Annotated in this window: 37 protein-coding genes and 1 riboswitch; of the genes, 15 read left to right on the top strand and 22 right to left on the bottom strand. The window is 63.5% G+C overall.

The window, feature by feature from the left end; genetic code table 11:
* Positions 1 to 71 precede the first annotated feature (71 nt).
* From ACTJKT_RS19795 to ahcY, 5 genes are all read right to left on the bottom strand, one after another.
* On the bottom strand, positions 72 to 1,931 hold the full coding sequence (locus tag ACTJKT_RS19795; protein WP_440788245.1) for a DEAD/DEAH box helicase: 1,860 nt from the start codon (positions 1,929 to 1,931) through the stop codon (positions 72 to 74).
* 225 nt (positions 1,932 to 2,156) lie between these two features.
* Complete coding sequence (locus tag ACTJKT_RS19790; protein WP_440788244.1) at positions 2,157 to 2,972, bottom strand: substrate-binding periplasmic protein; 816 nt, start codon at positions 2,970 to 2,972, stop codon at positions 2,157 to 2,159.
* A 55-nt stretch (positions 2,973 to 3,027) separates the two neighbouring features.
* On the bottom strand, positions 3,028 to 4,110 hold the full coding sequence (locus tag ACTJKT_RS19785; protein WP_440788243.1) for a hypothetical protein: 1,083 nt from the start codon (positions 4,108 to 4,110) through the stop codon (positions 3,028 to 3,030).
* Positions 4,111 to 4,192: 82 nt separating this feature from the next.
* Entirely contained in the window at positions 4,193 to 5,038 is an 846-nt protein-coding gene (metF, locus tag ACTJKT_RS19780; protein ID WP_025807224.1) for a methylenetetrahydrofolate reductase [NAD(P)H], read from the bottom strand.
* Positions 5,039 to 5,185: 147 nt separating this feature from the next.
* Positions 5,186 to 6,595 carry an adenosylhomocysteinase gene (ahcY, locus tag ACTJKT_RS19775; protein WP_009045993.1) on the bottom strand — a complete coding sequence of 470 codons (1,410 nt, stop codon included), beginning with the start codon at positions 6,593 to 6,595 and terminating at the stop codon, positions 5,186 to 5,188.
* A gap of 22 nt (positions 6,596 to 6,617) precedes the next feature.
* Positions 6,618 to 6,724, bottom strand: a riboswitch (S-adenosyl-L-homocysteine riboswitch).
* Between the two features lie 197 nt (positions 6,725 to 6,921).
* Between ahcY and ACTJKT_RS19770 the strand changes: the two genes are divergently transcribed.
* Complete coding sequence (locus ACTJKT_RS19770; RefSeq protein WP_097306638.1) at positions 6,922 to 7,326, top strand: acyl-CoA thioesterase; 405 nt, start codon at positions 6,922 to 6,924, stop codon at positions 7,324 to 7,326.
* 121 nt (positions 7,327 to 7,447) lie between these two features.
* On the opposite strand, the gene ACTJKT_RS19765 is transcribed toward ACTJKT_RS19770, so the two are convergent.
* Positions 7,448 to 8,707: a cation:proton antiporter gene (locus tag ACTJKT_RS19765; RefSeq protein ID WP_440788242.1), complete on the bottom strand. Its 1,260-nt coding sequence runs from the start codon at positions 8,705 to 8,707 to the stop codon at positions 7,448 to 7,450.
* 180 nt (positions 8,708 to 8,887) lie between these two features.
* Positions 8,888 to 10,057: an MFS transporter gene (locus tag ACTJKT_RS19760; protein WP_440788241.1), complete on the bottom strand. Its 1,170-nt coding sequence runs from the start codon at positions 10,055 to 10,057 to the stop codon at positions 8,888 to 8,890.
* 212 nt (positions 10,058 to 10,269) lie between these two features.
* Between ACTJKT_RS19760 and ACTJKT_RS19755 the strand changes: the two genes are divergently transcribed.
* Both ACTJKT_RS19755 and ACTJKT_RS19750 read left to right on the top strand, forming a co-directional pair.
* On the top strand, positions 10,270 to 11,103 hold the full coding sequence (locus tag ACTJKT_RS19755) for an EamA family transporter (RefSeq protein WP_440788240.1): 834 nt from the start codon (positions 10,270 to 10,272) through the stop codon (positions 11,101 to 11,103).
* A 36-nt stretch (positions 11,104 to 11,139) separates the two neighbouring features.
* Complete coding sequence (locus tag ACTJKT_RS19750) at positions 11,140 to 11,526, top strand: MAPEG family protein (RefSeq protein ID WP_025807229.1); 387 nt, start codon at positions 11,140 to 11,142, stop codon at positions 11,524 to 11,526.
* A 159-nt stretch (positions 11,527 to 11,685) separates the two neighbouring features.
* Here the strand turns inward: ACTJKT_RS19750 and mltA are convergent, their stop codons facing one another.
* Positions 11,686 to 12,861, bottom strand: coding sequence for a murein transglycosylase A (mltA, locus tag ACTJKT_RS19745; protein WP_440788239.1), 1,176 nt, complete (start codon positions 12,859 to 12,861; stop codon positions 11,686 to 11,688).
* Positions 12,862 to 12,989: 128 nt separating this feature from the next.
* Between mltA and ACTJKT_RS19740 the strand changes: the two genes are divergently transcribed.
* Positions 12,990 to 13,439, top strand: a complete 450-nt coding sequence (locus ACTJKT_RS19740) for a c-type cytochrome (protein WP_097306642.1) — start codon at positions 12,990 to 12,992, stop codon at positions 13,437 to 13,439.
* Between the two features lie 52 nt (positions 13,440 to 13,491).
* Here ACTJKT_RS19740 and ACTJKT_RS19735 read toward each other — a convergent pair whose 3' ends face one another.
* The 3 genes from ACTJKT_RS19735 to ACTJKT_RS19725 all read right to left on the bottom strand — a co-directional run bounded on the left by ACTJKT_RS19735 (position 13,492) and on the right by ACTJKT_RS19725 (position 16,499).
* On the bottom strand, positions 13,492 to 13,887 hold the full coding sequence (locus ACTJKT_RS19735) for a DUF1090 domain-containing protein (RefSeq protein WP_063433275.1): 396 nt from the start codon (positions 13,885 to 13,887) through the stop codon (positions 13,492 to 13,494).
* Positions 13,888 to 14,293: 406 nt separating this feature from the next.
* Positions 14,294 to 15,484 (bottom strand): methionine adenosyltransferase, encoded by a 1,191-nt coding sequence (gene metK / locus ACTJKT_RS19730; protein WP_025807234.1) that lies wholly within the window; start codon positions 15,482 to 15,484, stop codon positions 14,294 to 14,296.
* A gap of 19 nt (positions 15,485 to 15,503) precedes the next feature.
* Positions 15,504 to 16,499, bottom strand: coding sequence for an ArsR/SmtB family transcription factor (locus ACTJKT_RS19725; RefSeq protein WP_440788238.1), 996 nt, complete (start codon positions 16,497 to 16,499; stop codon positions 15,504 to 15,506).
* Between the two features lie 273 nt (positions 16,500 to 16,772).
* Here ACTJKT_RS19725 and tkt point away from each other — a divergent pair, with 273 nt between their 5' ends.
* The 6 genes from tkt to fba all read left to right on the top strand — a co-directional run bounded on the left by tkt (position 16,773) and on the right by fba (position 23,109).
* Positions 16,773 to 18,770 carry a transketolase gene (tkt, locus tag ACTJKT_RS19720; RefSeq protein WP_440788237.1) on the top strand — a complete coding sequence of 666 codons (1,998 nt, stop codon included), beginning with the start codon at positions 16,773 to 16,775 and terminating at the stop codon, positions 18,768 to 18,770.
* Between the two features lie 118 nt (positions 18,771 to 18,888).
* Positions 18,889 to 19,944, top strand: coding sequence for an erythrose-4-phosphate dehydrogenase (gene epd, locus ACTJKT_RS19715; RefSeq protein WP_053281234.1), 1,056 nt, complete (start codon positions 18,889 to 18,891; stop codon positions 19,942 to 19,944).
* A 42-nt stretch (positions 19,945 to 19,986) separates the two neighbouring features.
* A complete protein-coding gene (locus ACTJKT_RS19710; protein WP_440788236.1) occupies positions 19,987 to 21,150 on the top strand; it encodes a phosphoglycerate kinase in 1,164 nt (387 codons plus the stop codon).
* A gap of 31 nt (positions 21,151 to 21,181) precedes the next feature.
* Positions 21,182 to 21,400, top strand: a complete 219-nt coding sequence (locus tag ACTJKT_RS19705; protein WP_102676332.1) for a hypothetical protein — start codon at positions 21,182 to 21,184, stop codon at positions 21,398 to 21,400.
* Between the two features lie 60 nt (positions 21,401 to 21,460).
* Positions 21,461 to 21,790, top strand: a complete 330-nt coding sequence (locus tag ACTJKT_RS19700) for an MliC family protein (RefSeq protein ID WP_007922315.1) — start codon at positions 21,461 to 21,463, stop codon at positions 21,788 to 21,790.
* A gap of 254 nt (positions 21,791 to 22,044) precedes the next feature.
* On the top strand, positions 22,045 to 23,109 hold the full coding sequence (gene fba, locus ACTJKT_RS19695) for a class II fructose-bisphosphate aldolase (RefSeq protein WP_003229012.1): 1,065 nt from the start codon (positions 22,045 to 22,047) through the stop codon (positions 23,107 to 23,109).
* A 136-nt stretch (positions 23,110 to 23,245) separates the two neighbouring features.
* On the opposite strand, the gene ACTJKT_RS19690 is transcribed toward fba, so the two are convergent.
* Entirely contained in the window at positions 23,246 to 23,917 is a 672-nt protein-coding gene (locus tag ACTJKT_RS19690) for a polysaccharide lyase family 7 protein (RefSeq protein WP_440788235.1), read from the bottom strand.
* A 318-nt stretch (positions 23,918 to 24,235) separates the two neighbouring features.
* Between ACTJKT_RS19690 and ACTJKT_RS19685 the strand changes: the two genes are divergently transcribed.
* From ACTJKT_RS19685 to ACTJKT_RS19675, 3 genes are read left to right on the top strand one after another with little or no spacing between them, the layout of a single operon-like run.
* Positions 24,236 to 26,359, top strand: a complete 2,124-nt coding sequence (locus ACTJKT_RS19685; protein WP_440788234.1) for a putative bifunctional diguanylate cyclase/phosphodiesterase — start codon at positions 24,236 to 24,238, stop codon at positions 26,357 to 26,359.
* 42 nt (positions 26,360 to 26,401) lie between these two features.
* Positions 26,402 to 26,914 (top strand): M48 metallopeptidase family protein, encoded by a 513-nt coding sequence (locus ACTJKT_RS19680; RefSeq protein ID WP_440788233.1) that lies wholly within the window; start codon positions 26,402 to 26,404, stop codon positions 26,912 to 26,914.
* Positions 26,915 to 26,936: 22 nt separating this feature from the next.
* Positions 26,937 to 27,233 (top strand): winged helix-turn-helix domain-containing protein, encoded by a 297-nt coding sequence (locus ACTJKT_RS19675; RefSeq protein ID WP_025807245.1) that lies wholly within the window; start codon positions 26,937 to 26,939, stop codon positions 27,231 to 27,233.
* A 66-nt stretch (positions 27,234 to 27,299) separates the two neighbouring features.
* On the opposite strand, the gene ACTJKT_RS19670 is transcribed toward ACTJKT_RS19675, so the two are convergent.
* A complete protein-coding gene (locus tag ACTJKT_RS19670) occupies positions 27,300 to 27,752 on the bottom strand; it encodes a GNAT family N-acetyltransferase (protein WP_038636152.1) in 453 nt (150 codons plus the stop codon).
* 274 nt (positions 27,753 to 28,026) lie between these two features.
* On the opposite strand from ACTJKT_RS19670, the gene ACTJKT_RS19665 reads away from it, so the two are divergent.
* On the top strand, positions 28,027 to 28,764 hold the full coding sequence (locus ACTJKT_RS19665; RefSeq protein WP_025807247.1) for a substrate-binding periplasmic protein: 738 nt from the start codon (positions 28,027 to 28,029) through the stop codon (positions 28,762 to 28,764).
* A gap of 108 nt (positions 28,765 to 28,872) precedes the next feature.
* On the opposite strand, the gene yccS is transcribed toward ACTJKT_RS19665, so the two are convergent.
* The 9 genes from yccS to betI all read right to left on the bottom strand — a co-directional run bounded on the left by yccS (position 28,873) and on the right by betI (position 42,946).
* Positions 28,873 to 31,065 carry a YccS family putative transporter gene (gene yccS, locus ACTJKT_RS19660; RefSeq protein WP_440788232.1) on the bottom strand — a complete coding sequence of 731 codons (2,193 nt, stop codon included), beginning with the start codon at positions 31,063 to 31,065 and terminating at the stop codon, positions 28,873 to 28,875.
* 261 nt (positions 31,066 to 31,326) lie between these two features.
* Positions 31,327 to 32,505, bottom strand: a complete 1,179-nt coding sequence (locus tag ACTJKT_RS19655; RefSeq protein WP_440788231.1) for an NAD(P)/FAD-dependent oxidoreductase — start codon at positions 32,503 to 32,505, stop codon at positions 31,327 to 31,329.
* Between the two features lie 103 nt (positions 32,506 to 32,608).
* On the bottom strand, positions 32,609 to 33,946 hold the full coding sequence (gene dbpA, locus ACTJKT_RS19650; RefSeq protein ID WP_230589677.1) for an ATP-dependent RNA helicase DbpA: 1,338 nt from the start codon (positions 33,944 to 33,946) through the stop codon (positions 32,609 to 32,611).
* Between the two features lie 225 nt (positions 33,947 to 34,171).
* Positions 34,172 to 35,602 (bottom strand): multidrug transporter subunit MdtD, encoded by a 1,431-nt coding sequence (gene mdtD, locus ACTJKT_RS19645; protein WP_440788230.1) that lies wholly within the window; start codon positions 35,600 to 35,602, stop codon positions 34,172 to 34,174.
* A gap of 164 nt (positions 35,603 to 35,766) precedes the next feature.
* Positions 35,767 to 37,104, bottom strand: coding sequence for a TldD/PmbA family protein (locus ACTJKT_RS19640; protein ID WP_440788229.1), 1,338 nt, complete (start codon positions 37,102 to 37,104; stop codon positions 35,767 to 35,769).
* On the bottom strand, positions 37,104 to 38,546 hold the full coding sequence (locus ACTJKT_RS19635) for a TldD/PmbA family protein (RefSeq protein ID WP_440788228.1): 1,443 nt from the start codon (positions 38,544 to 38,546) through the stop codon (positions 37,104 to 37,106). The genes ACTJKT_RS19640 and ACTJKT_RS19635 overlap by 1 nt, the downstream gene beginning before the upstream one ends.
* Before the next feature lie 366 nt (positions 38,547 to 38,912).
* Positions 38,913 to 40,616 (bottom strand): choline dehydrogenase, encoded by a 1,704-nt coding sequence (betA, locus tag ACTJKT_RS19630; RefSeq protein WP_097306653.1) that lies wholly within the window; start codon positions 40,614 to 40,616, stop codon positions 38,913 to 38,915.
* 154 nt (positions 40,617 to 40,770) lie between these two features.
* Positions 40,771 to 42,243, bottom strand: coding sequence for a betaine-aldehyde dehydrogenase (gene betB / locus ACTJKT_RS19625; RefSeq protein ID WP_440788227.1), 1,473 nt, complete (start codon positions 42,241 to 42,243; stop codon positions 40,771 to 40,773).
* A 109-nt stretch (positions 42,244 to 42,352) separates the two neighbouring features.
* Positions 42,353 to 42,946 (bottom strand): transcriptional regulator BetI, encoded by a 594-nt coding sequence (gene betI / locus ACTJKT_RS19620; RefSeq protein WP_007925978.1) that lies wholly within the window; start codon positions 42,944 to 42,946, stop codon positions 42,353 to 42,355.
* Positions 42,947 to 43,371: 425 nt separating this feature from the next.
* Between betI and betT the strand changes: the two genes are divergently transcribed.
* Entirely contained in the window at positions 43,372 to 45,369 is a 1,998-nt protein-coding gene (betT, locus tag ACTJKT_RS19615) for a choline BCCT transporter BetT (protein ID WP_440788226.1), read from the top strand.
* Positions 45,370 to 45,428 lie beyond the last annotated feature (59 nt).

Genomic DNA, 45,428 nt, shown 5'->3' with positions numbered 1-45,428 from the left:
AGCGGCTACAGAGGCCATAAAAAAACGCCCCTGATCGCAAGATCAGGGGCGTTTTTTATTGCGTCGGAAACTCAGCGATTGCGGGTCAGCAAGGCTGGTTTCTCGCCACGTGGGCGGCTTGGCAGTTGATCGAGCTGCTCGGGAGTCGGGAAGCGGTCGGCTTTCGATTCCTTGTGCATGATCTTCGGCTGGTTGCCGCGCGGGTTCTGCACCGCCGGTTCCTGACGCGCCTGGTCGTCACGGGCTGGACGACGATTGCGCGACTCTTCGCGACGGGCCTGGCCGTCACGTGGAGCGCCGCTGCGTGGACCGTTGCGCTTGGCAGGTGGAGTGCCGGTGGTGCCGCCGCTGCTGTTGCGCGGACCGCCGGAGCGACCCTGGCCGCCGCTGCGCGGCGCATTGCTGTTGGCTGCTGCGCCCTGGCCTGGCGCGCCTGGACGGCGACCGCGGCCCTGGTTGCTCTTGTTCTGGTACGGGCTGACGTAGTCGGCGCGATTGCCGAAGTTGTCCACGTCGTCGTCCAGGAACTCGTCCGGGGCACGGTCGGCGCGTGGCGTCGGCTGGCGCTGTTCGCGGGCCGGAGTGCCTTCGCGAGGTTTCTGCTCACGGGCCGGGCGGTCGCCGCGAGCGGCCGGTTTTTCCTTGCCCTTGTCCTTGCCTTTGTCTTTACGACCGCCGCCGCCACCGCCGCCGTTCGGACCGTCGCCACGCGGGCCACGGGAATTGCGTGGGTTACGCACGTCCGGACGCTCGCGCACTTCCGGTTTCTCGGCTTCCACGGCGCTGGCATCGAAGCCCATCAGATCGCCGTCGGGGATTTTCTGCTTGGTCATGCGCTCGATGCTTTTGAGCAGCTTCTCTTCGTCCGGCGCGACCAGCGAGATCGCTTCGCCCGAACGACCGGCACGGCCGGTACGGCCGATGCGGTGCACGTAGTCTTCGTCGACGTTCGGCAGTTCGAAGTTGACCACGTGTGGCAGCTGGTCGATGTCCAGGCCGCGGGCGGCGATGTCGGTGGCGACCAGGATCCGCACTTCACCGGCCTTGAAGTCGGCCAGGGCCTTGGTACGGGCGTTCTGGCTCTTGTTGCCGTGGATGGCGACGGCGGTCAGGCCGTGCTTGTCCAGGTACTCGGCCAGGCGGTTGGCGCCGTGCTTGGTACGGGTGAAGACCAGCACCTGTTCCCAGGCGCCGGCGGTGATCAGGTGGGCCAGCAAGGCACGCTTGTGGCTGGCGGCCAGGCGGAACACCCGTTGCTCGATGCGCTCGACCGTGGTGTTCGGCGGCGTGACTTCGATGCGCTCGGGGTTGTGCAGCAGCTTGCCGGCCAGGTCCGTGATGTCCTTGGAGAAGGTCGCGGAGAACAGCAGGTTCTGGCGCTTGGCGGGCAGGCGCGCGAGGACTTTCTTCACGTCATGGACGAAGCCCATGTCGAGCATGCGGTCGGCTTCGTCGAGCACGAGGATTTCCACGTGGGACAGGTCGACGCTGCCTTGGCCGGCCAGGTCGAGCAGGCGGCCGGGGCAGGCCACCAGCACGTCGACGCCGCGGGCCATGGCCTGGACCTGTGGGTTCATGCCGACGCCGCCGAAGATGCAGGCACTGACGAACTTCAGGTCGCGGGCATAGACCTTGAAGCTCTCGTGCACCTGCGCGGCCAGTTCGCGGGTTGGGGTCAGGACCAGGACGCGCGGTTGGCGCGGGCCGTGACGCTGGGATTTGTCCGGGTGACCGTTGGGAAACAACCGTTCCAGGATCGGAAGGGCGAAACCGCCGGTTTTACCAGTACCTGTCTGTGCCGCGACCATCAGGTCGCGACCTTGCAACACGGCGGGAATGGCCCGCTGTTGCACCGGAGTAGGCTGGGTGTAGCCGGCGGCTTCGATGGCGCCGACTAAAGCCTCGGAGAGACCGAGGGAAGCAAAGGACATGAGTAATCCTGTTTTAGTGAGGGCTTGGCCCAGAGGGATAGTCTTGCCTGGCGCGAATGGCGTTTAAGAGGACGCAATCCCGTCCGGTCCTGCTGGCTCCTGAAGGCTCATCGGCGAGGGCTCGCGCGGGCCTTGTGGCTGCGCTGTAGCGGTATCGAGAGGCCTTGAACAGGGTCGAGCGTCCGGGCGTGAGCCTGGCGGGAAGGCCGGAGTATAACAGAGCAATCAGCGTGCGCTGCTTTCCTGCTGCTCAACGGTTTTCACCGGTGCTTCGGGCGGCATCGCGCTGGAGTCGGCCATGGTTGGCGCCGCGCCATAACGTGCGCTCAGTTCGGCGTAGGCCGGCTCGCGCTTGAAACGCTTGAGTTCGGCGCCGAAACGCTGCACCAGCAAGTCCATGCCAGCATTGCGCCGGACCGCCAGGAACTGGCTCTGGCGGCTGATGACCACCGGGTTCTCGGTGATCTGCTGGCGAATCTTCAGTTGGTCCAGCAGATGCTGGCCGACCCGCCGATCGGTGATCAGCAGGTCGATGCGGCCGCGCAGCAGCTTGCCGAAGTTGGCTTCGTGGGTCGGCGCCGGCTCGTGCTTGAACAGGGTGGATTCCCTGAAGTCCTGGCTGTACAGGTAGCCGGGGGAGGTGCCCACGGTCAGCCCGCGCAAGTCTTCCAGGGTGCGGAACGGAAAGGGCCGGGCGTTGGCATAGAACATCACGAACTCGACGTCTGACAGCGGCTCGCTGGGGTAGAGCAGGCTGCTTTCGCGTTCGTTGCTGTGAAAGATGTCCAGGGCACCGTCGGCCTGGCCTTGTTCGAGCATGGCCAGGCAACGTTTCCAGGGCAGGAACTGCCATTCGACTTCGATCCCCAGGCGCTGGAAGACGATCGCCGTGGTTTCGTAATCCAGCCCCAGGGCCTTGCCCTGTTCCTCATAGACATAAGGGGCCCAGGGCTCGGTGACAATGCGCAGTTTCTCGCCATGGGCGGTGAGGCTCAGGCAAGCGCAGATAAAGGCTGTCAGCAACTGGGCAATGACGGGCATCGATGGAGATTACGACGAGAGGTCGTCCAATACTAGAGGCCGTCTAGCTCAAGCCTTAGTCAGCCTTTGTCTCGATCAGATGCAGGTAGATGGCCTTGCGCCGCTGGCCCAGTACCAGGCGAATCACCGGGTGGTTGAACCAGCGTTCGAGCTGATGACTGTTGAGCGGCTTTTTCAGGCGGCCTTCGGCGTTTTCCCGGGCTTTCTCCCACCAGACCGGGGCGCAGGCCTGGTCGAATTCGTTGGTGTGGCGGTAGCAACCGTAGAGGATTTCGCGCATGAACTGCCGCTGGTGCCCGGGCAGGGCCAGGGTCACGATCTTGTAGGCCAGGCGTTGCAAGGCCGGTGGGCGTGGCAGGGTCGCGGTGACCAGGCGGGTTTCGTCCAGGGCGACGCTGCTGGTGGGCGCTGCGCCGTGCTTGTCCAGCCAGGCCTTGATCTTGGCGCGAAACAGCTGCTTGCGGCTCCAGTAGTGGTGGATCAGGTCGGGGCATTCGCGGACCTGTTTGGTGCGGTAGGCAGCGACCGACAGACAGAACTCTTCGAGGGTGTAGGCGCCGTTGGCCAGCGGGTACAGCTCGTCCATCAGGGCGATGGAGCGGTCCAGTACGTCGGCGTCCGCGCGGTGCAGGCCGATCACGCCGGAGTTGAGCAACGGCATCTGGTCGTCGGCGAGTTTGCGTTCCCGCAGCAAACCGGCCAGGGACTGATAGAGGCCGGACTCCTTGTTGGCGCCGTAGCACATGCCGAATGCGTTACACAGCAGGGTGCCGGGCTGGACGCGGCGAAACAGCTCCAGCGGCGAGCAGTGGAAAAAGGTATCGGTGTCGATCAGCAGGGCCAGTTCGGACTCTTGCAGCACCTGCTGCATCACCACGTGCTTGGCGCGAAAGTGGTAGCCGTGTGGGGCGATCCAGGCCTGGCGGGTACTTTCATCCAAGGGGCGCACGCGCACAGGCAGGTCGCGGTAAGGCGCGGCATTGTCGGTGAAGACCTGGATATCGAGGGCTTCGCCCGGTGTTTCGCGCAACCCGGCCAGGGCGCTGGCAATACTGAACGCGGCCTCCTGGTGATAGGTCGCGGCGCCGTAAACCAGATAGATCAATTGCGGGCGTGCTGCGGTGCTGCCTGTGGACATCTACGGCGATCCTTTGGATGTATGGGGGTTAAAAAAAAGGCCCTGGATTTCGCCAAGGCCTTTTTCCGATGCTGTCGGGTGGTTAACGCGGCAGCTTCAGGTTGTTCCAGACGGCCAGGCTTGGCTCGGCTTGGTTCAGAGTATAGAAGTGCAATCCTGGCGCACCGCCTTGCAACAAACGTTCACACATTTCGGTGATGACCTGCTCGCCGAACGCCTGAATGCTCTGGCTGTCGTCGCCGTAGGCTTCCAGTTGCTTGCGGATCCAACGCGGGATTTCCGCGCCGCAGGCGTCGGAGAAACGCGCCAGCTTGCTGTAGTTGGTGATCGGCATGATGCCGGGCACGATCGGGATGTTCACACCCATTTGTTGCACGCGTTCGACGAAGTAGAAATAACTGTCGGCGTTGAAGAAGTACTGGGTGATCGCACTGTTGGCGCCGGCGTTGGCCTTGCGCACGAAGTTGTTGAGGTCGTCTTCGAAATTGCGCGCCTGTGGGTGCATTTCCGGATACGCCGCCACTTCGATGTGGAAGTGATCGCCGGTCTCTTCACGAATGAAGCTCACCAGGTCGTTGGCGTGACGCAGCTCGCCGCTGGCCATGCCCATGCCCGAAGGCAGGTCGCCGCGCAGGGCGACGATACGGTTGATGCCGGCAGCCTTGTACTGGGTCAGCAGGCCACGCAGGTCGGCCTTGCTGTCACCCACGCAGGACAGGTGCGGTGCGGCCGGGACCTTCACTTCGCTTTCGAGCTGCAGCACGGTGTTCATCGTGCGGTCGCGGGTCGAGCCACCGGCACCGTAGGTGCAGGAGAAGAAATCGGGGTTGTAGCTGGCCAGCTGGCGGGCAGTGGCGAGCAGTTTTTCATGCCCAGCATCGGTCTTGGTCGGGAAGAACTCGAAGCTGTAGCGACGGTCTTGGGACATGGTCATACCCTTGGAAACTCGTAAGCCTTGCAGGCGCTGGGCTGCCCGTAGGAGCGAAGCTTGCTCGCGATGCGGGCGCNCTTCGCTCCTACAGGGAGCAGCAGGGTTTGCGGCCTGCTCCCCGGGGAGAGCAGGCGGCAGAACCGATCAGTAGCGGTAAGCGTGTGGCTTGAACGGGCCTTCGACGGTGACGCCGATGTAGTCAGCCTGTTGCTTGGTCAGTTGAGTGACCACGCCACCGAAGCCGCGGACCATTTCCAGGGCCACTTCTTCGTCGAGTTTCTTCGGCAGTACTTCAACGGTCAGGCGCTCGGCTTTCTGGGCTGGCGACAGGTCGGCGTACTTCTGGCCGAACAGGAAGATCTGCGCCAGTACCTGGTTGGCGAACGAACCGTCCATGATGCGGCTTGGGTGACCGGTGGCGTTGCCCAGGTTCACCAGGCGGCCTTCGGCCAGCAGGATCAGGTAGTCGTCGTTCTGGGCGTCGAAAGCGCCTGGACCGGTACGGTGAACCTTGTGCACCTGTGGCTTCACTTCTTCCCATGCCCAGTTCTTGCGCATGAAAGCGGTGTCGATTTCGTTGTCGAAGTGACCGATGTTGCAGACAACGGCGCGCTTCTTCAGGGCCTTGAGCATGTTCGCGTCGCAAACATTGACGTTACCGGTGGTGGTCACGATCAGGTCGATCTTGCCCAGCAGGGCCTTGTCGATGCTTGCTTCGGTGCCGGTGTTGATACCGTCGATGAACGGCGAAACCAGTTCGAAACCGTCCATGCAGGCCTGCATGGCGCAGATCGGGTCGACTTCGGAAACCTTGACGATCATGCCTTCCTGACGCAGGGACTGGGCCGAGCCCTTGCCCACGTCACCGTAGCCGATGACCAGCGCTTGCTTACCGGACAGCAGGTGGTCGGTGCCGCGCTTGATCGCATCGTTCAGGCTGTGACGGCAGCCGTACTTGTTGTCGTTCTTGCTCTTGGTCACCGAGTCGTTGACGTTGATGGCCGGGATCTTCAGCTCGCCCTTGGCCAGCATGTCCAGCAGGCGGTGCACGCCAGTGGTGGTTTCTTCGGTCACGCCGTGGACGCGATCCAGCACCTGCGGGTACTTCTTGTGCAGCAGCTCGGTCAGGTCGCCGCCGTCGTCGAGGATCATGTTGGCGTCCCAAGGCTTGCCATCCTTGAGGATGGTCTGCTCCAGGCACCACTCGTACTCTTGCTCGGTCTCGCCTTTCCAGGCGAATACCGGGATACCGGCAGCGGCGATGGAGGCGGCGGCCTGGTCCTGGGTCGAGAAGATGTTGCAGGACGACCAGCGTACTTCGGCACCCAGGGCAACCAGGGTTTCGATCAGCACGGCAGTCTGAATGGTCATGTGGATGCAGCCGAGAATCTTCGCGCCCTTGAGCGGTTGTTCGGCGGCGTACTTGCGACGCAGACCCATCAGGGCCGGCATTTCCGACTCGGCGATGATGGTTTCGCGACGGCCCCAGGCGGCCAGGGACATGTCGGCGACTTTGTAGTCGGTAAAATCTGCAGGCGTGATTACAGCGCTCATGAAGAGCCTCCATTCGTAAGTATGCGAATGGGCGCCGTTGTGCGTTTAGTGACTGACCGAACCATCACGGCCAGACAACGCCCCATCCGAGCCTGACAGGTCTAGCCTGCTGCAGCGCCCCTCGGACAGGTGGCGGGAAAACGGTACCAGGTGATAGTTACCGTTTTGAAACGGGGGCGATTATAGCTGTCTGCTTGCGACTTCCCAAGGATTTCTGTCGGACGATGTTCGAACGGTAATCGCGACCATAGTAGAAGCCCAATAGAGCTCTGCGCCGGGGTCTGCCATGATGCCGGCATCAATCGGCAAGACGGTCAGGAGTGAGCATGAATTTCCACACCCGCAAATGGGTAAAACCCGAAGACCTCAACCCCAACGGCACGCTGTTCGGCGGCAGCCTGTTGCGCTGGATCGACGAAGAAGCGGCGATCTACGCCATCGTCCAGCTGGGCAACCAGCGCGTGGTCACCAAGTACATTTCCGAAATCAACTTCGTCAGCGCCTCGCGCCAGGGCGACATCATCGAACTGGGCATCACCGCCACCGAATTCGGCCGCACCTCGATCACCCTGACCTGTGAAGTGCGCAACAAGATCACCCGCAAAAGCATCCTCACCGTCGAGAAGATGGTCTTCGTCAACCTGGGCGAGGACGGCTTGCCGGCTCCTCACGGTCGTACCGAAATCAAATACGTGAAGGATCAGTTCAAGGACGACGAGCCCGTCGCCTGACATCGTCTTCTGTAGGAGCGAAGCTTGCTCGCGATCGGCCCGTCCAGGCGTCGTATTCCTTCGATCAGACCGCGTCGCCTGNCTGATCGCGAGCAAGCTTCGCTCCTACAGGTTCAGGTTGTCAGTGAGCGTCCTGCTCGGCGGCTGGCGCGTCCTTGGTGACATGGCGCACCAGCTTGCCGATGGTCAGGCCCTGCAGGAGGATCGACGACAGCACCACGATGTAGGTGATGCTCAGCACCAGGTCGCGCTCCGGGCCCAATGGCAGGGCCAGCGCCAGCGCTACCGAAACCCCGCCGCGCAGGCCGCCCCAGGTCAGTACCCGGATGGTGCCGCGCGGCACGCTGCGCCAGCGGCGTAGCAGGACGATGGCCGGGGCCACGGTGAGCAGGCGCGACAGCACGATCGCCACCGCCAGCAGGCTCGCGGCCAGCAAGTGCAGCCAGTTGAACGGCAGCAGCAACAGTTCCATGCCGATCAGGGCGAACAGCAGGGCGTTGAGCATGTCGTCGAGCAGCTCCCAGAAACCGTCCAGGTAACGCCGGGTCATGTCGTTCATTGCCAGGTTGCGCCCCAGGTTGCCGATGATCAGGCCCGCCACCACCATCGCGATCGGTGCCGAGACGTGCAGCTCGCTGGCCATCGCCGAGCCGCCGATCACCAGGGCCAGGGTCAGCATCACCTCGATCTGGTGCTGCTCGATGCTCTTGATCATCAGGTACACCAGGTAGCCGATCAGCCCGCCGAACACCACGCCGCCGATGGCCTCATGGGCAAACAGCAGGGCGGTGGCGCCGAGGGTCGGGGTTTCGCCGAGCTGGGCGATACCCAGCAGCACGGTGAACACCACCACCGCGGTGCCGTCGTTGAACAGCGACTCGCCGACGATGGTGGTTTTCAGCGGCTTGGACGCGTTGGCGGTACGCAGCACGCCGAGCACCGCGATCGGGTCGGTCGGCGAGATCAGGGCGCCGAACAGCAGGCAATAGAGGAAGCTCACGTGCCAGCCGAACAGGCCGAAGATCCAGTAGGCCAGGCTGCCGATGACGAATGTGGCGATCAACACGCCGACCGTGGCCAGCAGGCCGATGGGCCAGCGGTAGCTGCGCAGGTCGTTGAGGTTGACGTGCAAGGCGCCGGCGAACAGCAGGAACGACAGCATCCAGTTCATCAGCAGGTCGCCGAAGTCGATCTGGCCGATCAGCTGTTGCACGTGTTCTTCCAGGCCGGGATAGCCGAGGAAGCTCAAACCTTGCAGCAGCAGGGAAAACAGCAGGGCGGTGACCATCACACCGATGGTCGGCGGTAGGCCGATGAAGCGGAAGTTGACGTAGGTGAGCAGGGTGGTCAGGCAGATGAAGGCGGCAACGAGTTCAAGCATCCGGAGTCCCTTGGATAGAAACGTGAAAAGAAAGCCCGAAAGCCATCGGGCAAGGGTTGGATGGGCCGCTGGCGGCCCCGGGGCACACTGACAAGGAAAGTTCAGATTCTTCTGGCGGTGTGCCGGTCGGCCAGTGCGCGGTTCTGCAGGCGACTGTCGCTCAGTCGCGCTCGTCAGGGCTCAGCCGGATACATTGACCGCGGCCGCCTGGCGACGTTGCAGATGAATGAACAGCAGCGCGGTCAGCACCGTCAGTCCGCCGACCAGCGCGCCGGTCCACGGCAGGTCGGCCAGGTCGGCGCCGCTGGCCACCACCAGTCCGCCGATCCAGGCGCCGGCGGCGTTGCCCAGGTTGAAGGCGCTCTGGTTCAGGGTCGAGCCCAGGTTGGGGGCCTCATGGGCCTGGTCGATGATCAGCAGTTGCAGGATCGGGCACAGGGCGAAGGCGAAAATTCCCCACAACAGCAAAGTGATCGCCGCCGGAATCAGCAGGTGGCTGGTCTGGCTGAATGCGGCCAGCACCAGCACCACGGCCAGCGCCATGGCCACCAGCGACGGCAGCAGGCGGCTGTCGGCCAGGCGGCCGCCGAGCATGCTGCCGGCTGTCAGGCCGACACCGAACAGCAGCAACATGATGGTCACGCCATGGGGGCTGGCGCCGGTGACGTCCTGCAGGATCGGCGCGATATAGGTGAAGACGCTGAACAGGCTGGTGGAGGCCAGCACACTCATGCCCAGGGCCAGCAGCACGTTGGTCTTGCCCAAAACCTTGAACTCGCTGGCCAGGTTGGCCTTGTCCATGGCGATGTGCCGGGGCAGCCAGAGCCACTGGGCAATGGCGGCGATCACCCCGATCAGCGACACCGCCCAGAAGGTCGAGCGCCAGCCGGCGTATTGCCCCAGCGCCGTGCCCAGCGGCACGCCGAGCACATTGGCCAGGGTCAGGCCGGTGAACATCATGGCGATCGCCTGGGCGCGCTTGTTCGGCGCCACCAGGCTGGCGGCGACCACCGAGCCGATGCCGAAAAACGCACCGTGGCACAGCGCGGTGATCACCCGCGCGGCCATCAGCGTGGTGTAGTTCGGCGCCAGCGCGCAAAGCACGTTGCCGAGGATGAACATCAGGGTCATGCCCAACAACGTGGCCTTGCGCGGCATGTTGGCGGTGCCGACGGCGAGGATCGGCGCGCCGAACACCACGCCCAAGGCGTAGCCGGTAATCAGCAGGCCCGCATGGGGAATGCTGACGGACAGGTCGCGGGCGACATCGGGCAGCAGGCCCATGATGACGAATTCAGTGGTACCGATGCCGAAGGCGGCAACAGCCAGTGCGAGCAAGGCGAGTGGCATGCGAGGATTCTCTGTCTGTAGTCTTGACGCCCTGATCAGGCATACGCATGCCGGCTTTGCCCCTCCATCGGATCGGGTCCGGCGGATCGGGCAGCAGCAAAAAATATTGGAATAGGTATATGCGCAACATGAGTGCGGCGTGGTCGGCGTCAGTATAGACAGCCGTTGCGCCTAGGTGAATCGATTCTCCTCTAGCAAACAGGGAGTGTGAGGTGCTGGCGACAACTCTGGTTCTGGTGGCGGCGCTGCTGCATGCGGCGTGGAATACCCTGATCAAGTTCAGCGGCGAACGCTTGTTGGTGGTGGCCTGCATGGACAGCGTCGCCTTGCTGTTCGTGGCGCTGATGCTGGGGTTCGTCGCATGGCCGCCGCTGGAGATCTGGCCGTGGATCCTGGCATCGGCGGTTTTCGAATTACTCTACCGCTACCTGCTGATCCAGGCCTATCGGGTCGGCGACCTGGGCCTGGTCTATCCGCTGATGCGCGGCCTTTCGCCCCTGGTGGTGCTGGCCCTGACCCTGATTTTCGCGGGTGAGGTGCTCAGCCCCCAGCAGATCCTCGGCATCCTGTTGATCCCTTTCGGCATGCTGTGCCTGCTGTGGCAGGGCGGTGGCGGCGACCGTCTGCCGTGGTCGATGTTGCCGGTGGTGGCGCTGATCGGCCTGTGCATCGGCTGCTACACCTTTATCGACGGCCAGGCGCTGCGCCGCTGGTCCCATCCGCTGGATTACCTGGTGTGGGTGACGCTGCTCAGCGCCTGGCCTTTCCCGTTGCTGGCGCTGCTGCGCAAGCGTGCGGCCTTCACCCTGTTCTGGCGCGAGCAATGGCAGTTGGGGTTGAGCGTCGGGTTCTGCGTATTGTTCAGCTACGCTCTGGTGCTGTGGGCCATGCAGCTGGGATCGATCGCCGAGGCGGCGGCGCTGCGGGAAATCAGCGTGATCCTGGTGGTGTTGTTCGGCATGCGTTACCTGAAAGAACCTTTCGGTCGACCTCGGCTCTTAGCTTGTGGGCTGGTGCTGATCGGCATGCTGGTGATGAAGTTCTGACCCCGCTCCCCTCATGACTTTAAAAAGGACTCTGCCATGACCGTCGCTTTCTGGTGTGTATTGATCGCCATCTTCCTGCCGTACCTGTGCAACAGCATCGCCAAGTTCAGCGGGGGCAACTTTGGCCTGCGGCAGAACCATGACCCGCGGGCCTATCTCGAGACCCTCGAGGGTTTCCCCCGGCGCGCGCAAGCGGCGCAGCTCAACAGTTTTGAAGTGACCCCGGCCTTTGCGGCGGGGGTGATCATTGCCCATGTCGCCAACGTCGCCGAACTGGTGACCATCGATGTGCTGGCGGTGCTGTTCATCACCAGCCGCCTGCTGTACATCATCTGCTACCTGGCGGACTGGGCGGTCCTGCGTTCGCTGGTGTGGTTCGTCGGCATGGCGCTGATTGCCAGCTTCTTTTTTGTCTCCATTTGACCTGTAGCCGCTGCCGAGCTTGCGAGGCTGCGACCGGGCGCGCAGCGGCCGCAATGGGGGCGTCGCGGTTATCCTGGCCCAACGCACTCTCAGGTTTTGCGCCTGCTACGCAGGCGATCGCAGCCTCGCGGGGCTCGGCAGCGGCTACAGGGCTACGGGCTATTTGCTGTCGGTGACTTCAGGCACTTTCGGCAGCGTGGCGCCCTTGGGCCAGAGCATCCAGATCTGGCCCTGCTGTTTCATGTCCCCCGCCAGTTGCCCGGCCGCGTCGCCGGTGCCCCAGAACAGGTCGGCGCGAACTTCGCCGGCGATCGCGCCACCGGTGTCCTGCGCCGCCACCGGGCGGATCAGGCTGCTGCCATCGGGCCGAGTGGTGGAGAGCCACAGCAGGCTGCCCAGCGGAATCACCTTGCGGTCCACCGCCACGCTGTAGCCGGACGTCAGCGGTACGTTCAGCGAGCCGCGCGGGCCTTCGTTGCTGTCCGGGTTGCGGTTGAAGAACACGTAGCTGGGGTTGCTGCCCAGCAGTTCCGGGATGCGATTGGGGTTGGCCTTGGCCCAGGCGGCGATGGTGCCCATGGTCACGTCTTCTTTCTTCAGCTCGCCCTGATCCACCAGCCAGCGGCCGATGGGGCGGTAGGGGTGACCGTTCTGATCGGCATAACCGATGCGCAACTGGCGCCCGTCTTCCAGCTGGATGCGGCCCGAGCCCTGGATCTGCAGGAACTGCAGGTTCATCGGGTCGGTCAGCCAGGCGATCACCGGCGCCTTGACCCCCTTGGTCTCGATGGTCGCGGCATCGTCGTAGGGTTTCAGCACCCGGCCTTCGAGGCGGCCACGCAGGCGCTTGCCCTTGAGTTCGGGATAAATGCTGTCGAGGGCGACGATGATCATGTCTTCCGGCACGCCATAGACCGGCACTGACGCGGTCTTGGTCTGGGTCAGGCTGCCCGGATAGACAGGTTCGTAGTAGCCGGTGATCAGGCCGTTGCTGCTGCCGCTGGCCGAGCGCAGGCCGTAGACGTCCAGGTGTTCCTTGAGGAAGCTGCGGACATCCAGGGCAGTGAGCGGCACATTGGCCGCGGTCGCGCAGGTCGGGCCCCATACCGGGTCGGCCTTCAGCCGGGTACAGGCGCTGCGCCAGGAGCCGAAGCCGGCCAGCAGGTCGTCGTCGGACACAGTGGGCAAGGCTTCCCAGCTGGCGCTGGTATAAGTGGCGATAGCGTGGGGCTGGGGTGGCTTGCCGACTTCGCCGCCATTGCATCCGGCCAGCAGGATCGCGGTCGGCAAGGCCCAGGCCAGGTGTCGACGCCACAGTTTGAAACGGGTGTTCATTGGGTATTTCCTTTGTGGCTTGCCTGGGTGCATGGCAACTTCAGGCAATCCATATTGTTAATAGGGCTATTGGTCTTTGCCGGGCAGGCGAGGATACTGGCGGCCGTTTCCCGTGACCCGAAGCCACCATGACTCTCAAAAGACTCTCTGTTGTATTGCTGGCCTGCCTGACGTTGTCCGCCTGCGGCGGTGTCGATCCGAACTCCCCGCTGGGTCAGCGCAAGGCGATCTTCAAACAGATGCTCAAGACCGGTGAAGACCTGGGCGGCATGCTCCGTGGGCGTATCCCCTTCGACGGCCCGCGTTTTACCGAAGGCGCGATCAAGCTGGACAACCTGTCTCACGAACCCTGGAAGCACTTTCCGCAGGTCAAGGAGCAGGAGCACACCAGCGCGACGGACGATGTCTGGCAGAAGCAGGCGCGTTTCCAGGAACTGGCCCGTACCCTCGAGGCGGCCACCGGTGAATTGGTAGTCGCCAGCAAGGTCCAGCCGTACAAGGCCAGCAACCTGGGGCCGGCGGTGCAGAAAGTCGAAGATGCCTGCAGTGCCTGCCATAAAGAGTTTCGCGATCACTGATCCCGTCGCCTGAGGTGGCTGCGGCAGGCACATCTGCCGCGGCGGCTCGAACTTACTTGTCCAGCTCGTCGAGGGCTTCCTGCAATTCCTTGCGGGACTCGGCCAGCTTGTCCTTGCGCTTGTTGATCTTCTCGGCGTCGCCTTTTTTCATCGCCTTGTCCAGGTCGGTCTGACGCCGGCTGACTTCGTGCTTGGCTTCCAGCACCTTGTTTTCGCGTTCCTTTTTCAGCGAGGCGTCGGTGCAGTTTGCGGTGGTTTCGCTCAGGGCTTTTTCCAGGCCAGCCTGTTGCTCGCTGTTGCCGTGGGCCTTGGCCTGTTCGATCTGGGTGCTGATGGCCTGGCGCTTGGCGGCGCAACCCGTGAGTTCCGGGGTTTGCTCGGCGGCCATCAGGGCTGGGGTTGCCAGGCTGAACGCGGCGAAAAGGGTGAGCGGTGCAAGAAATTTCATAAAGGCTCCATGTGAAAAGATGAATAGCAGGAGTGGGGCGATGGGCTGTTTGAGCCATCTGCGTCCCCGGGGTTCAACGCCGCCGGATGTAAAGGAGGGCTGCATCCGTCGGCAGGCAATTTTTATTCAGGCCGGGGCCTGCGGATCGCGGGAACAAAGGCTCGTCCGAGCGTCGCGTCCGAAGCAGGTAATGGTAGCAAGCTCTGTGGGGAGGAAGGGGTAACCAATCCACCTCGCTGTTGATTCGTAGTGTGTCCGGCCGTTTCTGCCGTTTGGGGGAGGAGGCGTGGTGAGTGGTTCTTTCGCCAGCGATGCTTGTCGAAAACCCTGCGCCGCTGGCCTGAATCGCAGCCACAAAAAAGCCCCGCAAGGCGAACCTTGCGGGGCTGCTTGGGTGCTGCCGTGATTACAGGCTGGCAGCGGCGCGCAGGGCTTCGGCGCGGTCGGTCTTTTCCCAAGTGAAGGTGCTGAAGGTGTCGTCACCCACGGTCTTGGTTTGCGGGGTACGGCCGAAGTGGCCGTAGGCCGCGGTTTCGCGGTACATCGGGTGCAGCAGGTCGAGCATGGTGGTGATCGCGTAAGGGCGCAGATCGAAGATTTCGCGGACCAGCTTGATGATCTTGTCATCGCTGATCTTGCCGGTGCCAAAGGTGTTCAGCGAGATCGAGGTCGGTTGCGCCACGCCGATGGCGTAGGACACCTGGATCTCGCAACGCTCGGCCAGGCCGGCGGCAACGATGTTCTTGGCCACGTAACGACCGGCGTAGGCGGCCGAACGGTCGACCTTCGATGGGTCCTTGCCGGAGAACGCGCCGCCGCCGTGACGGGCCATGCCGCCGTAGCTGTCGACGATGATCTTGCGACCGGTCAGGCCGCAGTCGCCGACCGGACCGCCGATGATGAACTGGCCAGTCGGGTTGATGTGGAACTGGGTGTCCTTGGACAGCAGTTCGGCCGGCAGCACGTGCTTGACGATCAGTTCCATCACGCCTTCGCGCAGGTCTTTGTACGACACGTCGGGGTTGTGCTGGGTCGACAGGACCACGGCGTCGATGCCGACCACCTTGCCGCCTTCGTAGCGGCAGGTGACCTGGGACTTGGCATCCGGACGCAGCCAAGGCAGCAGGCCGGACTTGCGGGCTTCGGCCTGGCGCTGCACCAGTTGGTGCGAGAAGGTGATCGGGGCCGGCATCAGCACGTCGGTTTCGTTGCTGGCGTAGCCGAACATCAGGCCCTGGTCGCCGGCGCCCTGATCTTCAGGCTTGGCACGGTCGACGCCCTGGTTGATGTCGGGGGACTGCTTGCCGATGATGTTCATCACGCCGCAGGTCGCGCCGTCGAAACCGACGTCGGAGCTGGTGTAGCCGATGTCGGTGATCACGTCACGAACGATCTGCTCCAGGTCGACCCAGGCCGAGGTGGTGACTTCGCCGGCGACGATGGCCACGCCGGTCTTGACCAGGGTTTCCACCGCTACGCGGGCGTGCTTGTCCTGGGCAATGATGGCGTCCAGCACCGCATCGGAAATCTGGTCGGCGATTTTGTCCGGATGCCCTTCAGACACGGACTCGGAGGTGAAAAGGGAGTATTCGCTCATCTCGACGGTTTCCTAAAATTTACCGATGGTGAGTGTTGCCAGCCGGTCGCTGAAAGTGGCGGACCTGGATCTGGAAACCATTACGTAAACCTACATACAGACTTTCTCCGGGAACCAGTCCCGCAGCGGTGGCCCAGCGGGCCAGATCGTCCTGGTCAAACCCCAGCCAGAGATCACCGCAGGCCTCCCTGGCCCAACTCTGGTTGTGGCTGCACAACTCTGTCACTAACAGGCTGCCGCCCGGTTGCAGCAAGCCGGCCAGTCGTTTCAGCGCATCGGCCGGCGCGGCGAAATGGTGCAGGACCATGTTCAGCACCACGCAATCGGCCGCCAGGCTCGCGCCATTCAATGCATCGGCCAGTTGCAGGCTGACGTTAGCCAGCGTTTCGCGTTCACAGACCTGGCGTGCCAGTTCGAGCATGGCCGGGCTGTTGTCCAGCGCGGTCACCCGGGTGAAGCGGCGGGCCAGTTCCGGCAGGAAACTGCCATCCCCGGGGCCGACTTCGATCGCCGTGGCGGTGTCCGTGAAGTTGAGTTTGTCGAGCAGTGCCAGCACGCTTTCGCGGTACTGGGGCAGTCCTGCGATCAGGTCCTGCTGGGCGCGAAACTTCTCCGCGACCCGTGAGAAAAAGTCCTGGCTGGCGGCCGCCCGCTGGCGGTGCACCAGGCCGATACGCGACTGCACTTCGCCGGGCAGCGTCAGGTTGTCCACTTCATCCAGCAGGGCGGCGTGCAGCCTGCCGCCCAGCAGTTCGGTGTGGGGCAGGGCGCGCCGGTAGAAGATCGCATTGCCTTCGCGGCGGGTCGCCACCAGGCCGGCCTGGGCCAGGACCTTCAGGTGGTGGCTCATGCCGGACTGGCCGATGGCGAAGATCTGCGCCAGTTCCAGTACGCCGAACGAGTCGTTGGCCAGTGCGCGCAATACATTCAGCCGCAGCGGATCGCCGCCGGCCTTGCACAGGGCCGCCAGCTCGTCGCAGTCATCATGGCTCATGGAGGGCGCGCGTAAATTCATAAGGCCAGCAGTCTAGTGATGCCCCCCCAACCTCGCAAGACCAATATCAAAAAGTTTTGATATTGGTCGATAGGTGGCACTTAACGCAGGTCGCTGTGTTCTACAGACGAGCTGCAGAATGGTTTCATCAGGCGATTGCACCTTTATCAACCGGAAAAACGCTCTAGAGTGACTATCTGTCATTGCCCCCGGCCTACCGGCTGAGGGAAAATGCACGCCTTTTTCCGATTCGTTTTATTCAACTCGACTTAGATAACCCTCAGGAGATCAGCGATGCCAAGCCGTCGTGAGCGTGCCAACGCCATTCGTGCCCTCAGCATGGATGCCGTGCAAAAAGCCAACAGCGGCCATCCCGGTGCCCCTATGGGTATGGCGGATATCGCCGAAGTACTTTGGCGTGACTACCTGAAGCACAACCCGAGCAATCCATCCTTCGCCGACCGTGACCGCTTCGTGCTGTCCAACGGTCACGGCTCGATGTTGATCTACTCGCTGCTGCACCTGACTGGCTACGACGTCACCATCGACGACCTGAAGAGCTTCCGCCAGCTGCACAGCCGCACTCCGGGCCACCCGGAATTCGGCTACACCCCGGGCGTCGAGACCACCACCGGCCCGCTGGGCCAAGGCCTGGCCAACGCTGTGGGCTTCGCCCTGGCGGAAAAGGTCCTGGCGGCGCAGTTCAACCGTCCCGGCCACAACGTCGTCGACCACCACACCTACGTGTTCCTGGGCGATGGCTGCATGATGGAAGGCGTTTCCCATGAAGTCGCTTCCCTGGCCGGTACCCTGGGCCTGGGCAAGCTGATCGCCTTCTACGATGACAACGGCATCTCCATCGACGGCGAAGTCGAAGGCTGGTTCACCGACGACACGCCAAAGCGCTTCGAAGCCTACAACTGGCAGGTGATCCGCAACGTCGACGGTCACGACCCTGAAGAGATCAAGACCGCGATCGACACCGCGCGCAAAAGCGAGCAGCCGACCCTGATCTGCTGCAAGACCACCATCGGTTTCGGTTCGCCGAACAAGCAAGGCAAGGAAGACTGCCACGGCGCGCCACTGGGTGCCGAGGAAATCGCCCTGACCCGCGCCGCGCTGAAGTGGAACCACGGCCCGTTCGAAATCCCGGCCGACATCTACGCCGAGTGGGATGCCAAGGAAGCCGGTCGCGCCGTCGAAGCCGAGTGGGACCAGCGTTTCTCCGCCTACTCCGCCGAATTCCCAGAGCTGGCCAACGAGCTGGTGCGTCGCCTGAGCGGTGACCTGCCGGCCGATTTCTCCGAGAAGGCCGATGCCTACATCGCCGAAGTCGCGGCCAAGGGCGAAACCATCGCCAGCCGTAAAGCCAGCCAGAACGCCCTGAACGCGTTCGGCCCGCTGCTGCCGGAATTCCTCGGCGGTTCGGCCGACCTGGCCGGTTCCAACCTGACCCTGTGGAAAGGCTGCAAGGGCGTCAGCGCCGAAGACGCCAGCGGCAACTACATGTACTACGGCGTTCGCGAGTTCGGCATGACCGCCATCATGAACGGCGTGGCCCTGCACGGCGGCCTGGTGCCTTACGGCGCGACCTTCCTGATGTTCATGGAATACGCGCGCAATGCGGTACGCATGTCGGCCCTGATGAAGCAGCGCGTGATCCACGTCTACACCCACGACTCCATCGGTCTGGGCGAAGACGGCCCGACGCACCAGCCGATCGAGCAGATCGCCAGCCTGCGCTGCACCCCGAACCTCGACACCTGGCGTCCAGCCGATGCCGTGGAATCGGCGGTGGCCTGGAAAAACGCGATCGAGCGCAAGGACGGTCCTTCGGCGCTGATCTTCTCTCGCCAGAACCTGCAGCATCAGACCCGCAATGCCGTGCAGATCGCCGAAATCAGCCGCGGTGGCTACGTGCTCAAGGACTGCGCAGGCGAGCCTGAGCTGATCCTGATCGCCACCGGTTCCGAAGTCGGCCTGGCGGTGCAGGCTTTCGACAAGCTGACCGAGCAGGGCCGCAAGGTGCGCGTGGTGTCCATGCCATGCACCAGCGTGTTCGATGCTCAGGACGCCGGTTACAAGCAGTCGGTCCTGCCGCTGCAGGTCAGCGCCCGGATCGCCATCGAGGCCGCTCACGCGGACTACTGGTACAAGTACGTCGGCCTGGAAGGTCGCGTCATCGGCATGACCACCTACGGCGAGTCGGCGCCTGCGCCGGCCTTGTTCGAAGAGTTCGGTTTCACCCTGGAGAACATCCTGGGTCAGGCTGAAGAGCTGCTGGAAGACTAAGTCCGCCAGTCGCGTTGTCTGCTGTTCTTCGCGGGCAAGCCTCGCTCCTANCCCGCGATGACAATTGAACAGGCAACACGACAGTGATGATGGATTCACCCCGGTAATCGAGAACCCCATGCCTCAACCGCGTCCCTACAAAGTTGCACTCAACGGCTACGGCCGGATCGGTCGTTGTGTCTTGCGTGCCCTGTTCGAGCGGGGGGCTGCGGCCGGGTTCGAGATTGTCGCGATCAACGATCTGGCCGACATGGCCAGCGTGGAATACCTGACACGCTTCGACTCCACCCACGGCCGGTTTCCCGGCGAGGTGAAGGTCGACGGCGACTGTCTGCATATCAATGGCAACTGCGTGAAGGTCCTGCGCAGTGCCACCCCCGAAGGCATCGATTGGGCGTCCCTGGGCGTCGATCTGGTGCTCGAATGTTCCGGTGCCTATCACACCCGTGAAGACGGCCAGCGTTTTCTCGACGCCGGCGCGCCGCGGGTGCTGTTTTCCCAGCCGATGGCCAGCGAGGCGGATGTCGACGCCACCATCGTCTACGGCGTCAACCAGGACTGCCTGACCGGCGCCGAGCTGCTGGTGTCCAACGCGTCCTGCACCACCAACTGCGGCGTGCCGCTGTTGCGCCTGCTGGACCAGGCCATCGGCCTGGAATACGTGTCGATCACCACCATCCACTCGGCGATGAACGACCAGCCGGTGATCGACGCTTATCACCACGAGGATCTGCGCCGCACCCGCTCGGCGTTCCAGTCGGTGATCCCGGTGTCCACTGGTCTGGCGCGTGGCATCGAACGGCTGTTGCCGGAACTTGCCGGGCGAATTCAGGCCAAAGCTGTGCGCGTGCCGACCGTCAACGTGTCCTGCCTCGACATCACGATGCAGACCGTGAGCGATACCGACACCGGAGAAGTCAACCGGATCCTGCGCGAGGCCGCCACCAGCGGTCCGCTCAAGGGGCTGTTGGCCTACACCGAGTTGCCGCACGCCAGCTGTGATTTCAACCATGATCCGCATTCGGCGATTGTCGATGCCAGCCAGACCCGTGTTTCCGGCCCGCGGCTGGTGAACATCCTGGCCTGGTTCGACAACGAATGGGGTTTTGCCAACCGAATGCTGGATGTTGCAGGACACTATCTGCAAACAGCTGCACCCAAAGCTGTCTCTTAACTTCCCGTTTCCAAAAAAACAGTAACCCAGGAATTGCGACCCATGACCGTGTTGAAGATGTCCGACCTCGATCTGCAAGGTAAGCGCGTACTGATCCGCGAAGACCTCAACGTCCCAGTCAAGGACGGTGTTGTCACCAGCGATGCGCGTATCCTGGCTTCGCTGCCGACCATCAAGCTGGCCCTGGAAAAAGGCGCGGCCGTGATGGTCTGCTCGCACCTCGGTCGTCCGACCGAAGGCGAATTCTCCGCCGAGAACAGCCTCAAGCCAGTGGCCGACTACCTGAGCCGGGCCCTGGGTCGTGAAGTGCCGCTGGTGGCCGACTACCTGGGCGGCGTCGAGGTCAAGGCCGGCGACATCGTGCTGTTCGAGAACGTGCGCTTCAACAAGGGCGAGAAAAAGAACGCCGACGAACTGGCCCAGCAATACGCCGCCCTGTGCGATGTGTTCGTGATGGACGCCTTCGGCACCGCGCACCGCGCCGAAGGTTCGACCCACGGCGTGGCCAAGTTCGCCAAGGTCGCCGCTGCCGGCCCGCTGCTGGCCGCCGAGCTGGACGCACTGGGCAAGGCCCTGGGCGCTCCGGCCAAGCCGATGGCCGCCATCGTCGCCGGCTCCAAGGTGTCGACCAAGCTCGACGTGCTCAACAGCCTGAGCCAGATCTGCGACCAACTGATCGTCGGCGGCGGCATCGCCAACACCTTCCTCGCCGCTGCCGGTCACCCGGTCGGCAAGTCGCTGTACGAGCCTGACCTGCTGGATACCGCTCGCACCATCGCCGCCAAGGTCAGCGTGCCGCTGCCGGTGGACGTGGTGGTGGCCAAGGAGTTCGCCGAAAGCGCGACCGCCACCGTCAAGCTGATTGCCGAGGTGGCTGCCGACGACATGATCCTGGACATCGGCCCACAGACCGCGGCGAACTTCGCCGAGCTGCTGAAGTCGTCCAAGACCATCCTGTGGAACGGTCCGGTCGGCGTGTTCGAGTTCGACCAGTTCGGCAACGGCACCAAGGTGCTGGCCCAGGCCATCGCGGAAAGCGCGGCGTTCTCCATCGCCGGCGGCGGCGACACCCTGGCGGCCATCGATAAATATGGCATAGCCGAGCAGATCTCCTACATTTCTACCGGCGGTGGCGCCTTCCTCGAATTCGTCGAGGGCAAGGTACTGCCGGCGGTCGAAGTCCTGGAAAGCCGGGCCAAAGCCTGAAGTCCCAATGGCCAGGCAAAGGAGTGTTCATATGGTCAAGACGTTACCGCTGTTGATCGTCGCGGGCTTGCTGGCCGGTTGCGGCAGCCAGCCTGCCCAGTCGGAGCCCGATTCGGCAGAGCCCGAGAAAGGCTGTTATCAGGCCGACTGGCAGGCCGAGACTGCGCCGGTGATCAACAAGCGCATGGGGCCCGATGGCCTGGACAAGTACGAGACTCCAGCCAAGGCCAAGGAACATGGTTGCCCTTGACGGGTCTGATTGGATAACGCGCTGTGCTGGCGGCCGTGGGCCGTCAGCCGAGGAACACCGATGAAAGGCTTTATCGCCGTGGCTGCGCTGGGATTGCTGGCAGGTTGCGCCAACTTCGACCTGTTCAAGCCGGCCGAGACGGATAACTGGACGACCTGGGTGTGCGACAGCCAGGCGCAAGTGGTCTGGCGCTACACCGACAGCAGCCGCAAGGAAGTCGATGTGCGGCTGGGCGGGGCCGACCAGGTCTATCGCCTGAAGCTGGAACCGAGCGGTTCCGGTTCGCTGTACAGCAACGACATGCTGGCGTTTCACGAAAAAGGTGACGAAGGCCTGGTTTACTGGGTCGCCACCAACGATTTGATCGGCCGCGGCTGTAAAGCGCCGTAGGCCGGGAGCCAATGCTGCACTGTAGGAGCGAAGCTTGCTCGCGATAGCGATCCGACCGTCAACAGAGATGTTGAATGTGCTGGCCCTGATCGCGAGCAAGCTTCGCTCCTACAGAGAGAGGCGCGGCTCTTGAGATTGATGCAGTAACGAATCCGCAGGCCGGGCTGACCCCCGATCTGCAATCACTTGAATAGCAGCCGCCGCTACGGCAGGCTTGCACGATTAACGACCCTCGACCGGGAGAGATACACACAATGGCACTCATCAGCATGCGCCAGATGTTGGACCACGCAGCCGAATTCGGCTACGGCGTTCCAGCCTTCAACGTCAACAACCTTGAACAGATGCGCGCCATCATGGAAGCAGCTGACAAGACTGACTCTCCGGTGATCGTCCAGGCTTCGGCCGGTGCCCGCAAATACGCCGGCGCGCCTTTCCTGCGCCACCTGATCCTGGCGGCGATCGAAGAATTCCCACACATCCCGGTGTGCATGCACCAGGACCACGGCACCAGCCCTGACGTCTGCCAGCGCTCGATCCAGCTGGGCTTCTCCTCGGTCATGATGGACGGCTCCCTCGGCGAAGACGGCAAGACCCCGACCGACTACGAGTACAACGTGCGCGTGACCCAGCAGACCGTGGCCATGGCTCACGCCTGCGGCGTTTCGGTAGAGGGCGAGCTGGGCTGCCTGGGTTCCCTGGAAACCGGCATGGCCGGTGAAGAAGACGGCATCGGCGCCGAAGGCGTGCTGGACCACAGCCAGATGCTGACCGACCCGGAAGAAGCCGCGGACTTCGTCAAGAAGACCCAGGTCGACGCCCTGGCCATCGCCATCGGTACCAGCCACGGTGCCTACAAGTTCACCAAGCCGCCTACCGGCGACGTGCTGGCCATCGACCGCATCAAAGAGATCCACAAGCGCATCCCCAACACCCACCTGGTGATGCACGGTTCGTCTTCGGTTCCACAAGAGTGGCTGGCGATCATCAACCAGTACGGCGGCGACATCAAAGAAACCTACGGCGTGCCGGTTGAAGAAATCGTCGAAGGCATCAAGTACGGCGTGCGCAAGGTCAACATCGACACCGACCTGCGCCTGGCGTCCACCGGTGCCATGCGTCGCCTGATGGCCACCAACCCGAGCGAGTTCGACCCGCGCAAGTTCTTCGGCGCTACCGTAACCGCCATGCGCGACGTGTGCATCGCCCGTTACGAAGCCTTCGGCACCGCGGGCAACGCTTCGAAGATCAAGCCGATCTCCCTGGAAGCGATGTTCCAGCGTTACCTCAAAGGTGAGCTGAACGCCAAGGTCAACTAAGCCTTAGCGTTGAACGAAAAAGCCCGCAGCGATGCGGGCTTTTTTGTGCCCGGTTTCCCTGATCTGGGTAGGAGCGAGGCTTGCNGCGAACGTCAGGCCCTCATCGCGGGCAAGCCTCGCTCCTACACCTACGCCATCAGGTTTCGTTGTGATCGATATCCAGCTTGTAGAAGGTCACCTTGCCGCCTTCGCTGGTGTAGCCGGTGTTGTCCTGCACGTACACGCCGGCCTTGAAGTACAGCGGCTTGTCGCGCCAGGTGGCGCTGATCTGGGTGTCCCATTGGTAGCCCGCGGCGCTGATGCCCAGGGCGCCGCCCGGGCTCAGGTGGATCAGGTAGGAGAACTCCCGGTCCAGTGGCACGTTCTGGGCGACGATGATCACCCGGCTTTCGGTATCGTCCGGACGCATGCGGACCTTGGCGACTATGTTGCCGCTCTGGGTGGTGGTCTTGTACTGGTACTCGACCTTCACCAGTGGCTTGGTGCTGTTGTAGGCATGGATCTGGCCGATGACGATCTTGCCCGTGGACGGCACCTGGTTCACCGCCAGGGTGGCGTAGAGCAGGTTGTCGGCTTCCGGGTAGGTCCAGTTTTTCAGGGTGCCGTTGGCGTAGGTTTCACGCAGCTCGCTGCGCGGGTAGATGGCGTTGGCGGTGCGGGAGCCGGTGACGGGCGACCAGAAGAACAGGGTGCCGGTGTCGGAATGGAAGTACTGATCCTTGAAACCACTCACCAGTTTGGGGGTGTCGATGGTCGCCGGTGGACTGCCTTCGGGAATGCTCAGATTCCAGGTTGCGAGGTCGATCATAGTCAAAGCTTCCCGATTTGATGCCGGATGAAAGCCGACAAAGGCTTTAGCCTGCGCGTTTGAAGGCGATCTTTATAAGCGTAGAAGGTGCTTTTGTTAATGCCCGTCCGGCGGATAATTGGCGTCAACCATATGTCGAAAAAATCCCTCCGTCAGTTTCATCCCCTATGGGGCTGACCGTTAGTCGGGAGCCTGGGGCTTTGGCTAAATGATGGCGCTGTGACAGCTTCTGCTTTGCAGGATCCGGGTCTAGAGTGAAGGCTCAGTTTTTGTCCGGTCTTCTTCGCAGGCCGGCCCTACACAGACAAGAGAAGCAGCATGGAATGCGCGCAAACTCGGCCAGGTGAAGCCAGCTCGGTCTTACTGATTGTTGATGATTACCCCGAAAACCTGCTCAGCATGCGAGCCCTCTTGCAGCGCCACGACTGGCAGGTCATGACCGCCGCCTCGGGTGTCGAGGCCCTGGGTCTGTTACTGGAACACGACATCGATCTGGTGTTGCTGGATGTGCAGATGCCGGAAATGGACGGTTTCGAAGTGGCTCGCCTGATGCGCGGCAGCCAGCGAACCCGCCTGACCCCGATCATTTTCCTCACCGCCAACGAGCAGTCCAAGGACGCCGTGATCAAGGGCTACGCCAGCGGCGCGGTGGATTACCTGTTCAAGCCGTTCGACCCGCAGATCCTCAAGCCCAAGGTCCAGGCGTTGCTGGAACAGCAGCGCAATCGCCGCGCGCTGCAGCGCCTGAGCCACGACCTGGAGAACGCCCGGGCCTTCAACGCCTCGGTGCTGGACAACGCCGCGGAAGGGATTCTGGTGGTGGACGAAGGCGGGATCGTCCGTTTCGCCAACCCGGCGATCTCGCGCTTGCTCAACGCCCCGGTGAGCGAGCTGGAGGGCTCGGCGCTGCTCGACTATCTGCAAAAGCCCCATGTACCGCTGTGGGACGAATCCGAACTGTTTGCCAGCTATCGCAAGGGCGAGACCTACCGCCTGCACGACGCCACCTTGCGTACCGTCCCGGGCCAGCAGGTGTCGGTGGCGTTGTCCTGCGCGCCGCTGCCGAGCGAGCAGAAGGCGATGGTGGTGACCCTGCTCGACATGTCGGAAGTCCGCCACCTGCATCAGCAACTGGAATACCAGGCGGTGACCGATCCGCTGACCGGCCTGCTCAACCGCCGCGGCTTCTACCAGACGGTGGAAAGCGTGTTGTTGCGCAGCGAGCGTTCGGACAAGTCGCTGGTACTGCTGTACCTGGACCTGGATGGTTTCAAGCGGGTCAACGATTCCCTGGGACATGACGCGGGGGACCGGGTGCTGCGCTGGGTGTCCGAGCAGATCAAGGCCTGCCTGCGTTCCTTCGACATCCTGGCGCGCATGGGCGGCGACGAGTTCACCGCCTTGCTGGAGCTGGAGTTCCCGGAACAGGCGGCGAAGATTTCCGAGAAGCTCATCGAGCGGATATCCATCTGTCAGCAGATCGACGGCCTGGATGTCGCCCTGGGGGCCAGCATCGGTATTGCCATCTACCCCGATTGCGGTTCCAACCTGGATGGCCTGATGCGCGCGGCGGACATCGCCATGTACGAGTCCAAGCGTGCCGGGCGCCAGCAGTACCGTTATTACGACCACGAAATGAACGGCCGCGCCCGTTCGCGGCTGATGCTCGAGGAAAGTGTGCGCAGCGCGGTCGAGCGCAAGGAGTTCAACCTGGTGTACCAGCCCCAGGTGGCGATTGCCGATGGGCGCCTGCGCGGTTTCGAAGCCTTGTTGCGCTGGCGGCATCCGAGCGTCGGCGATGTGCCGCCGGGGTTGTTTCTGCCGCTGCTGGAGGAAGCGCGGCTGATCAGTCGCCTGGGCAGCTGGATCTACCAGCAGAGTGCGAGCCAGCGGGCGTCCTGGAAAACGCTGTTCGCCGAACAGACTGTGTTGGCCGTGAGCCTGAGCGGCACCCAGTTCGCCATGCCGAACCTGGCCACCGAACTGCGCCAGGTCCTGGAGCGGCATGGCCTGGAACCGCGGCAGCTGGAGGTCGAAGTCACGGAGGATGCCTTGACCCAGAACCTCGATGAGTCGCGCAAGCAGCTGCGCCTGTTGCGCAGTCTCGGGGTGCGGGTGGCGCTGGACGATTTCGGCTCGGGCGCCTGTTCGCTGGCCCACCTGCGGGACCTGGAGCTCGATACCCTCAAGCTCGACCGCCACCTGATCGCCAGGCTGCCGGGCTCGACGCGGGACGCGACGCTGGCACGCTGCGTGATCGACCTGTGCAAGGCGTTCGGTGTGCTGGTGATCGCCGAGGGCGTGGAAACCCTGGAACAGTACCGCTGGCTGCAGGCCAACGGCTGCGAGTACGTGCAGGGTTTCCTGGTGGCGCGGCCGTCGATCGCCGCGGATGTCGAGCGCTTCGCCGAGCCCTTCGACTGGAGCGCGTTGCCGGGTTGAATTCGCTACACTGGCGGCCTTTCGTGATTGCGTTGCCGCCCCATGACCGCGTTGAAATACCTCCAGGCCTATCCCGCCACCCTGCAAGAACAAGTGCGCCAGCTGATCGCGCAAGGGCGGCTGGGCGATTACCTGAGCCAGCGTTACCCCGGCAAGCACGGGGTGCAGAGCGACAAGGCGCTGTACGGTTATGCCCTGGAATTGAAGCAGGAGTACCTGCGCAATGCCCCGGCCATCGACAAGGTGTTGTTCGACAACCGCCTGGACCTGACGCACCGCGCCCTGGGCCTGCACACCACGACCTCGCGGGTCCAGGGCGGCAAGCTCAAGGCCAAGAAGGAAATCCGCATCGCCTCATTGTTCAAGGAGGCGGCGCCGGAATTCCTGCGCATGATCGTCGTCCACGAGTTGGCGCACTTCAAGGAAAGCGAGCACAACAAGGCCTTCTACAAGCTCTGCGAGCACATGCTGCCGGGCTATCACCAACTGGAATTCGATCTGCGGGTCTACCTGACCTGGCGCGACCTGCAAGCGCGCCAGGGCGGGGCCGAGTGACCCCGGGCACAAGGAGCGGGCGATGGACGTGAGCAAGACCAAGAGCAGTTTTTACCGCCGGCTGTACGTGGCCTATCTGATCGACAGCGGCCTGGCCAGCAACGTCCCGGCCCTGACCGAGGCGACCGGCATGCCGCGGCGCACGGCGCAGGACACCATCGCCGCCCTGGCGGATCTGGATATCCTCTGTGAGTTCGAGCAGCAGGACGGCGCACGCAATCATGCCGGCAGCTATCGGATCAAAAGCTGGGGCGCGATCGACAAGGGCTGGATCGAGGCGAATCTGTCGCGGATCAAGGCGGTGCTGGAGTATCCCTGAGGGATCTCGGCAGCCCGTTGGTGCGGATGCGAACCTGCTGGCTGCAGCAGGCTCGCGATCGCGATATCAGCTGCGGCGCATGCCGATATGCGGGATATCGTCTTCCAGGTACTCCTCGCCCACCACGTTGAAGCCGTAGCGCCCGTAATACCCCTGCAAATGGGCCTGTGCCGACAGATAGATCGGCGTTTGCGGCCAGTGTTTCTGCGCCTGTTTCAGGGCGTGCTCCATCAGTTCATGGCCCAGCCCCTTGCCCCGTGCCTGCGGGGCGATCACCACGCGACCGATGACCACGTCGCCACCCTGGGAGACCGGGTCGAGCAGGCGCAGGTAGGCCACCAACTGGTCATCGTCCCAGGCCATCAGGTGGCAGGTGTCGCCTTCCAGGTCCTGGCCATCGACTTCCTGGTAGGCGCATTTCTGCTCGACCACGAAGACTTCGGTACGCAACTGCAGGATCGCGTACAGCTGCTCCTTGCCCAGATCGGTGTGGTGTTTGCAGACCCATTCGATTGTCATCGTTTCATCCTTTGGAAAGCTGTGCCCGGATGTTAAGCGCCTGGCGGGTGGCTTGTCTTGCCTGGCAGCGCAGTGGCGATTCTGTGAGGTAGGTCAAAATGCCATCATCGCGTTGGTTCGCGACTGTCTTCTTTGTGTAATCTGCGCTGAAGCGCTGTGCAGTGGCGCCCATAAGCTACTGTTAGGAGCTGGGTCGCGGCCGTCCACCGGCCGCAGGACCTCGAGTCTGGGCAAAAAACACGCAGGGCTGTCCGCCCGCTAAGGATCTTTTAGCATGCTGCGATTGCATCGAGCTTTTGCTTTGATCGGATTGCTGTTGCTGGGCCAGAGCGCTTATGCGGAAAAATTGCGATTGGTGGCCGACGCCTGGCCACCCTTTACGGATGCGACGCTGGTCAACGGCGGGCTGGCCACCGATATCGTCAGCACCGCGCTGGCCCGGGCCGGTTACGCCAGCGAGTTCGAACAGGTGCCCTGGGCGCGGGCCCTGTTCGGCGTCGGCGAGGGCCGTTACGACGTGCTGGTGAATGCCTGGTTCAATGAGGCGCGCACCCAGCTGGGGCAGTTCTCCTCGGAGTACCTGGTCAATCGGGTGCGTTTCATCCGGCGCAAGGATGCACCCATCGAATACACCAGCCTCAAGCAATTGCACCAGTACCCCATCGCGGTGGTGCGTGGTTATGCCTACTCCCCCGATTTCGACAGCGATCCGGAACTGCAGAAGGTCCTGGTGCACAACTTCGCGATGGCGGTGCGCATGCTGGCGGCCGACCGGGTCAAGCTGACCCTGGAGGACGAATATGTCGCTCGCTATTACCTGGCGCGGGAGTCGCCGCGGGTGCGCAATGCGGTGGAGTTCCTGCCCAATTCCCTGAGCGAGAACGGCCTGCATATCCTGGTCAGCTTGAAGAACCCCGAGCATGCGCAGATCGTGGCGAAGTTCGATCGGGAGATCGAAGCGATGAAAGCCGACGGCAGCTACGACCGCTTGCTGCGCCAGCACGGGATGTGAAAAGGCGTCATTAAAGCTGCTGCCGCAGGCTGGACGCCAAGGCCGAAACCTGCGGCGTGCTTGATAGCTTGCGCCTCCTGCGGAGGCGATCGCAGCCTGCGGCAGCGGCTACGCGGCCTGTTCTTCGCCAGTGTCCTTGATCAGGTGTGCCGCCAGGGTCCGCAAGGGGCCCAGTTGGCGGCAGATCAGCGCCAATTGGGTCTGCACCAGGCGCTGGCTTTCATCGATCTCATCCGGCATCTGCTCCAGCTCGTTGGCCAGGGCTTCTTCGGCATCGCTCTGGATTGCCACCGGCTGCTTGTTCGCCAGGCCCTGGGCGATTTCATCGATGCTGCTGGCCAGGCTGACCCCGGCCCCGTCGATCAACTGTTCGCGGACTTCCGCCGGCAACTGGGTTTCCCGGTGCGCGCCGAGGCCGGAGAGGTAACTGAGCAGGGTGTGCGACAGCACCAGGAAGCGGAAGCCCACGTCCGCTTCCTTACGGAAATGCCCGGGTTCCATCAGCATGTTGGCCAGGGTGGTGGACAACGCCGCGTCGGCGTTGTGGGCATTGCGCCGGGCCAGGCGGTAAGCCAGGTCGTCGCTCTTGCCGGCCGCGTACTGCTGCATGATCTGGCGCAGGTAGATGCTGTTGCAGGTCAGGGTATTGGCCAGCACCTTGTTCAGGCGTCGGCCCTGCCAGTCCGGCAGGAACAGGAACACCGCCAGGCCGGCGATCAGGCTGCCCAGCAGGGTATCGAACAGGCGCGGCAGCAACAGCCCATAACCGTCGCCCACCTGGTTGAAGCAGAACAGCACCATGATGGTGATGGCGGCGGTGGCCAGGGTGTAGCGGGTGGTGCGGTTGGTAAAGAACACCACCCCGGCGGCGATGGCGAACAGCGACTGCACCAGCGGGCTGGGAAACAGGTCGAACAGCGCCCAGGCGACCACCAGGCCGATGGCGGTGCCGATGATCCGCTGGCCCAGCTTGCGCCGCGTGGCGCCGTAGTTCGGCTGGCAGACGAACAGCGTGGTGAGGATGATCCAGTAACCCTGGGACGGGTGGATCAGGTGCACCATGCCGTAGCCGATGGTCAGGGCCAGGGGCAGGCGCAGGGCGTGGCGAAACAGCAGCGACGTCGGGGTCAGCTGGGTGCGCAGGCGGGTCCAGACGTCCTTGAGGTTGCGCGGCGAACGGTCCAGCAGGCTGCTGTCGGTGGCGTCGGCGAGGGCGTCGGGGTTGCTGGCGTCACTGAGCAGGCGGTCGAGGGTGCCGAGGTTGGCGGCCAGCGCCCGCAGCGAACGCAGCAGGCCGCGCCAGGCCGGGTTGCTCTGGATGCGCAGGTGTTCCAGGGAGGCGTGCAGGTCGCTCAGGGCCTCGGCGAAGCTGGCGTCGTAGACAAAGGGCTGGCGCAGCTGGATGGACTCGCCCAGAGCCCGGCAAGCCTTGCCTTGCTGGCGCAGCAGGCGCTGGCAACGGAACAGCACATCGCTGTGGAAGAAGGCATCGGCCAGGGCGTTGTAGGGGTAGTGGGACGAGCTGGCGCGTTCGTGGATGTCCTGGGCGAGGAAGTACAGCTTCAGGTAGCGGCTGACCTTCGAGCCCGGCCGGCCGTTGCCGACCCGGTGCAGGATGATTTCCTTGGCGGCGTTCAGGGCCGCCACCACCCGGCCGTTCTGCTGCGCCAGTTCCAGCCGGCGCGCTTCCACGTCCAGCTGGCGGATCGGTTCGAACAGCGATGACTTGAGCTTGAGGTAATAGCCCAGCTCGCGGAACAGGCGCGCCAGGCTCTGCTGCACCGGCTGGTTGGAAAACATCGCCTGCCACAGCACCGACAGCAGGCCGTACCAGGCGGCGCCGGCCACCAGCAGCAGCGGTTCGTGCCAGAAGTCGGTGACGGCGCCGCCGCGCTGGTCCACGCCGATCATGGTGTAGACCGACAGGATCAGCGTCGCCGAGGCAATAGCCCCGTAACGTTCGCCCAGGGCGCCGAGCATGGTCAGGCCGAAACTGGCCAGTGCCAGGGCGATGACGAAGATCCAGGGGTAGGGGAACAACAACTCGACGGAAAGGGCGGCGACGCTGAAGCACACCAGGGTCACGGCCAGGGCATTGATCCGGCCTTGCCAGCTGTCGTCGGTCTCGGCCAGGGCGCTGGCGATAATCCCCAGGAACAGCGGGATCAACAAAGCCATTTCGTCCTGGTACCAGCACAGCGCCATGCTCCCGGTCAGAGCGATGAACACCCGCACGCTGTAGCTGAATTTATCCAGCGCCCAAAGGCGCCGCAGTGACTGACGAAAGCTGGTCGATGACATGAAGTGAGAAAGCCTTCCGGGGCGATGCCGCTAAATTGAGCCAGTATTGACGACCGCGCAATGGGGTCGTCACATCCGACAGCAAATTCTGTTCCCGCCCGGAGCCGGAGTGTTCATCCGGCGTGTTGCCGGACGCTCACTGTAGCCGCTGCCGAAGGCTGCGATCGACCCGAAGGGGCGCGGCGATCTGACGTCCCCTGAGGTCCTGCGGACCTATCGCAGCCTGCGGCAGCGGCTACAGGTCAGGTGGATGCCGGCGCTTCAGACGTACTGTGCGGCCGCGTAGCCGGAGGCCCAGGCCCACTGGAAGTTGAAGCCGCCCAGGTGGCCGGTGACGTCCAGCACCTCGCCGATGAAATACAGCCCCGGGCTCTTCAGCGATTCCATGGTCTTGGACGACACCTCGCGGGTGTCGACGCCGCCCAGGGTCACCTCGGCGGTGCGATAACCCTCGGTGCCGGCGGGCACCAGTTGCCAGCTCGCCAGCTTGCTGGCGATGTCCGCCAGTTCGGCGTGGGTGTATTGCTTCATCGGCTTGGAGACGAACCAGCTGTCGGCCAGCAGGCTGGCCATCTTCTTGGTGAAGATCTCGCCAAGCAGGGTCTTGAGCTCGCTGTTGGGACGTTCGGCCTGCTGCTGTTGCAGCCAGCCCGGCACGTCGTGGTCCGGCAGCAGGTTGATCTCCAGCATGTCGCCGGGTTGCCAGTACGAGGAAATCTGCAGGATCGCCGGGCCGCTCAGGCCGCGGTGGGTGAACAGGATGTTCTCGCGAAAGCTCATGTCGTTGCAGCTCACCAGGCAGTCCACCGAGGTGCCGGACAACTCGCCGCACAGCTCCTTGAGCTGGTCGGTGATGGTGAACGGCACCAGGCCCGCGCGGGTCGGCAGCAACTCGTGGCCGAACTGCTTGGCCACCTGATAACCGAAGCCGGTGGCGCCCAGGGTCGGAATCGACAGGCCGCCGGTGGCGATCACCAGGGATTCGCACTGCAGCTGGCCGAGGGTGGTTTCCAGCAGGTAGCCGGCGTCGAGCTTCTCGATCTGCTGGATCGAGGTGTCCAGGTGCAGCTGCACGCCGACCTGGTCGCACTCGTCGAGCAGCATGCCGAGGATGTCGCTGGACTTGTTGTCGCAGAACAGCTGGCCGAGCTTTTTCTCGTGGTACGGCACGCCGTGCTTGGCCACCAGGCCGATGAAGTCCCACTGGGTGTAGCGGGCCAGGGCCGACTTACAGAAGTGCGGGTTCTGCGAGAGGAAGTTGCCGGGCTCGGTGTACATGTTGGTGAAGTTGCAGCGCCCACCGCCGGACATAAGGATCTTCTTGCCGGCCTTGTTGGCGTGGTCCAGCAGCATCACCTGGCGACCACGACCGGCCGCGGTCAGCGCGCACATCAACCCTGCGGCGCCAGCGCCAATGATCACGACTTCGGTAGAGCGCAAAACGGTGTCCTCACACAAGTGTCGCAGCAACCCCGTTCCCGTAGGAGCGAGGCTTGCCCGCGATGAACGATAACGCGNNCGCTCCTACAAGAGCGTGGTGGTATTACAGGATGCGCACGCGCAGCGAACGGCCCTTGATCTTGCCGCTGTTCAGGCGTTGCAGGGCCTGCTTGGCGATGCCGCGGTCCACGGCGACATAGGCCTGGAAGTCGAAGATCGCGATCTTGCCGACCTGGGTGCCGGGGATGCCGGCTTCACCGGTCAGGGCGCCGAGGATGTCGCCCGGACGCACTTTGTCCTTGCGCCCGGCGCCGATGCACAGGGTGCTCATGGCCGGCAACAGCGGGCCGCCGCCCTGGGATTTCAGGCTGTCGATCTGTTCCCAGTTCAAGGGCGACTTCTGCAGTTGCTCGATGGCCTGGGCGCGGTGCGCTTCGGACGGCGCCACCAGGCTGACCGCCAGGCCCTTCTCGCCGGCGCGGCCGGTGCGGCCGACGCGGTGGATGTGGATCTCCGAATCCCGTGCCAGCTCGACGTTGATCACCATGTCCAGGGCATCGATGTCCAGGCCGCGGGCGGCCACATCGGTGGCCACCAGCACCGAGGTGCTGCGGTTGGCGAACATCGCCAGCACCTGGTCGCGGTCGCGCTGTTCCAGGTCGCCGTGCAGGCCTACCGCGGACATGCCCTTGGCGGTCAGGTGGTCGACGGTTTCCTGGACCTGCTGCTTGGTGAAGCAGAAGGCCACGCAGGATTGCGGGCGGAAGTGGTTCAGCACCTTGACCACCGCGTCGATGCGTTCTTCCGGCGAGATCTCGTAGAAGCGCTGCTCGATCTGGCTGTCGGCGTGCAGGGCTTCGGCCTTCACCTGCTGCGGGTCGCGCATGAACTTCGAGGCTAGCTGCTTGATGCCCACTGGGTAGGTGGCGGAGAACAGCAGGGTCTGCCGGCGCTCGGGGGTGTAGGCGATGATTTCTTCGATCGGGTCGTAGAAGCCCATGTCCAGCATGCGGTCGGCTTCGTCGAGGACCAGAGTGTTGAGACCGTCGAGCTTCAGCGAACCTTTGCGCAGGTGCTGGGACAGGCGGCCCGGGGTGCCGACGATGATGTGCGCGCCGTGTTCCAGCGAGGCGATCTGCGGGCCGAAGGACACGCCGCCGCACAGGGTCAGGACCTTGATGTTGTCTTCGGAGCGGGCCAGGCGACGGATTTCCTTGGCCACCTGGTCGGCCAGCTCGCGGGTCGGGCAGATCACCAGGGCCTGGCAACCGAAATAGCGCGGATTGATCGGGTTCAGCAGGCCGATGCCAAACGCGGCGGTCTTGCCGCTGCCGGTCTTGGCCTGGGCGATCAGGTCCATCCCCTTGAGGATCACCGGCAAGCTTTGCGCCTGCACCGGCGTCATCTGGGCATAACCGAGTGAGTCGAGGTTAGCCAGCATGGCGGCGGACAGCGGCAAAGTATTAAAAGCGGTGGCAATGGTGGTCACGGGACGGGCCTGCAAAACAAAATGTCGCGCAGTGTATCAGTCCCGCTCCCGTTACCTGCAATTTCTGGACGAAAAGTAGCCAGATATTCCGCCCTATCCCCTGTAGGAGCGAAGCTTGNCAGATACACCGCCTCGCGAGCAAGCTTCGCTCCTACCGTCGGTTGCAGTCGGTTGCGGTCAATGCTCGATGTGCTGTTCCTGGGGCGCTTTTGCCCGTTTGCCATCCTTGGGCGACAGCTGCAGGAAGATCGCCGCCGCCAGCATCGCCATGATCCCCACCGTGAGGAAGGTCAGCTGGAAGGCGCCGAGCACGGTGCTCACGCCGTCGTTGCCGACTTCGGCGGTGAAACCGCCGAGCAGCGCGCCGGCGCAGGCCACCCCCAGGCTCAGGGACAGTTGCGCCACCACCGACAGCAGGCTGTTGCCGCTGCTGGCGGAGGCATCGTCGAGGTCGATCAGGGTCACGGTGTTCATCGCCGTGAACTGCAGCGAGTTGATCGCCCCCAGCACCGCCAGCATGCCCAGCAGCAGCGGGTAGGGTGTCTGCTGCGTGACCAGGCCCATGCTGGCGAGCATGATCCCCAGCGCCAGGGTGTTGCCGGTGAGGACGATGCGATAGCCCAGGCGTTCGATCAGTGGGCGGGCGATGGACTTGGCCAGCATCGCCGCGGCGGCCAGCGGCAGCATGCTCATCCCGGCCTGGGACGGTGAATAACCGAGGGCCACTTGCAGCAGCAGCGGCACCAGGAACGGCAGGGCGCCGCTGCCGAGGCGGGCGAACAGGTTGCCGAGGATGCCCACGGCAAAGGTCCGCACCTTGAACAGCGAAGGCGCGAACAGCGGATTGTCGATGTGCCCGGCCCGCAGCCAGTAGGCCGCGAGGCAGGCCAGGCCGCCGAACAGCAGCAACATCACCCGCAGGTGTGGCAGGTGCAGTTCGCCCAGGCCTTCCATGGCGATGGTGATCAGCACCATTGCTGCGCCGAACAGCAAAAAGCCCAGGCTGTCGAAACGTGTGCGCTCGCTGCCGCGCAGGTCGGGAATGAACTTCCAGACGGCATAACAGCCGATCACGCCCACCGGCAGGTTGATCAGGAAGATCCAGTGCCAGGTCAGGTACTGCACCATCCAGCCACCCATGGTCGGGCCGATCAGCGGGCCAAGCAGTCCGGGAATGGTGATGAAGCCCATGATCCGCACCAGCTCCGAGCGCGGGTAGGCGCGCAGTACCACCAGCCGGCCGACGGGCAGCATCAGAGCACCGCCCAGGCCCTGGATCACCCGGGCGCCGACCAGCAGGCTCAGGGAATTGGACAGGGCGCAGAGCAACGAGCCGATGCTGAACAGCAGGATGGCGCCGAAGAAAATCTTCCGCGTGCCGAAGCGGTCGGCGATCCAGCCGGAGGCCGGGATCAGCAGCGCCACGGTGAGCATGTAGGCGATGACCACGCCCTGCATGCGCAACGGATCTTCCGCCAGGTCGCGGGCCATGGCCGGCAGGGCGGTGTTGAGGATGGTCCCGTCGAGGGATTGCATGAAAAAGGCGATGGCCACCACCCAGGGCAGCCAGCGGGCGGTGGTGGCGTCAAGCTCGGCACGGTTGGGCATGGGACCTCTTTCTCGTTATGAACACCTATCCCCCTGTAGGAGCGAAGCTTGCTCGCGATAGCGGCATAACATTCGACATCGATGTCGAAGATCAACCGCTACCGCGAGCAATCGAGCATTGACCGGTTGCCCCTGCAATCGCATCGCGGGNCCCGCGATGACGGTTACAAGGTCAACGTCAGCCGGCTCACCAACGCGCCCGGCAGCTGCGCCGAGGCGGTCTGGCGCTGGCTGTAGGTGCTGGCCGACAGCAGCAGCTCGCGCTCCCGGGTCAGGCCTTCCAGGTGCGAACCCAGCAGGCTGTAGACGCTGTCATCGAAACGCATGGTGCTGACAGGTGCCTGGATCTCGCCGTTCTCCACCCAGAAGGTGGCGAAGCGGGTCATGCCGGTCAGGCGCGCCGCCGGCTGGTCCGAGTAGTTCAGGTACCACAGGTTGCTGATGTACAGGCCGGTGCCCAGTTGCTTGAGGATGTCCTGCTGCGACAACTGCCCGGGCGCCATGTTCAACGCGCTGGGGTATTCGCCGCTGCCGGCGCCGTTGGTGGCCAGGCTGTATTCGGCGGCGCTGCGCGAGTTGATCAGTTGCCCCTGGGCGACGCCGCCGGCGATCAGCGACAGGTCGCTGCGCGGGTAGCCTTCATCGGAAAATGCTGGGCTCAATGAACCAGTGACCTGCTCGTCCAGCGACACCAGGGGGCTCAGGCTGGCATCGCCGGCATAGAGCTTTTGCAGCGGGCTGTGCTTGCTGGCAATGGACTGGGCGGAAAAACCGCCCCAGCTCAGCATGCCCATGATTTCCTCCAGGGCCGCCGGCGCCAGGTAGGCGCGATACTGCCCGGGCGCCAGGGTGCGCAGCGGTCGTCCGAGAAACGCCAGCTGTTCCCGGGCCTGCTGGAAGCGCTGGGCGAAGCCTTGGCTGCTCCATTCGTGCCCGGCGTAGCTGGCTTTGACGGCCTGGCCATTCTCGTGGAACAGGCTGAAGTCGAAGTTGAAACTGTTGGCCTGATGCCAGCCAAAGGCCCCCGAGGAGCTGGCAAAACCACGGCTGATCGGGCCGGCGGCATAGAACCCCACCAGGTCCAGCCCGGCGGCGGCCTGGCCGATTTCGGCCACTACCTGCTCGCTGCTGGGCAGCGGGTGCTCCTGCACATTGTGGGTGTTCCAGGCGTCGTGGTTGAGCAGCAGGTACGGGTCCTGGGGCAGCAGCGGCAGGGTCTCGCGCAATTGCTGCAGGCCTTCGGCCAGGCGCTGGATGTCGACCAGCGGGTCGCCGGCGAGGGTGATGCTGAGGTCGGCATGGCGCCCGCCATCGATCAGCTTGAAGCCGAGGCTGGCCTGCTGCACTTGCCCGGCTTGGCGCACCTTGGCGTGGTTGAAGCGGATGAACTGCGAAGACTCGGCGGCGTAGCTCAGGGTGAACTGTTCGGGCTCGCGCACGGCATCGCGCAGCCATTGCACCAAAGCCTTGAACTGCTCGGCCTGATTCAGGGACGTACTCATCAGGCGTCTCCTCCAAATACATCGACATTGCTGAAAACACAGGCCGGCGAGGCGTGGCCGACGCGGATCACCTGGTTCGGTTCGCCCTTGCCGCAGTTCGGCGTGCCCAGGACCTTGAAGGTGCTGGCGTCGCCGACGGCGCTGAGGCTCTTCCAGAAGTGCGCGGAAATCGCCCGGTAGTTGGGGTTTTTCACCACGCCCTTGAGTTCGCCGTTCTCGATCAACTGACCCCATTCACAGCCGAACTGGAATTTGTTGCGCGCATCGTCGATGGACCAGGAGCGGTTGGTGGACATCAGGATGCCGTTCTCGATACCGCCGATCAGCTGCGCCAGCGGCTGGTCGCCGGGCTCGATGTTGAGGTTGGCCATGCGGTCGATGGGCGGGCGGTTCCAGCCGCAGGCGCGGCTGTTGGCCACGCCGTCGAGGCCGGCGCGGAATTGCGAGAGCGCGCCGCCCAGCGGGCGCAGCAGCAGGCCTTGCTTGATCAGGAACTGCTTGCTGGCGGCCGTGCCGTCGTCGTCATGGCCGTAGCTGGCCAGTTGCTCGGGAATATCCGGGTCGAAGGTCACGTTGAGCAGGCTGGAGCCATATTGCAGGCTGCCGAAGTCGCTGCTTTTCACGAAGCTGGTGCCGGCGTAGTTGCGTTCGTCGCCGAGGATGCGGTCCAGTTCCAGCGGGTGGCCGATGGATTCGTGGATCTGCAGCATCATCTGGTCCGGCATCAGCAGCAGGTCGCGCGGGCCCTGGGGCGTATTGGGCGCCAGCAGCAGTTGCAGCGCCTGGTCGGCGACCTGGGTTCCGGCACCGATCAGGCCGCAGCGGCTGATCACGTCGGCGCCGCCCTGCTGGCCGAAGTTCTCGCGGCCCAGGCTGCGGGTCTGGCTGTCATTGCCGTCGTAGGCGGTGACGTCCATGCCCGGGTAGACGAAACGCTGGGCCTGGCGCAGTTCGGCGCCGGCGCTGTTGAGGTAGATCTGCTCGACATGGGTGAGGCCGAGGCTGACCTGCCAGTTCACCAGGCGCTCGTCCTTGGGCACGGCCGCGGACTCGTCGCCGAGCAACTGGTAGCAGTCGCTCAGGGATGGAAAGGGCTGCTCGAGGTTGGGCGAGAAGTAATCGGCGCGGTCGCTGGACACCGGCTGTTCGCGCAGGTCGAGCAGGGCGTGGGCGGCGATCAGCCGGGCCTGTTGCTCGGCGCGTTGCAGCGCGGCCTGCAGGCCGTTTTGCGACAGGTCGTTGGTCGCGGCGTAAGCCTCGACGCCATTGACCCGCACGGTGAGCATCGCGCCTTCGTCGCGGCTCAGGCTCGGCGGCTCCGCCACGTTCTTGCGCACCGACAGGTACTGGCCGGATTCGCGCACGTAGCGCAGGGAAAAGAATTCGGCGCCCGTGCGCAAGGCAGCGAAGCGCTGCTTGAGCTGGGGGTGGAAATCGAACATGTGAGGAACCTCCATGTGAACAGCAGTAGCTTCGGGCCAAGGTTTTCTGTAGGAGCAGCCGGTCGACGCTCGATTGCTCGCGATAAAGCCCGAAGGGCTTTGCGGCAAGGTCGAAAAGGTCTTGGGGAGTGCTGGCGAGCGCCTAGATTAGGCCTGCGCGATAGGCGGTATCAAGCGGGGAAGGGGGAGGAAATGTTGGAGAACTGTAGTTGTGGCCAATGGCTGTGATTCGGCGATCGGGTCAATGCCTGATGAATCGGGGTGACTGGTTTGCGTCGGCTTCGCCGCCGATCGCAGCCTGCGGCAGCGGCTACAGGCCGGATACAGCAAAACGGCGCCGATCGTTGCGATCGGCGCCGTTCGACGTTACTGCGCGGTAGCGCTCACTTCGCGTACCGGCTTGCCACGTACCGGGGCATCGCCCGCCACGTAGTAGGCCGCCTTGCTGCGTGGCAGAGGCTGACGGCCACGGATCTTGTCGGCGATTTTCTCCGCCATCATGATCGTCGGCGCGTTCAGGTTGCCGGTGGTGATGATCGGCATGATCGAGGCATCGACCACGCGCAGACCCTGCATGCCATGCACGCGACCCTGGCCATCGACCACGGCCATGTCGTCGGTGCCCATCTTGCACGAGCAGGATGGGTGGAATGCGGTTTCGGCGTGCTCGCGGATGAATTTATCCAGCTGCTCGTCGGTCTGCACTTCGATGCCCGGGCTGATTTCGCGGCCGCGGAAGGCGTCCAGTGCCGGCTGTTGCATGATTTCCCGGGTCAGGCGGATGCCGTCGCGGAATTCCTGCCAGTCCTGCTCGGTGGCCATGTAGTTGAACAGGATGCTCGGGTAGTCGCGCGGGTTCTTCGACTTGAGCTGGATCCGCCCGCGGCTTGGCGAACGCATGGAGCCCATGTGCGCCTGGAAGCCGTGTTCCTGTACGCCGTTGCTGCCGTTGTAGTTAATCGCCACCGGCAGGAAGTGGTACTGGATGTTCGGCCATTCGAACTCTTCGCGAGTGCGGATGAAGCCGCCGGCTTCGAACTGGTTGCTGGCGCCGATGCCGGTGCCGTTGAACAGCCACTCGGCACCGATGGCTGGCTGGTTGTACCAGAGCAGCGACGGGTATAGCGAGACTGGCTGGGTGCAAGCGTACTGCAGGTACAGCTCCAGGTGGTCCTGCAGGTTCTCGCCGACGCCCGGCAGGTCATGGACCACCGGGATGTCCAGGCTTTCCAGCAGGGCACGCGGGCCGACGCCGGAACGTTGCAGCAGTTGTGGCGAAGCGATTGCGCCACTGCACACCAGCACTTCCTTGCGGGCACGGGCTTCGACGCGCTCTTCGGCGGAGCCGACCAGGTAACGCACGCCAACCGCACGCTTGCCTTCGAACAGGATCTTGTCGGTCAGGGCGTGGGTGACGATGCTCAGGGTCGAACGCTTTTTCGCGGTGTCGAGGTAGCCGCGAGCGGTACTGGAGCGACGGCCTTTAGGCGTCACGGTGCGGTCCATCGGACCGAAACCTTCCTGCTGGTAGCCGTTGAGGTCTTCGGTACGCGGGTAACCGGCTTGCACGCCGGCTTCGACCATGGCGTGGAACAGCGGGTTGTTGCCGGCTTTCGGCGTGGTCACGCTGACCGGGCCTTCGCCGCCGTGGTAGTCGTTCGGGCCGATGTCACGGGTTTCCGCCTTGCGGAAGTACGGTAGGCAGTCCAGGTAGGTCCAGTCTTCCAGGCCTGGCAGTTTGGCCCAGCCGTCGTAGTCCATGGCGTTGCCGCGGATGTAGCACATGCCGTTGATCAGCGAAGAGCCGCCCAGGCCCTTGCCGCGACCGCATTCCATCCGGCGGCCGTTCATGTACGGCTCTGGATCGGTTTCGTAGGCCCAGTTGTAGCGGCGGCCTTGCAGCGGGAACGCCAGGGCGGCAGGCATCTGGGTACGGAAATCGAAACGGTAGTCCGGGCCGCCGGCTTCGAGCAGCAGCACGGTGACGCCTTCGTCTTCGGTCAGACGGGTCGCCAGGGTGTTACCGGCGGAGCCGGCACCGATGATGATGTAATCGTATTCTTGGGACATTGAATGCACCCTCTTTGGAGTTGGTCAGGTCTGGCCATGGCGAGTGCTGCGCACTCGATCGCGGGCAAGCTCCGCTCCTACAGGAGATTTGCGTGCTTCTGTAGGAGCGAGGCTTGCCCGCGAAGACGGCCTCGCAGGCGAAGCGAATTTCGCCTTAGAACACTGAGGCGTAGTCGCCCAGCTCGACCTGTACCGATTTGATGCGGGTGAAGTTGTTCAGCGAGCTGATGCCGTTCTCGCGGCCAACACCCGACTGCTTGTAGCCACCGACCGGCATCTTGGCGTCGGATTCGCCCCAGGCGTTGATCCAGCAGATACCGGCTTCCAGCTGATGAATCACGCGGTGCGCGCGGTTCAGGTCGCGGGTTACCACACCGGCGGCCAGGCCGAAGTCGGTGTCGTTGGCGCGACGGATCACTTCTTCTTCGGTTTCGTAGGTCAGGATGCTCATCACCGGGCCGAAGATTTCTTCGCGAACGATGGTCATCTCGTCGGTGCAGTCGGTGAACACGGTCGGTGCCACGAAAGCGCCTTTGCCGAATGCGCCGTCGGTCAGGCGTTCGCCGCCGCACAGCAGGCGGGCGCCTTCTTCCTTGCCCTTGGCGATGTAGCCCAGCACGCTTTCCATGTGGGCGAAGCTGACCAGCGGGCCGAAGTTGGTGTTTTCGTCTTCCGGGTTGCCAACGCGAATGCGCGCGACGCGCTCGACGATCTTGGCTTCGAAAGCGGCTTTCAGGTGGCTCGGTACGAAGACGCGGGTGCCGTTGGTGCAGACCTGGCCGGAGCTGTAGAAGTTGGCCATCATCGCAGTGTCGGCGGCGCGATCCAGGTCGGCGTCGTCGAAGATGATCAGTGGCGACTTGCCGCCCAGTTCCATGGTCACGTCTTTCAGCGAGGAGCTGGAAGCGCTGGCCATGACCTTCTTGCCGGTGTCGGTGCCGCCGGTGAAGGAGACTTTCTCGATGCGCGGGTGTTCGGTCAGCCAGGTGCCGACTTCGCGGCCGCTACCGGTCAGGACGTTGAACACGCCAGCCGGAACGCCGGCTTCGGTGTAGATCTCGGCCAGTTTCAGGGTGGTCAGCGAGGTGACTTCGCTTGGCTTGAAGATCATCGCGTTACCGGCCGCCAGGGCTGGCGCGGATTTCCACAGGGCGATCTGGATCGGGTAGTTCCACGCGCCGATACCGGCCACGACGCCCAGCGGCTCGCGACGGGTGTAGACGAACGAAGTGGTGCGCAGCGGGATCTGCTCGCCTTCGATGGCCGGTACCAGGCCTGCGTAGTATTCCAGCACGTCGGCGCCGGTGACGATGTCGACATACTTGGTTTCGGAGTAGGCCTTGCCGGTGTCCAGGGTTTCCAGGGCAGCCAGTTCGTCGTTGCGCTCGCGCAGGATGTCCACGGCGCGACGCAGGATGCGCGAACGCTCCATGGCGGTCATGGCAGCCCAGATCTTCTGGCCTTTCTCGGCGCTGACGACAGCGCGCTCGACGTCTTCTTTAGTCGCACGTTGCACTTGAGCGAGGACTTCACCGTTGGCCGGGTTGATGGCGTCGAAGGTGGCGTCGCTGCCGGCGTCGGTGTAGCCGCCGTCAATGTAGAGTTTTTGCAGTTCGAAACGGGCCATATAGTCCTCGCAAGTGCATAAGTGGTTGGCGTTAACCACTGGGCACGCCATGTAGCCTGGGCGTGCTGGTCAGTGGCAGTTCAGGGGGCCGAGCGTCTTGTAATGTGCTCTAGCGCTCCTGCTTAGCCAGTTGGAAATCCATGTATTCGTAAGCGATCCGGTGCGCCTGCTCGGTGTCGAAAGCATCTCCCGACAGCGCGCCGCGCAACCACAAACCGTCGATCAGGGCTGCCAGGCCTCGCGCTGCGCTGCGTGCATCATCCAGCGGCAGGACGCGGCGGAACTGGCAGCACAGGTTGGAATACAGGCGGTGATCGTTGATCCGCTGCAACCTGTGCAAAGACGGGTGGTGCATGCTGGTGGCCCAGAAGGCCAGCCAGGTTTTCATTGCCGGGCCATTGACCTGGCTGGCGTCGAAGTTGCCTTCGATGATCACCTGGAGGTGCGCCCGCGGGCTGCTGTCCTCCAGCGCCTGACGGCGCGCGGTGACGTTCTCGCTGAGGACACTCATCAGATACTGCGCCGTGGCGGCGATCAGGCCGTTCTTGTCCTGAAAGTAGTGACTGATGATGCCGTTCGAGACACCGGCCAAACGGGCGATCAGCGCAATGCTGGCGTCCCCCATCCCGACCTGATCGACCGCCAGCAACGTGGCTTCGATCAACTGCTGGCGGCGTATGGGTTGCATACCGACCTTGGGCATCTTGCACATCTCCTTAGGCCTGCTGGCAGTCGTGAAACGGCTACCGGCGTGAGGGCCAGTCTATTTTGTTTTGATTGAACGTTCAATCAACAAAGAATAAGATCTGCGACAAATCGTCGCTGCCTCCAGGTCCTTCCTGCGTGTAGATGGCGGAAAAGCGACCTCCGAAAAAGTCTGAAACCCAAGCAGGGCATAGCGTGAGCCAGCGAGGACGGATGTGTTGAATGGGCAAGACGCTTAAGGCCAGGTGACGAACTGCACGTTTGCACTCGGCCTTCGACGCTGGTTCTCAACGCAACTCCTGCAGGTTCGGGCTTTTTTCGGGGTGTCTTTATATCACCCGTCGGTCGGCTGCCAACTAACCGATTGGTCGGGTGCCGTGTTGCCTTGTGTTCTTCTCTCGCACTGCCTGGAGCATCTGTGCCATGAGTTCTGCCTCTCTTATAAAGACCCCACCGGAAAAGGTGCGGGTCAACGGTTGGGTGTTCTACACCTCTACCGCGCTGATCCTGTTGCTGACCGCCATTCTGATCATCGCCCCGCAAGAGGCCGGCAGATTGCTCGGCATTGCCCAGGCCTGGTTGTCCCGCAGCTTCGGCTGGTACTACATGGTGGTGATCGCCGCCTACCTGGTCTTCGTCGTCGGCCTGGCGTTTTCCTCCTATGGCAAGCTCAAGCTGGGGACCAAGCAAGACACCCCGGATTTCAGTTATGGCGCCTGGGCCGGCATGCTGTTCTCGTCCGGTATCGGTATCTCGCTCTTGTACTTCGGCGCTTCCGAACCGCTGGACCACTACTTCAACCCGCCTGAAGGCGTACCGGGCAGCAACCAGGCCGCGCGCCAGGCGCTGCAGCTGACGTTCCTGCACTGGGGCCTGCACGGCTGGGCGATCTACGCCCTGGTCGGCCTGGCCGTGGCCTACTTTGCCTACCGTCACAACCAGCCGCTGGCGCTGCGTTCGGCGCTGTATCCGCTGGTGGGCGAGCGCTGGGTCAAGGGCGCGGCCGGCCACGCGGTGGACGGTTTCGGCATGTTCGTGACCCTGCTGGGCCTGGTGACCAACCTGGGCATCGGCTCGATGCAGGTGTCTTCCGGCCTGGAAAACCTGTTCGGCATGGAACACAGCAACACCAACCTGCTGATCGTGATTATCGTCATGAGTACCGTGGCCACCATCGCCGCGGTATCCGGTGTGGAAAACGGCATCCGCCGCCTGTCCAACCTGAACATCGTGCTGTTCAGCGGCCTGCTGATCTTCGTGCTGCTGTTTGGTCCGACCCTGCACCTGCTCAACGGTTTCGTGCAAAACGTCGGCGACTACCTCAACGGTGTGGTGCTCAAGACCTTCGACCTCTACGTGTACGAAGGCGACAGCGCCAAGTCCGACCGCTGGCTGGGCCTGTGGACCCTGTTCTACTGGGCCTGGTGGATTTCCTGGGCGCCATTCGTCGGCATGTTCATCGCGCGTATTTCCCGTGGCCGTACCGTGCGCGAGCTGGTGGCGGGCGTGCTGCTGATTCCGCTGGGCTTCACCCTGGCCTGGCTGTCGGTGTTCGGTAACTCGGCCCTGGACCTGGTGATGAACCATGGTGCGGTGGAGCTGGGCAAGACGGCGCTGGAACAGCCGTCCATGGCGATCTACCAGTTGCTGGACCATTACCCGGCGTCGAAGATTGTCATCGGTGTGTCGATTTTCGTCGGCTTCGTGCTGTTCCTGACCCCGGCCGACTCCGGCGCGGTGATGATGGCTAACCTGTCCTGCAAGGGCGGCAATGTCGACGAAGACGCCCCGCACTGGCTGCGGATCTTCTGGTCGGTGGTGATCACCCTGGTGACCGTCGGCCTGCTGTTCGCCGGTAACTTCGAAGCCATGCAGACCATGGTGGTGCTGGCCGGCCTGCCGTTCTCGGTGGTGCTGGTGTGCTTCATGTTCGGCCTGCACAAGGCCATGCGCCAGGACACGCAGATCGAACAGGAGCAGGCGGAACTGGCGGCCCGTGGCCGTCGTGGTTTCAGCGAGCGCCTGACCCAGCTGGACCTGCAGCCGACCCAGGCGGTGGTTCAGCGGTTCATGGACAAGCACGTGACGCCGGCACTGGAAGAAGCCGCTACCCAGCTGCGCAACCAGGGCTTGGATGTGCAAACCCTGCTGGGCAAGTCCAAGCGCTGCATGGGCGTGCGGATCGAGATGGAAGAGGGCAACCCTTTCGTCTATGAAGTGAGCCTGGACGGCTATCTGGCGGCGCCGAGCGAATCGGCCGATGCGCCGGAGGAGCGTGCGCGCTACTACCGCGCCGAGGTCTACCTGCACAACGGCAGTCAGGAATACGACTTGATGGGCTTCACTCAGGAGCAGATCACCCGTGACGTGCTCGATCAGTTTGAAAGCCATCGGCAGCTCCTTGGCCGGGTTTATAGCTAAGAGGTGAGGGGGCGCGGTGTAGCCCTGTTACACCGCGTCGCATTCATCGCGGGCAAGCC

This window comes from Pseudomonas sp. 22526 (assembly GCF_052044735.1).
Lineage (GTDB): Bacteria > Pseudomonadota > Gammaproteobacteria > Pseudomonadales > Pseudomonadaceae > Aquipseudomonas > Aquipseudomonas piscium.
Note: the sequence above shows the minus strand (reverse complement) of the source record. Positions and strands in the feature narration are given on the sequence as shown.

Excerpts from the sequence above, each read along its gene's own strand:
- ACTJKT_RS19795 (WP_440788245.1), bottom strand. The coding sequence starts at position 1,931 with ATGTCCTTTGCTTCCCTCGGTCTCTCCGAGGCTTTAGTCGGCGCCATC.
- ACTJKT_RS19790 (WP_440788244.1), bottom strand. The coding sequence starts at position 2,972 with ATGCCCGTCATTGCCCAGTTGCTGACAGCCTTTATCTGCGCTTGCCTG.
- ACTJKT_RS19785 (WP_440788243.1), bottom strand. The coding sequence starts at position 4,110 with ATGTCCACAGGCAGCACCGCAGCACGCCCGCAATTGATCTATCTGGTT.
- metF (WP_025807224.1), bottom strand. The coding sequence starts at position 5,038 with ATGTCCCAAGACCGTCGCTACAGCTTCGAGTTCTTCCCGACCAAGACC.
- ahcY (WP_009045993.1), bottom strand. The coding sequence starts at position 6,595 with ATGAGCGCTGTAATCACGCCTGCAGATTTTACCGACTACAAAGTCGCC.
- ACTJKT_RS19770 (WP_097306638.1), top strand. The coding sequence starts at position 6,922 with ATGAATTTCCACACCCGCAAATGGGTAAAACCCGAAGACCTCAACCCC.
- ACTJKT_RS19765 (WP_440788242.1), bottom strand. The coding sequence starts at position 8,707 with ATGCTTGAACTCGTTGCCGCCTTCATCTGCCTGACCACCCTGCTCACC.
- ACTJKT_RS19760 (WP_440788241.1), bottom strand. The coding sequence starts at position 10,057 with ATGCCACTCGCCTTGCTCGCACTGGCTGTTGCCGCCTTCGGCATCGGT.
- ACTJKT_RS19750 (WP_025807229.1), top strand. The coding sequence starts at position 11,140 with ATGACCGTCGCTTTCTGGTGTGTATTGATCGCCATCTTCCTGCCGTAC.
- mltA (WP_440788239.1), bottom strand. The coding sequence starts at position 12,861 with ATGAACACCCGTTTCAAACTGTGGCGTCGACACCTGGCCTGGGCCTTG.
- ACTJKT_RS19740 (WP_097306642.1), top strand. The coding sequence starts at position 12,990 with ATGACTCTCAAAAGACTCTCTGTTGTATTGCTGGCCTGCCTGACGTTG.
- ACTJKT_RS19735 (WP_063433275.1), bottom strand. The coding sequence starts at position 13,887 with ATGAAATTTCTTGCACCGCTCACCCTTTTCGCCGCGTTCAGCCTGGCA.
- metK (WP_025807234.1), bottom strand. The coding sequence starts at position 15,484 with ATGAGCGAATACTCCCTTTTCACCTCCGAGTCCGTGTCTGAAGGGCAT.
- ACTJKT_RS19725 (WP_440788238.1), bottom strand. The coding sequence starts at position 16,499 with ATGAATTTACGCGCGCCCTCCATGAGCCATGATGACTGCGACGAGCTG.
- tkt (WP_440788237.1), top strand. The coding sequence starts at position 16,773 with ATGCCAAGCCGTCGTGAGCGTGCCAACGCCATTCGTGCCCTCAGCATG.
- epd (WP_053281234.1), top strand. The coding sequence starts at position 18,889 with ATGCCTCAACCGCGTCCCTACAAAGTTGCACTCAACGGCTACGGCCGG.
- ACTJKT_RS19710 (WP_440788236.1), top strand. The coding sequence starts at position 19,987 with ATGACCGTGTTGAAGATGTCCGACCTCGATCTGCAAGGTAAGCGCGTA.
- ACTJKT_RS19705 (WP_102676332.1), top strand. The coding sequence starts at position 21,182 with ATGGTCAAGACGTTACCGCTGTTGATCGTCGCGGGCTTGCTGGCCGGT.
- ACTJKT_RS19700 (WP_007922315.1), top strand. The coding sequence starts at position 21,461 with ATGAAAGGCTTTATCGCCGTGGCTGCGCTGGGATTGCTGGCAGGTTGC.
- fba (WP_003229012.1), top strand. The coding sequence starts at position 22,045 with ATGGCACTCATCAGCATGCGCCAGATGTTGGACCACGCAGCCGAATTC.
- ACTJKT_RS19690 (WP_440788235.1), bottom strand. The coding sequence starts at position 23,917 with ATGATCGACCTCGCAACCTGGAATCTGAGCATTCCCGAAGGCAGTCCA.
- ACTJKT_RS19685 (WP_440788234.1), top strand. The coding sequence starts at position 24,236 with ATGGAATGCGCGCAAACTCGGCCAGGTGAAGCCAGCTCGGTCTTACTG.
- ACTJKT_RS19680 (WP_440788233.1), top strand. The coding sequence starts at position 26,402 with ATGACCGCGTTGAAATACCTCCAGGCCTATCCCGCCACCCTGCAAGAA.
- ACTJKT_RS19675 (WP_025807245.1), top strand. The coding sequence starts at position 26,937 with ATGGACGTGAGCAAGACCAAGAGCAGTTTTTACCGCCGGCTGTACGTG.
- ACTJKT_RS19670 (WP_038636152.1), bottom strand. The coding sequence starts at position 27,752 with ATGACAATCGAATGGGTCTGCAAACACCACACCGATCTGGGCAAGGAG.
- ACTJKT_RS19665 (WP_025807247.1), top strand. The coding sequence starts at position 28,027 with ATGCTGCGATTGCATCGAGCTTTTGCTTTGATCGGATTGCTGTTGCTG.
- yccS (WP_440788232.1), bottom strand. The coding sequence starts at position 31,065 with ATGTCATCGACCAGCTTTCGTCAGTCACTGCGGCGCCTTTGGGCGCTG.
- dbpA (WP_230589677.1), bottom strand. The coding sequence starts at position 33,946 with ATGCTGGCTAACCTCGACTCACTCGGTTATGCCCAGATGACGCCGGTG.
- mdtD (WP_440788230.1), bottom strand. The coding sequence starts at position 35,602 with ATGCCCAACCGTGCCGAGCTTGACGCCACCACCGCCCGCTGGCTGCCC.
- ACTJKT_RS19640 (WP_440788229.1), bottom strand. The coding sequence starts at position 37,104 with ATGAGTACGTCCCTGAATCAGGCCGAGCAGTTCAAGGCTTTGGTGCAA.
- ACTJKT_RS19635 (WP_440788228.1), bottom strand. The coding sequence starts at position 38,546 with ATGTTCGATTTCCACCCCCAGCTCAAGCAGCGCTTCGCTGCCTTGCGC.
- betA (WP_097306653.1), bottom strand. The coding sequence starts at position 40,616 with ATGTCCCAAGAATACGATTACATCATCATCGGTGCCGGCTCCGCCGGT.
- betB (WP_440788227.1), bottom strand. The coding sequence starts at position 42,243 with ATGGCCCGTTTCGAACTGCAAAAACTCTACATTGACGGCGGCTACACC.
- betI (WP_007925978.1), bottom strand. The coding sequence starts at position 42,946 with ATGCCCAAGGTCGGTATGCAACCCATACGCCGCCAGCAGTTGATCGAA.
- betT (WP_440788226.1), top strand. The coding sequence starts at position 43,372 with ATGAGTTCTGCCTCTCTTATAAAGACCCCACCGGAAAAGGTGCGGGTC.